This is a genomic window from Streptomyces sp. NPDC049879, from assembly GCF_044461265.1.
Classification (GTDB): Bacteria; Actinomycetota; Actinomycetes; order Streptomycetales; family Streptomycetaceae; genus Streptomyces.
In genome coordinates this window covers 1-52,514 of record NZ_JBITKT010000014.1, presented here as the reverse complement: position 1 = coordinate 52,514, position 52,514 = coordinate 1, and the positions used below count along the sequence as shown (strand labels likewise).

Here is a 52,514-nt window from a genome sequence, read left to right as displayed (position 1 = left end):
CTTGTACGTGAACGGTGAGTGGATGCGCCACGCCGTCGACGAGGAGACCGGGCGGGACCGGCTGGAGCCGTACGCCCTGGACAGTGAGCAACCCGAGGAAGGGGCCGACGATGGCCGGTAGGTGTGGATGCGGCGGGACGTGCGCGTGTGAGCTGACGGCGGACCCGCCGCTGAAGGTCACCGGCACCGGGACGCCGCTCGTCAACCCGTGGAAACTGTCCCTGGAGCTCGACGGCAAGACCGGCTGCGACGCCCTGACGGCGTGCGTCGCCAACAACCTGGGGCCCGGCCTGACGTACGACGCCGGGTCGGGGAAGATCCAGGTCAAGCTATCGACCGACGACGGCCAGGTGGCGCGGTTCGGCGGGGACGAAGGGCTACTGGTCACCAACGGCACCGGCCCGACCCCCGAGACCTGCACGCGCGGCATCGGGTCGCTTCCGCCGGCGCCGAACGTCGTCGCGGCCCAAGACCTGGCCGGCCTCGTCGGCCCGTACAGCTCCCCGTACCAGGTGGACTACTGCCTGGGCGAGGGCTTCGACATGGTCCTGTTCCACTGCGGGACCAGCTCCGACGACGTCGGGGTGGTCTCGGACTACTGGGACATGAAGATCAGCGCGGGCCGCTCCTCGCTGTACATCGCCCAGGACGCCCGCCAGATGACCGCGGCCACGATCCAGTCGACGTTCAACTACGCCGGCGACGTCGACGACCCGGTGAGCTACAACCCGGGCGACGATCTGACCATTGCCCAGCGGAAGGACCGCCGCGGTGGCTGGTACGGCAACCTGGCCCAGCGGTACTACCAGCCGTTGGCGTCGGACTTCATGCGGAAGATCAACGGGAAGGCCGTCGCGGTCCTCGACTGCTCCCTGGACCCGAACAGCAACGAGTACCCGGAAAGCGCGATGATCGTCGGGGCCCAGCGCTCCGTCCTGGAGAACTGCGCCCAGGACTGGTCCATGATCGGCGTCGCCCAGGTCGACAACGCCGTGACGATCAAGAACCGCGGCATTACGCCGATCCTGATCCCCATCCGGCCGTCCACGTGGGCGTCGACGACGCTCCCGTACCCGGTGGCGGACCTGACCGCGGCCGGGATCGAGTGGATCGCGTTGTCCGACCGCTGGGCGGACTCTGTGTTCACCGCCTACAAGGACGCCGGCCTTCAGGTGATGATGCGCGGGAACTCCCGCCAGTCCCAGTACGACCGCGTGGCCGCCCTGGGTATCCGCGGCGCGTTCCAGTACGACCCGTCGTACTACCGCGGCCCGGGCACGCGCCCGGAGCTGTGGCCGCACGGCTACCGCACCGAGTACGACCCGTGGGAACACCGCCGGTTCGGCACGGGACAGCTCACGTGGCAGACCGACCAGCAGTCGGTGTTGTCCTCGGGCGGGTTCATCCGCGGCCGGTGCGAGGCGAACGAACAGGGCCTGATCATCCCGGCGAACTTCGGCGGCGGCCGGGGCCGGCCCGGCATCCTGTGCGGGTGGCGGTGCCCGATGACGGACCCGACCGCGTACACGATCACCTGGGACATGAAGTGGAACACCCTCGCCACCGGGTCCGCGACCACGGCGAAGTGCGGGATCTTGTTCGGCGCGCTCACCGACCGGGACACCTACGACTGGCCGGACGACACGGCCCTGAACCCCGTGGGGTACCCCGAGGGTCAGAAGACGTTGTACAGGGCGTACCAGCGGCAGAACGGTGAACTGGGGATCGCCAAGTGGGCGTCCCAGACCGGGGCGATCCAGTACCTGGCCACCGCCACGTCGCCGGCGATCGCGGCCAACGTCTACAACTCGTACCAGGTGACGGTGACGCCGACCCAGATCACCTTCGAGCGGACGGCGAGCAACGGCACGAAGTACACCGTCACCGCGGCCGACAGTCAGTACCGCGGCGGGTACTTCTGGGTCGAGAAGGAGGAGACCGGCGGGACGGGGTCGAACCCGTTCGAGGCGAAGTTCCGGAACGTCCAGTACACGCCCACGTCGTAAGCACCCGGAAAGTTGTCCCCCGGGGGACAACATCGGGCCGCGGCGGAGTTGTCCCCCGGGGGACAACTCCCGGTCCGAGGGGCGCACGGGGCGCCCGGAACGAGGAAGGGCCCGTCACCGTACGCCGGTGACGGGCCCTTGACTTCTCGCTTACCTCCGCGCCCTATGCGGGGGTACCGTCCCTGTAGGGCCACTACCAGGACGGAGCGATCCAAGTATGCCTAAGACGAAGGCCGGTGACACGGTCTCGCGCATCGAAGCTAACCGGAAGCTGCGCCACCTGACCCAGCACGCGTTCGCGGCCCAGGCGAACGTTTCGTACAGCCTGTACACGAAGGTGGTGTCCGGGCATAAGCGGGCCACCCCCACGTTCGTGGCGGCCTGTGCCCGTGCGCTGGGGATGGACGTCGGGGAGCTGTACGGGCAGCCGTACAAGGACCAGCTTCTGGAAGACAAGATCAACCACCTGATCCAGCCGGTCGTTCAGACCCTGGACCTGTACGACCTGGACCCCGACGACGAAGTGGCGGTCCGGCCGTTCCAGGACCTGAAGGCCGACGTCCGGGAGCTGGGGGACCTCCACGACGCCGGCGCGTTCGGCGTCCTGGCCCAGCGGCTGCCCGGGCTCATCGAGGAGTGCCGCGCGTTCGCGGTGACCACCGGCGACCCGGCGGGGTACAACCTGCTGGCCCAGTCGTACCGGGCCGTGTACGACGTCGGCGCCCGGTTCGGGTACCTGTCCATGTCCCGGGTCGCCATGGACCGGGTCGACTGGGCGGCGCAGAAGGCCGGCGACAAGGAAGCGCCGCTGCGCGCGATGCGCCAGTACCAGCGCTCACTCATCCACATGAAGCAGGGCGACTACGCGACCGGCCTTCGGATGTACAAGGCCGGCCGCGCCATGGTCGACGCCGTCGACGACACGCCCCTGAACCTGGCGGTCCGCGGGCAGCTCGTCTTGGGCGCGGCCCTGCTGTCGGCCCGCTCGGGCATGAAGGACGACGCCCAGCACCTGATCGACGAGGCCGGCCGGATCGCCGGACGTACCGGGGAGCTGCCGAACGCGTACTGGATGGGCTGGGGCCCGACGAACGTCGGCGTCCACCGCGTCCAGGTGTGGGCCGAGGTCGACGACCCGGGCCGGGCGGTCGCCGCGGCCGGGGACCTGGCCGTCCCCGAGGAGTGGCCGCCGTCGCGGATCGCGCGGTTCTTCGTCCAGCGGTCCGGCGCGGAGCTGTGGGCCGGGTACCCCGACCGCGCCCTGGCGTCGCTTCAGGCGGCGCGCACCGCCGCGCCCCAGGCCGTCCGGTACAACCCCCAGGCGAAGGAAACCACGTCGACGCTGCTCCGCTCCGCCCGAACGATCTCCCAGGAACTGGCGACGTTCGCGCACTGGGCGGGCGTCCGCCCCTGACCCCGAGGCCGGCCCCGCGCCGGTGATCACGCTCCGGGCCCGGATTTTCACCAGCGGTGAAAGTCCGGGCCTTCCGCATTGCCCAGGATGTGTTCCAAGGGGACGCCGCGGTCGTCGATCCCCCGTGAAACTGGCTCCCCCGTGCCAGTGATCCGGCCGCGGCGTCCCCCCGAACCCCGCCAGAACCTGGACACCTGGACACGAGGACGTGGAAACCGTGGAGCATCTGACGTTGGGGCTCAGGGACGGCCGGACGCCGTCCTGGCGCGATCCGGATCGCTTCGCGGACGAGCAGTCCCAGCCCGGGTTCCGCGGCGGTCGCCTGGCCGCCCAGCGCAAAGAGCTGATGGACTCCGTCGTGGCCCGCCTGACCGCGACCGGCCGCCAGGTGAAGGTGATCCCGTACGCCGTCGCGGAGCCCGGCGAGGACCCCGGACCGGACCTGGCCCTGTGCCGGAAGTACGCGGAGGAACAGGGCTGGACCCTCGCCCAGCCGCACTTCGACGAGACCGGCCGCGCCGCGGCCCTCGAGGACCGGCCGGCCTGGCGCCAGGTCCGCGCGCTGGTGTCCGGCGGGTTCGCCCGCGGGGTCGTCGCCGTGAACCGGGCGACCCTGACCATGGCCGACGCCCCGTACGAAGAACTCCTGACCTGGCTTACCGTCCACCGGTCGTTCCTCGCCCTGGTCCCGCCCGCCCGCCTTCCCCGCACGTCATGAAGCCCTGGCGCATCGCGGCCGTGGCCCTGATCGCCCTGGTCGTCGCGTACCTCGTCCCGTACGTCCACTGAAGGGAGCCCCACCGTGTACACCGTTCCCCCCGCCGGCCTCCCCGCCGCCCCGGCCGCGGCGCCCCCGCCGCTCCCCGTCCGGTACCCCGGCGTCGCGTACGCCCGGGCCCGGGCCGCCGAGGACGCCGCGGTCCGCGCCGGGGCCCAGTGGGACGGCTGGTTCACCGTCCGCGGCCAGGTCCACCCGTCCCAGCGCGCCGCCGCCTCATAGACCCCCGCCAGGGAAACCGCGAAGGCCCGGTACTCGACGCCGTCCCCCCGCGTCGTACCGGGCCTTCGTGCTGCCGTGGGGCGGTGCGGTTTGCTGGCCGGCCACACTGCGGTTGTGCCTACAGGTCGACCGCCCCACGTAGAACCAGCGGAACAGGCCCTGGGCGGCCGTGTGCGGGCCGTTCATCACACCGGGTGGCACCGCCACCGGAACGTACGAAGGACGCCGTCCTGGGGCGCCTGGAACGTGCGATCATCCCGGGCCGCCGTCCCGCTCCGCGCGCCACAGCAGGAACGCCGCCCCCATGTGCCGCGCGTACGCCGGCGGGATCGCCTCCCGAAGACCCTCGCGGGTCGTCCAGTGCATCCCCATAGCCCAGCGGCCGTCCTCGACGCCGACGAAGTTCCCCACGATGTGCATGTTGTGGCCCGGGACCGGGGCGCGCCCCATCTTCGACGTGGGCCGCACGTGCACCGGGTGCCGCGGCGCAGCGACCGGGAAACTGGTCTCGAACAGCCGGTGGCGGTACGTGCGCAACCCGAACATGGCCCCGCACAGGACCGTGGAGTCCCGGAGCGGGGCGCCGGCCACGTTCTCGATCACGTACGGCACGCCCAGGCCGGCCAGGACTTCGCGGGTGCGCCCGACCAGGTCCGGGTGACGGCGCCCGCGGATCTTCTGGGCCCGGGTGTACATCTGGCACGGCGGGGACGCGTGGATCAGGTCGAAGCCGCGGCCGTACGTCGCGGCGTACTCCAGGGCGTCGCCCTGGTGGAACGTGAAGGGGTAGTGGGGCTGGGGCGCCCGGTCGACGCCGACCGGTTCGAGGCCGGCCAGGGCGTAACCGAGGGATGCGCCGCCCTGGCAACAGAACAGGTCCAGGACGCGAAGGCCGATCAGCGGGAGGTACCGGCGGTCGATCATGGCGTGGCCTTCCTGGCGGCCGGCCAGTTCCAGTCCAGCGCGAAGGCCCCCACGGCACGCCGTGAGGGCCTTCGATCGGGTGGGGTGAATCCCCGGTCAGCCTGCGTCTTCCTCGCCCGGGACCAGGGCGTCCAGGCCGCGGTCGCGGAAGTACGCCGCGGCGGCGTCCTGGCCGCCGTTCTTGGTGTCGAACTTGACCTGGTGGACCCGGTCTTCCGGGGCGACGTCGACGAGCGTCACACCGGCTACCGCCAGTTCGCGGACCTCCCCGGTCTCCTTGTCGGCCGGCCAGACGAGCGTCGTCGTGGTCCCGTCGTTCAGGGACTGGAGCACCTTCGACCGGAAGCTGGTCCGCACCGTCCAGGCCACCGTCGCGGACAGGGGCGCGTCGTCGTGCTGGGCGAGCCAGGCCGCCGCCGCCACCGGGTCGTCGACGTCTCCCAGCTCCAGGGCGGCGGTCACCTCCGTGGGGAAGTTCGTCCGCACCCAGGCCGCGAACGCCGCCGGGTCGTCCACGACGACTTCGCGCGGCTTCCCCTTCAGCGTCACCGTGCCGATCTTCACGCCGTCCACGGACGGGGTCCAGGTGCGCCCCGCGGTCTTCGCCTCGACGCGGACCAACGCGGCCTTGTTCCGCGTACGGACCTGGTTGTACCGGGCCTTCGCCCGGGCGATCCAGGCGCCCAGCGCGGCTTCCTCCTTCAGCGACGCGTCCAGGTCGAAGTCGTCCTGGGGCGCGGGGCCGCCGGCGTCGTCCGCGCCGAGCTCGGCGGCGCCTTCGTCCAGGGCGGCCAGGAACGTGTCCCCGATCGGGCCCAGCGCGTCCAGGAACGCGTCGCCCAGGTCCAGGTCAGTCACGGGTGTTCTTCCTCTCGATCGCGGCGCGGAGCGCGCGCACCTGGGCCAGGGTCGTGTCGTTCAGGGGGACGCCGCACGCCTTGACCACCGCGGCGTCGAACGCGTCGGGGTCCACGCCGAGGTTCAGCGCGAGGTCCCGCAGCTGCGCCCGCGCGGTTTCCAGCTCCGCCGGGTCCTCGACCGGGACCGGGCGCTTCGGGACGACGTCTTCCGGGCGGCGGCCCGGGCGCGCGGCCGGGGCGGCGTCGGGCGTCGGCTGGTGGCCGGCCTCGGGGCGCGGCGGGGTCGCCACGGCCGCGGCGGGCGCGTCGGGGACGGTGGCCGGGGCCTCGGTGTCGGCCACGGACGGTTCGACGGGCGCGCGGTCGGCCGCGGCGTCGACGTCCGCGCCGGGCTGCAACGTCCGCGTGACGGCCTTCGTACGGGGCCGCCGGTCCGCGGCGCCCTTCGGCGGCTTGCGGTACAGGGACAAGCCGAACTGGTTCCCCAGGTTGATGGCCGCCCGCTTCAACGCCACCGTGGCCGCCGCCTTCCGCGCCAGTTCGTGGGCGCCGCCGAGCTGGGGCATCTTCCCCGTCTCGATCGTCGTCCCCTCGAACGGGCCCAGCGGTGCGCCGTGGGCGTCCCAGCACGTGAGCAGGATCGACACGGCCCAGGACACATGCCAGTTGCCGCGGGTCTTGTCGGCGTCGTCGGTCGGGATGAACCGTTCCTGGATCAGCCGGCGTTCCGTGATCACCTCGGACCACATGCCGAAGCCGAAGATCCGGGTCAGGGCCGCGCGGACGTCCCAGCCCTCGACGTGCGCGTTTCCGTCGTAGTCGAAGCTGATCCGGTCCGGGTTCAGCTCTGCTTCGAGCGCCTGTGTCTGCGCCGGGGACAGTCGCACAGGCTGACGGGTACTCTGGGCGGCGAAGGCCGTGATGTGCGTCGTTTCCCTGGCGGGGGGCGACGTGGTGTCGAGAGACATAAGGCGTCGCGGTTCCTTCCGGTTAGCGAACGGATCGCCCTTCTTGCTGTCCAGGCGGGGGGCGGTCCGTTCGTGCTTTCTGATGTATTCGACCCTACAGACTCAGGGGGTCGTCACGCACTCGCCAACGGGGCCGGGTTCGGGTCCGGCTCGCCGGCCTCGTTCAGCCGCGGCGGCTCGACGTTCTGGCCCCAGCGGACCAACGTCGGCTTGAACCACGTGGGCTTCCCCTCCAGGACCTCGTCCGGGTCGGGGAACTTCAGGTGGGGCCTGCTGCGCCACGTCTCCACGGTGCGGGTGTCCACGCCGAAGATCAGCCGCGCGGCGTGCGGGACGAAGTAGTACACGCGGCCGTCCAGGTCCCGGGTCGGCTCCGCGCGGATCGTGTACCCGCGGCGGCCGGCGCGGTCGGACTCCTCCTGGACGCGGCCGGCCGCGTTGGTGCGGTTCCAGTACGGGTCCAGGCGCCCGGTCTTGCACCCGTAGTTGAGGACGTCCCAGGGGTCGAAGACCTTCTGGCCCCGGCCGCGGCCGGTGGCCGAGTGCGTACCGAGGCCCTTGCCCAGGCGGCCTTCGCGCGCCCAGCGGCGCACGGTCTGGGGGTCCGTGTCGAATATGGCCGCGACGGCGTCGACGGTTAGCGGGCCGTCGATCGGGGGCGGGGGGATCGGCGCTCTGGCGGTCCTGGCCATGGCCCTGTCTCCTTCCGGTGTCGGTGCTGGTGAGCCCGAAGGTACCACGGCTTCTAATGTATTGAAAACGACAGTACGAGGGAGTGACACCCCCCGACCCTTCCCGTAGTGTCGAATGCAACGAAACGGATCGCCGCCACGATCCGAACCGGAAGGAACCGCCGATGACGATCACGCTCGTACGCCCCACCGCACTGGACCAGGCCCTGGTCGACGCCGCCCTGGGCGGCTTCCTCGACGAGCTGGAGCCCGACGACGAGTCGGTGGAGTGCCCGCACTGCTACGCCACCGCGCCCGACGAGGACGCCGCCCGCGATGACCTGGGGTGGACCTTCGACGAGGACGACCGCCTGGTGTGCGAGGACTGCGCCAGCTTCGACGGGCCGACCGGCCCGTACGACCGGGCGTACTGGGGTTGAGCCGAACGGGTGGCGGGGAGTGCTTCCCGCCACCTGATCTCGTAGTATTCGATACGTTGAAAACGACGGACCACCGCCAGGGTCCGAACCGGAAGGAACGCATCATGACCGTGATCACCACCACCACCGCCACCACTCCCACCGCCGAGACCCGCGCCCGCTGGGCCGCCGCCCTGGCCGCGGCGCCCACCCAGGCCGAGATCGACACCCGCGCCGCCGAGGCCGCCGGCCTCCTGGAGACGATCCGCGACCAGGCCGCCGAGTGGATCGGGGACGACGTCGACGGCTTCACCCTGACCGCCGTGGGGTCGCTGTTCGGCGCCTGGCGCTACGACGACACGTACGACTACGTCCACACCGGCCGCGTCCGCTACCTCGACGAGGAGCTGGACGACGTCCAGGTGGCCGCGCTCCGCGCGAACCTCCGCCGGTTCGCGGAGATCGCCGCCGACGAGCACGTGGGCCGGGGTCGCAACGGCTGGACCCTCGTCCACCTGGCGCCGTACCTCGTCCAGGACTGACCCCGCCCGGGCCGCCTCCGCCCCGCCGGGGGCGGCCCGCGCACCGCACACCCCCGCCAGAACACCGGAAGGAACCGTTCGTCATGCCGAAGCCGTCGCCCACCCAGGCCGCCGCCCTCGTCGACCTGATCGAGAAGCGCCCCGGGTGTCACCTGCTCCCCGTCCCCACCGCCCGCGCGATCGTCCGGCACGGCTGGGCCACGCGCCGGGTCGTACGCCACGACGGCGCCGGCCTCGCCGTGTTCTTCGACCTGACCGCCGAGGGGTACGCCGCGGTGGGCCGCGAACGCCCCGCCGAGCTGCACCCGTGCCGCGTCGAGAACGCGCGGTACGTCGAAGTCAGCCTGTACCCCCTCACCGGCGCGGCCGTCGCCCTGGTGTGCGCGGACTGCAAGACCCCGCACTGGTCGAAGGCGGTCGACGGGGCGTACGCGTCCGCGGCCGACGTCCCCCTGGACAAGGTCGTGGCGCTGATCGAGCGCCAGGGCGTCACGGTGACCGGGTCGTGGTTCGACCGGCCCACCGCGGGGGCGTGGCCGGCGACCGCCCGCCGGGCGAACCTCCGCCGGATCGGGTGAACGTCGTCAACGGACGGGGTCCACACAGTTCCACGTGAAACAGGCCATAGCGGACGTACCCCGTTCGGCGGGGGTGAAGGGCCCGTAAAGGGCCGGTGAAGTGCAGCGACGCCCGGACGGCGCAATACGGCCGCCCGGGCGTCGGTGTGCTCGGTGGGGAGTGACAGACCCAGGTCCGCCCTGTAGTATTCAATACATCGAAAGGGACGCCGCCAGAGTCCCGAACCGGAAGGAACCCGAGATGAACGCCAACGCCCGGAACGCCCGCCGCATCGTCCGCGACCGCTCCCGTCAGGCACGCGCCGAGCGCGCCGCCCGCCGCGCGGTCGCCGCGGACCCGATCCAGTCGGTCCGCACGCACCTGGTGGCCCGCGGCCTGGACGTCCGCCTGGCCGATCGTTTCGCCTCGGCGGTCTCCCGGAAGGCCGGCCAGGGTACGGCCGTTGGCCGGATCACGAAGAAGGTCCCGGGGAAGGGGCGCGCGGTCCGGACCTATGACGTCAAGCTGTTTTCCGCCGCCCAGATGGACACGGTTCTGGCGGCGTACCGCCCGGCGAAGGACAGGGCCGCCCAGCGCGCCTTCCTCGCCCTGGCGGCCTGATCCCGCACCGGCGCGGCCCGGCCCCCACCAGGGGCCGGTCGCGGCGTGCAATTGCACGTCCGAACATCTGACGAGGAGATCACACGATGGGTGCATGTCTGGAACCGCTGGCCGAAGCCGACCCGTGGGTGGTCGAGGTCCGGCGGGAGTCGTTCCACCTGAACGCGATCCACGTCCACGACGACGGGGCCGCGCCGACCGGCGAACCTGGTCACGTCGCCCTGGCGGCCGGCCGGGAACACGACGCCCTGGACACCGCCACCACCTGGCCGTCGCGGACGTTGAACGTCCCGCGGGGGGATGCGCCGCGGATCGTCGTCGCCCTTGACCAAGCCGCACGTCACCCCGCGTACGGCGCCTGGCGGGAGGCCGGCGGGGAGCTGACCGACCAGTTCGTGGTCGAGGCGGACGAGGAGGGGGACAGTGTGCGGATCACGGGGCCCATGTGGTGCTCGGTGAACGTGCACCCAGAAGACGACCTGGACCCAGGCGACCCGGCGTACACCCACACCGGGACTGAGATCGCGTACGCGGACCTGGGGGGCCTTCGCGCGCGACTCGTGAAGGTAGGTGCACAGGTGGAGTAGATCCAGAACAGCCCTGGTGGGGCCGGGTGTTGGAGCCCGGGCCCCGCCGGTCGCTGATTCTCGGAACCGCAAGGCAGGCCGGCATATGAAGCCGGTAGCATCCCGAACCGTTCACACCCTGTGGACAAGCGAAAGCCCCCTGTCACCGGATGGCCGTCCAGGTGATGGGGGCTCGCAAAGTGCTTTGCGTGGAATGTCGACTTTTCGACGGGTGGACACTCCGCGCTCGACATGACGTGATGCCGGAAGGTGAGTGTTCGTCAAGATCCGTTGATAGGGCTCCAGTTGCGGTCCGGGTGCGCGCTCCCAGGTGCTGGGACGAACACCCGGAGAATAGCGGATAGCTCGGACTCCGCGCGCCCGAATGGGCTAGCGCTTGAGGCCAACGTGTCTTTATCGACAATCCCGCCTTCCGCCCATCGCGGCGGAAAGTAGGACAAGTTGTTCACTGGTGGAACCCTCGTGGTCGCCGTGACTTCAACCGCGGACCCTGTCCGGACCGCGGTCCTTGACCTGGACCTGGAGCCCGGTCCCGCCGGCACCCTGGCGCGCCTCCTGGCGTCGTACGTCGGGTGGTCCGGGAAGCGGCCGGAACTGGCCCGCGCCCTGAACCTCACGGACGCCGCCCTTCGCTCCAACCTGGACGCCCTGGAGGCCGCCGGCGTCGCCGTGCGGGAACGGTTCAACGTGGGCGGACGCTGGGTGTACGCCCTGGCCGTCTCGGACGCCCCCGGCCGCCTCCCGGACCGTAGGGAGCTGCGCGAGACCTTCCGGAACCTCGACGACGGCCGGGACACCTGGACGGACGCACACCACCCCGTCGCCCCCGCCCGTTCGGCCGCAAGATCACGGAAAGCCGTTATGGCCCCGACCTGCGACGATGCCTCAAACGTCAAGGTCACACCAAGTGCCGGAAAACGCGCCGTAAACCGGTTCCCCCTGGCCGCCGGCCCGCGAAGCGGGGGGCCGGCGGCGGAGGAACCGGTTAACCGGTTGTCGGTGCCTGAGAGTGCGGAGGTCCGCGCGCACAAGGCGCGCGCCCCGCGCTCGGTGATCTCGTCCATGGCGGAGCTGGAAGCCCTGGCCCGGATGCGCGGGTGTCGGCCGGCGGACGGCGGGAACTTCAGGACGTCGAAGGAGGTCCGCGACGTCGCGCGGACCCTGGACCAGAACGTGGTCGACGACGGCCTGGCCGTCCTGGCGTCGGCCGGGTTGCCGTTCTGGGTCGCGCCGGAAGTCTGGGTCCTGCTGAACCGCGGCTGGTCGCCCGATCGTGTCGCCGCTGAGCTTGACGGCGTGGACACGGCGAAGTCGCCGCACTCCGCCGCGCGGTACCGCCTGGCGAAGGCAGCCGAGCGGCCCGACGCCGAGGACGGCCCGCTGGACGCCGTCCCGGCCCAGGGCGGGTCCGTCGACGCCCCGGCGCCCGCCCCGGCCGCGGACGGCCCCCCGCTGGGCCTGGACGACCTGGTGAAGCGCGACGCCAACCACAACATCCCGGCCTGGGGTGAGGCCGGGTGCGACGTGGACCCGGCCGACCCCGCCGACGTCGACCCGGGCGCGGCCCCGTGGGACCGGGCCGCCGCGGAGCGGACCCGGAAGTCCTTCGGGTGGCGCGCGCCGGCGGTGCCCCAGTACGACGACATGGACGCCGTCCGCGCCCGCCAGGCCGAGGTCCGGGCGGAGGCCGGCGCGGAGATGACGCCGGGGTACGGCCGCAGAATGCTGGACCTGATCAAGACCGGCCGGGGCGGCGACTGGTCGGCCCTGAACCAGGCACTGGGCCACCCCTAACGCCGAGCGGCGCACCCCCGACCGGCCGCCGGCGGGGGTGCGCCGCGAACAGCCGCACCGTCCCCTATGCCCGTTTCGTAGATGCAGTGCACAAACCCCAGCCGGACATGTAGTGTCCAATGCGTTGGATACGACGGAATGAACGGGGCGCCGCCAGAGCCCCGCAACCGGAAGGACCGCCCCATGGAGACCCAGACCTTCACCTTCCCGTCCGGCTCGACGGTGGAGCTCCCGGCCGGGATGACCCTGTGTCAGACCCCGGACGCCGTCACGTTCGACTGTGCGCGGGTCGTCCCCGTGGGCACGACCCCGGCCGGCCGCGCGGTGTTCTCCTCGTTCTCCTGTGCCGCCTACGCCCGCGCCGCGGACGTCTTCAGCAAGCGCGGAGACCTTGCCGAGCGGGAACGGGGCCTGAGCATCGCGGAGGCCAAGGGGCGCCGGACGGGGCCGCTCGTCGACGCCCTGGCCCACCACCGGCGGGTCCTCGTCCGGATGCTCACCGAGTACGCGACCGACCCGGCGCCCTGCACCTGCGGCGCCTGAGCGCCGCCGCCACCGGGCCCGGACCCCGCGGTCCGGGCCCCGCACCGCAACCGACACGACGCAGCGAGGACAAGCCGATGGACCCGACCACCGCCCTGACCGACCGCATGGCCGCCGCCCTGGCGCACGGTGCCCAGAGCTGGGACCGCTCCGTGGGCGGGGCCCCCGGCGTCGACATGCGGTCGATCCGCGGCCTGATCCGCCGCGGCCTGGTCGACGTCACCACCGGGCCGCACAGCTACTACAGCCCGCGGAAGGGCTGGTGGGTCACCCGGACCGTGATCACGGACGTGAAGATCAACGACGCCGGTCGCGCCGCCCTGGCGCGGCACCGCGGGGAGTGACCTCCCGCCCGACAGGTCGTAGTATCCAATACAGCAAAACGGGGCGCCGCCAGAGCCCCGGACAACCGGAAGGAACCCGCCGTGAACCACTTCACCCGCACCGGCGCCGCCGTCTTCGAGGACACCGGCCAGGCCGTCGTCGCCCTCACCTTCGACCACCAGAAGAAGCGCCGCGCCGGCGCCGCCCGCCAGGCGACCGAGGACCTGGCCCCGCTGTTCGGCGTCGACACCGTCCGCCACACCGTCGTTGACCCCCGGTGGACCCAGCCCGAGTACAGCGGCCTGAACGCCCACAAGGCCCTGTCCCGCGACGAACGCCGCCTGGACCTCGTCGGTACGCCCGACGCCGTCGCGCGCTTCCTGACCGCCCTTCCGGCCGCCCTGGACGCCCTGGAGCGCCAGGCCACCACCGCCGCCCGTCGCCTGGGGACGTGGCTGCGCTCCGCGGCCGGCCAGACCTGGATCGACGACCACAACCGGACCCCGGACGGCCTCCGCTGGCTCCGGGACGACTTCCGCGCCGCCGCGTTCCGCCGCCTCGTCGACGTCGCGGTGGAGCCCACCGGCATGACCCGCTTCGACGACCGCCCGTACGTCGACCAGCCGGACGCCGTGGCGGACCAGGTCGCGTACGAAGCGCTGGTGGACGTCCAGGCCCTCGTCGACGAGGAGGCCGCCCAGGCGATCGTCGACGGGTTCCGCGTCGTGCCGCTCGACGAGACCGCGGACACCGACGACACCCGCGACGTCCTGGCCGCGGCCGGCGACGTCGTCGACGCCGCGGCGGCGGTCCTCGAGGACCAGGCCGGCGACGAACCGGTGGCGCAGCTCGACGACGCCGAGCTGGACGCCGCGGCGGCGCTCCCCAACGGCCTGTCCGTCTCGGTGGCCCGCTCCGCCTGGCGGGACTGGTACGCCGCGGACTGCACCCGGTGCACCGGCCACGCCGTCAAGGTGAGCCCGGAGTGTGCGGAGCGGGCCGACGCGGTCACCGCGGCCTGGGACCACTACGAGGCGCACCACCGCGCCGCGGACGACGCCCTGACGCTCGACGAGATCGACCGCGCGGTGGCCCTGGCCGCCGAGCTGTCCGACGCCCAGTACGGCGTCCTGTGGGACGTCCACCTGTCCGAGGTCCTGGAGGACGCCCAGGGGTTCTACACGTACAGCGTCCACACGGACGCCCCGGTGAAGCGGTCCCGGGACCGGATCGTCCGCCTGATGTTCGCCGGGTACCTGTCCGCGCACCCCGAGGGGGACCACCGCCGTACGTTCCGCCTCACCCCGGCCGGGGACCGCGCGCGGCGGCTGCTGTTCCGAGCGAAGCGCCAGGGCGTGGTCGACCTAGGCGACCGCGACGGCCGCCTGGGCGTTCCGGGCGCGAAGATGCGCCGGTACCCGCTGCTGGCCGCCGGCCACCCGGTGCGGTGCGGCCTGCTGCCCGAGGCGGCCCCGGCCGCGGCCGTCCCGGACACCGTCGACGAGGTCCTGGCGGCGGCCGGGGACCAGGCGCCGGTCGACGTCGTCGACGCCGCGGTGAAGGTTCCGGTCCTGGTCGGCGCCGGCGCGGCCGTGGATTCCGTGGCGGGGTTGCCTTCCCACACCCCGGGCCGTAGTATTCAATGCGTCGGATACGACAACAACCGGAACGGAACCCCCGCCATGTCCCGTGAAAACCTCCCGAAGATGACCCCCGCCCAGGCCGCGGCGTTCGACCACCTTCGCCGTAACGGCACGATCCGCAACGGCCAGGGCTTCAACCGCCGTGCCCTCGACTCCCTGAAGCGCCTGGCCCTGGCCCAGGTCACCGAGTACGGACACGGTGTGTGGCTCGCCAAGCTCGCCGCGCCCGGCCTGGCCATCACTGACGAGGCCCGCGACGCGATCGCCGTCACCCCGGCCGACGAGCCGACCGGCCCGAAGCTGACCCCCGGCCAGAAGACCGCGCACCAGGCCATGGCCGCGAACGAGGGCTGGGCGAAGGCCGGGGACGGCGTGAGCCGCCGCGCGGTCGCCGGCCTCGTCGACGCCGGTCTGGCCACCTGGACGATCAACGTCCCCGGCGGCCACTGGGCCGCGTACCTGAAGGAGTCGACCCCGGCCGCCGCCCAGGACCAGGTCGAGGAGGCCCCGGCCGCCGACGCCGAGCCCGGCGAAGTTGTCCCCCGGGGGACAACTTCCGGGCCCCAGGCCCTGGCGTGCCCGGTCGCGGAGTGGACCGACGTCCTGACCGACGCCGGCGCCGCCGACCAGGCCCCGATCCCGGCCGACGCCGTGGACGAAGTTGTCCCCCGGGGGACAACTTCCGACGACGCCGCCCCGGCCGCGCCCACGGTCGAGGACGCGCGCGCCGTGGTCGTCGGCTACTACCCGCACGCCCACGCCTTCGAGCCGGTCACCGACGAGGCCGGCGCCGTCACCGGCTGGACGTTCCAGGTCGACCGGCGGCCGAACGGCCGGTACTCCTGGGTCACGACCGACAAGACGTACGGCCGGGCGACCGAGCCGTACCGCTCCGAGGCCGCCGCCCTGGTGCCCGTCGCCGTCCTCGACGACCGGCGCGCCGCCGAGCGCCGTACGCTCATGGCCGCCCAGCGCGCCGCCCGCGAGACGTACGGCGACGCTCACGGCTGGCAGCCGTTCACCGACGAGACCACCGGCGCGACGATCGGGTGGACGTTCCGCCACCGCCACAGCGGCGCCGCCCGCGTCGGCTGGGTCCTGACGGACGGGGCCGTGGACCCCCAGGCCGACTACATGTACCGGTGGGCCGCCGAGACCGCCGCCCACGCCATCCACAACCCCCAGGCCATGGCCGCGCTCCCGTACCGCGGCCCCGGGTACTGGACCGGCGCCGTGGCCCTGTGCGGCTACGCCGACCACCGCGCGCCGCTGCGCCCGGACGGGAAGGTGGCCGGCCACGACCAGATCCGGGAGGCCATCAGCCCGTGCCCGGGCGCGTTCCTCACCCCGCGCGCGAACCCCTCGGAGCCGACCCGGCGCGACACCGCCCGGATCATCCACCAGGACCCGACGCCGGACGGCCTGGCCACCAGCGCGAAGCAGGGCGACCAGATCGTGGTCGGCGGTGTCCACCGCACCGTCGCCAGCATCGGCCCGGACCTGGGCATGGCCCACGTGGTCCTGAACTTCGTGGACGCCCACCCGTCCGGGCGCCGGTTCACTCTCGACGACCGCCTGACGTACACCAGCCGCGTCAGGGACCATGACGTCCGGTGCACCGGATGCGGCGTCTCCGTCGTGACCAGCATCGACGAGGCCACCCAGGGCAAGCCCGCACACCGCGTGTGCGGCCTGTGCGACCACCAGACGGTCGTCGCGGCCCTGGCCGCCGACTAACCCCCGCCAGACCCCCGGGGGGCCGCTCACGCTGCGGGCGGCCCCCCGCCCCGCCAACCGGAAGGACGCCCGCCCCGTGCGGTACACGAAACCGAACTTCAACTACTACAAGACCAACAGGGACAAGGCCCAGGCGTACGCCGCCCAGGCGTCGTGGGCGAACATCGGCCGCGCCGAGCGCCAGGCGTACATCGAGCTGGCTCACCTGTACCTGGAACTGTCGATCCAGGACGACAACGGCAACACCGCCCCGACCGAAGACGCCGCGAAGGCGAAGGAGGCGGAGCGCGAGACTGAACGCTCCGCGCGGCTCGCCGGCCACCGCGGCGCCCAGGCCGGCACCGCCGAGCCGACCGGCACCGGCGTGAAGAACTGGTTCGGCCCGACGAAGACCGACTGACCCCCGCCACCCTGTACGACAACCGGAAGGAACCACCCGTGAACGACCCCCAGTACCTGATCCCGGCCGACGAAGCCGACCCATCCGCCGAGCCCCACGCGCTCACGGCCGCGGTCGCTCTGGCCGAGCTGCGCGACGCCTTGGCCGGCTGGATCGCGGACGGCCTGGAGAAGGCGGACGGCCGGGTCCACGACCCCGACCGCGCCAACGTCGACCAGATCACCAACAGCCTGTACCTGGCCGCGACCCTGTACCAGAAGGTCAAGGAGCACCAGGACACCGTCGACGAGGCCCTGGCCGCCCGCATGGTGCGCGCCGGCCGTCACCTCCAGTACGCCGCCGAGCAGGCCGACACCGGGCGCCGGATCGCCACCCGCGGTGACGACCCGTACCCGTACAACCCGGCCGCCGCCCCCGGCTTCATCCGCACGCACTACGGGTCCGCGGTCGCCTACGTCCGCCAGGCGTCGGACTTCCTCCACGACGGCCCCCGCGTCGTGACCGCGGTCGCCACCCGCACCCGGTGCGCCGGCGGCGAGATGGGTTGGCCGTGCTCCCACGGCCGCCAGGAAGCCCACCTGGTCCCCGAGGCCGGGAGCTGTGAGGCGCGCCGCGTCGGGGACGCCCCGTGCGAAGGCGCCCTGGACGCCGTGATCATCCGTGACCGCATCCTGGGCGCCCGGAAGCAGGACGACGACGACCGCGGGTGCCGCGCCTGCGTCCTCCACGGGTCCATGCTGCTGCGCGCCCTGGACCGCCACGCCCGCTGGGTCTACCCCGGCCCCGGCAACTACACGGACTACCCCGACCGCAACCACGGCGGCGCGGCCGTCGACGTCTACAACCGCGCGCGGGGTGCCGAGTGAAGATCAGGTTCGAGGACGAGGAAGTCCCCCTGGGCGCGGTGTTACGGGGCGCCGTCCAGGCCGTGCGCGACTTCCGCCGCATCGGCCGGCAGACCCGCGCCCTGACCGCCGAGGGATCGCCCGCGCTCCGCGCCGAGCTCGGCGCGCACTTCGCCGGCTGGATCACCGTCCAGGTCCGGGCCGCCACCGGCGGCGCCACGGACCTGTCCGGCGCCCGCGACCTGGACGGCCTGGTCCAGCGCGTCCACGTCGCCCGGGCGCTCCTCGATGAGCCGCACCCGGACCGCGCGACGCTCGACACGATCGCCCACTACCTGGGCCAGGCCGTGAAGTGCTCGCGCTCCTCGGACAAGGTGATCCGCGGCTGGGTCGTCCGCGACCTGGCCCGGGCCGTCCAGGCGGCCCGGATCGGCGCCGCCCGGCAGGAAGAAACGGTGATCACATGACCACCCAACCCACGACGACGACGCACTGGACCGACTTCGTCCTGGCGTACGAGGGCAACGACGGCCGCGACACCCTTCGCCCCGCCCGCGCCGTACGCCGCCCGGACGGGCTCTGGGTGTTCGTCACCGAGGCCGGCGACGGGACCACCGTCACGAACGCCCAGGCGGCCGTCTGGCGGTCGCTGCGCCGCCGGTTCCAGGACGAGCCGTTCCGGCTGATCGAGCACTGGCCGCCCGGGACCGGGATCGACGGCGCGGAGCACTGGGACGAGATGATCCCCGCCGAGCCCGCCGGCGGGAACGTCTTCTGGTACCAGCGGTGGCCGTCCCCGGACGTCCAGTTGTTCTTCGGGGACACCGCGCCCTGGTCCCCGGCCCACAAGCCGGTCGCCCAGCCCTCCCCGCGGACGTACACGGCCCTGACGTCGCACATGGGGGCGCTTCGTCGCCGTTCCCGCCACGGGGCGCCCGGCCGCGCGACAGGATCAGGGTCATGACCGATCAGCACACCCCCGAAGTCCCCCCGACGCCCGAGCAGCGCCGCCAGGCCCTGGCGGACCTGGCGGCCGGCATCGGCCGGGACCTGGCCCAGCTCCCCGTCGAGTGGTTCGACCCGGCCGCCGGCGCGAAGGTCCCCGGCCAGGTCCGCCAGGCCGTGGCGATCCTCGTCGAAGCCGTCCCGGCCTTGTCGACCGCGACCGGCGGCCTGTCCCTGCTGGGCAAGCACCCGGACCGGGAGAACGACACCGCCCAGCGCATCGTCCGGACCGGCCTCCTGTCCCTCGACGGCGCGCGCCACCTGAACCACTTCCGGGACTGCCCGGGCGTACCCGAGAAGGGCCCCACCGACCATGACCACTGACGTCACGCCGGACCAGCTCCGGGACGCACTCCGCAACAACGAGGCGGAGCGCTGGGAGCGGGCCGCGGTGGAACTCCTGGTCTGGGATGAGACCTGGATCAACCGCCTGGCGGTCGACCCCACCGCGGCCGGGCGCCTGTACGTGATCGACCCGGCCGGCACCGCGGAGCGGTCGGCGCGCATCGTCTGGAAGGCGTTGTGGACCCAGGCCGCCGAGGACGGGCGGGCGGCGTCGTCGTCGCTGCGCGTGCTGAAGGTGGCCGCGTCGCTCGCCGGGAACACCCCGGTCCAGCTCCAGGAACTGGCCGCGGACACCCTGGGCGTCAACACGAAGGCCGCCGTCCTGAAGGCGATCGTCGACGCGTTCGGAGACCTGTCGGCGCCGAAGCCGTTCGACCCTGACGAGTGGCTGGGGGGTGATTCAGGCAGCGAAGCCGTGTAGTTCCGGGCCGCCCGTGTGACAGGCTTTCGTCACCCCGGGCGGTAATGAGCACGGGGCCCCCAGCCGAGGGAAGTTCGGCTGGGGGCCCCGTCCGTCTACCTGGGATCGCTGCAACACCGTACGAGAGGAACCCCGTTGGAAACGACCCTTACCCGGGATACGGAGGTATCCCGGGCCTTCTGGGCTTTGCTGGCCGCCAACGCCATGGCGTCCACCGAAACCGCTGAACCCATCATCAGCCACGGCCAGGGCGGCGTCGCCGCCGCCGGCGCCCCGCCCGCCCAGGCCGGCGTCCCCCAGTCCGAAGCCCTGTCGGCGTACGCCCAGGGCAACCGGGCGTCCCGCACGATCTACGCCGTGGGCGGCCTGAAGGGTGGTGTGGGGAAGACCACGTTCGCCATGTTCCTGGCGATGTACTTCGCACTGAAGCTCAAGCGGGTGTTGGTGATCGACGCCGACCCCATCAGCTCGTCCGCGTTCGACTGGTACGAGACCGCCAAGGAGAACGGGACGCCGCTCCCGTTCGACCTGGAGCCCGTCCCGTCCGACAAGCTGGACAAGATCCTGAAGGCCCGCTGGCTCGATTACGACGTGATCGTGGTCGACTGCGGCGGCGAGTCCGCCGGGATCTGGACGTCCACGGTCAAGATGTGCGACCACTTCGTGGTCGTCGTCGCTCCGAAGAAGGCCGAAGTCAAGAAGGTCCAGGGCACGTACGAAGCCGCCGTGGACGCGGTCCGCGACGTCGATCGGCTCGGGGAGGTGACACCCCATATCGTCCTCACCCGCGTGAAGGCGTCCCGGGACCAGGGGGAGAACCCCCACAACGAGATCATGCGGAACAAGATCCTGGACAAGAACTTGCCGCTGCTCGGGCACGAGGTCCCGGACCTGGTCGAGTACGAAGACGCGTGCGACGAGTTGCCCACGCGCCTGGGGCACTACCAGGCCGTGTTCGACGAGATGCACGAGGCGGCGTGATGGGGAAGTCCACCACCACCAGCGGGACCGCGTCCGGCTCCGGGTCCGGCACGCGCAGCCGCGGGCAGAGCCGCGGCGGCCGGCGCACCCTGGACAACTACACCGGGGACAGTAAGGCGCCGGTGTCCAGGCCGCTGGTCGACGCCGACGAGTACCTGGCCGCGACCGAGGAAGGCGACGGCGCGCCGCCGGCCGACGACACGGGCACCCCGCCCGTGGAGCCGCCCGCGGCCGACGTCCCGGAGCAGCCGCACGGCGGCCCCGACGAGCAGCCGGACGACGCCCAGGGCGGCGCCGGCGGCGGCCACCAGGACGACGTCCAGGACCAGGACACCGAGGCGCCCGCCGGGCGTACGGTCGTCCTCCTGACGGCGCCCGGGGCCGACGTCATGGGCCTGCCGGACACGGTGACCGAGGTCCTGGCCGCCGAGCTGCCCGACGCCTCCGCGCCCCCGGCCGAGATCATCGACGGGTGCGAACGGCGGATCGAAGCCGTCCTGGCCGTGAACGACGCGATCGACCAGCGGAAAGCGGACTTCCTTCTGGAGTTCGCCGGCCCGGCGGTGCGCCTGGCGAAGGCGACGGAGTCCTGGCGCCACAAGGTCGACCCGGCGACCGGGAAGGCGTTCCGGTCGTTCGCGGCCTGGCGCCGCTACGTACGGGTGTCCCACGCCCACGCGTACCGCATGGTCGACGAACAGCCCGTGGCCGAGGCCCTGGCCCCGATCTACACGGGACCGCTCACCGGGAAGCAGGTCGACGTCCTGGCGCCGATCCTCCGCAACCACGGCGACGCCGCGGTACGGGATACCTGGGAGACGGCGAGCAAGACCGGCACCCCGAGCGCGCCGAAGCTCGCCCGGGCCCGGGATCTGCTCGGGTACGCGATCAACCCGGAGCCGCCCGAGGACGACGACGACGGCCCCGGCGGGGAACTGGCGCTGCGCATCAACCCGGCGAAGGTGAACTTCGGGAAGGTGCGGGAGGTGTCCCGGTCGGCGCCGAACGTCTGGCGCGCGATCGCCCGGACGATCCTCGACGAAGTCGGGGACGACGAGGAGGAGGATGCCAGGGACTGAAAGTTGTCCCCCGGGGGACAACTCCCTTGGGGGACATGGACCGGGTCGGCTCCGGGGCGCCGTTTCGAGCGACACGCCCCGGGGCCGGCCCTTTCCCATGCCCAGTTTCCGGCCGGATTCCAGGCGAAAATCGACCCCTTTTCGACCCCAAACAGGCCCCGTTATGGTGCGCGCGAGTGGCGTACGGGTGACCCTGACGGTATGGACGCGTCGACGATCACCGCCGTGGCCTCCCTCGCGTTCGCGCTGGGAGTGCTGTTCTCCATGGGGCTGGGCCTGGGACTGGCCGCGGCCGTGAAGCTGGTTCGCCGTATCGAGCGGCTGGAACGCCGCATCCGCCAGACCGCCCCCGCACAGGCCGGGGGTCACCACTACGACCCCCCGTCGAACCCCCCGGCCCCGAGGCGGAGCGGGACCGGGGGGCCGTCGACGATGGTCCGCCCGCGTACGGCGGCCCAGTCGGAGGTGACGGCTCGTGATGCGGTGCGCGCGTAGCTGGTACGCCCGGCACCGAGAGGCCGCCGAGGTCCTGGCGTTCGGTCTGCTCGCCGCCGTGGTGTTCTCCGCCCTGGGCGCCGGCCTGTACTTCCTGGCCGCCGCCGCCAACGGCTGGAAGGGATAAACGTCTGATGAACGAGATCCCGGGGCCCCGGCTGCCCCACCCGTCCACGCTGGGCGCGCCCCAGCTCCTTGCGGTCGTCGAAGACCGCCCGTCGAAGCGGGAGGTAGCCGCGTGCCTGGGCCTGCTCACCGCGTCGGCCATGGTCGTGATGACCTGGACCGCGTTCCTGGTCCTGGTGGTCGTCCGCGGAGTCGTGGCGGTGACCGGATGATCCGCCGTCTGATCGGTCGCTTCGGCGTCGCGTTCATCATGGCCGGCCTCGTGATCCTGGGCGCCTGGGCGGACGGCCCGCCACCCCAGGGCCAGGACGTCGTCGACAACCGGCCGCCGTACGTCCCGCCCGCCGCCGAGGTCCGTATCCCGGTGCCGGCGGAACCGGCCTGGGTCCACACGTGCATCACGGGCGACGAACCGTCATGCCCGAAGTAGACGAGGACGGCGACGGCCGGGACCTCGAGGACCGCCACACCTTCGACGTGTGGGTGGTCGCCGGCCTCCTCGTCGCCCTGGCCGTCATCGTCGCGGGCACCGGTGTACCGACCGGCATCCTGTTGGGTGGCTTCCTGGCCGTCGTCGCCCTGGCGCTGGTCGCGGTCCATACGCTGACCCTGTGACCGAACCCCGCACCCCGACCCGCCTCCAGATCGTCCGCCTGGACAAGGACGGCGCCCCGGCCGGCGACCCCGTCGACGTCGACGGGGTCGTGTCCGTCCAGTTCGCCGCCGACCCGCCGCCGCACTCCGGGCCGTCGCTGCGCCCCCTGCTGACCGACGAGCAACGCGCGGCCGTCGACCGCACGGTGGCCGCGGTCGTGCCCGTCGTGGCGCAGCTGCGCGCACAGATGGAAGCCTTCGTCAGGACGGCCGCGCCCGCGCTCGCTGCGGCGGCGCGCCAGTTCCGCGCGTACGTAGACGTGCTGGAGAGCGATCCTGCGGACACCCCCCGTCAGAATCGACAGGGCCCCCGTCAGAAACGACGGGGGGTCGACGCGCAACGGTCGCCGTACGGGCCGAACAGCGGCCGGCGGCGCCTCGGATGAGGGCCAGAATCTGAAACCGCGCGCCTCAAACGCGGTGGAAAATGTAGAACTTGCCCAGCTCGTGGCGTAGTGGGTAATGCCCTACTCGTCGACCAGGACGAAGTCGCCGCGGGAGGCGCCGACCGCGGCCTGGACGGCGCCGAGGAGCAGCGCCAGGGCCGCGGTCACCGCGTCGAGCGGCACCGCGGCCGGGTTCCAGCGCGCGCCGGCCTCGGCGCCGCCGTGCGTCACGCCGTCCACACCGGGCCCCCGGGATCGGTCGGGAGGTCCGCGCCGGCGGCCGGGAACCGCGGGTCCGCCGCCGGGGCGCCCAGCGTTCGGTCGATCCCGGCGCGCGTCGCCGCCACCTTCGAGTGCAACGGGGAGTAGATGACCCGGGTTGCACAGTGAAGCGCGGCGTTCGCTTCGGCCTGGCGCGCCAGGTGGAGTTCCACCGACGCCAGGGTGTCCCGGGCCTTCTCCAGCTCCCGCCGCATGTCCACCAGTTCGTCCGTCATGGCGTGACCGTATCGGCGTCCCCCTGTCCGGCCGCCGCCCGCCGCGCGGCCGTCACCGCGGCCATGGGGTTGTCCTGGACCGGGTCCTGGGCGCGGTCGTACACCCGGTCGGGGACGCCGGACGTCTCGGACCACCGGCCGTGACGGCGGGCCGCCTCCGCCGAGGCGCCGGCGCGCTTCGCCGCGGAGTACCCCGAGGCGCGCCACCCGTGGGACGTGAAGGTCCGGCCCCACCCGTCGACGTAGCACCCGGCGGCCTTCGTCAGGTCCTTGGACAGGGTGTTCAGGCCGTCGCCGGACAACGCCGGGTAGATGTGGCCCCAGCGGTCGATCCGGCGGAGCGCCCGGCCGTCGTTGACGCCGCGGCCGGCGAGGGCGGAGCGCCAGAACGCGAACGCCTGGACCGGACACAGCTCGTCGCCGGTCGCCGGCATGAAGACGTCGGCGCCCTTCCCGGCCTGGTCGGTCTTCGACTTCGGGAACCGCCACCGAAGGACTTGGTCCGCGACGCCGAAGTGGTTCAGGTTCGCGGTCACGAACTCGGACCGGCGGTCCCAGGCGTTGAAGCTCACCAGGGCCATGAACCGGTTGCGCGCGGCGACCAGGGCGCGGATCGGGTCGTCCTGGCGGGGGTTGCACTGGGGGAGGCGGACGACGTCCAGCAACTGGTCCGGGGTGATGATCGAGGACCGGCGGACCTCCCGTCCGAGGGAAGCGCCGTGCGCCCGGATCAGCTCCCGCGCCTGGCGGGTGCCTGGCGGGGACTGCTCGACGGCTTCGTGGTACGAGACGATCGCGGCCACGGCCTGGTTCAGCGACGCAACGGCGTACGGCTCGCCGGTGCGCACCGACACCACCGTGGTCAGGAAGTCGACCCAGGTCGTCATCGTCTGCGTGGACATGGGGAGCACCGTCCGGCCGTGGCTCTGGCACCAGCGGGCGGCCTTCCCCCACCACATGTCATATTTCCGCCGCGTCTCCTCGGGCACGGAGTCCGCCAGCTTCCGGCGGACCTCGGCGGGTAGCTCCAGGTCCGCGTCGGTCCACTGGGGGACCGCGACCTTTCGCACGACGATCTGATTACTAGCGTCCTGACTTATCCCGTTGCTGCGGGTGTACACCGGTTCGTCTCCCGTGGGAATTGGATTTACCACGACTGAGCGCCACCTTACCCGTATTGGTAACGCTGATCATGGATTCCGTACTACGCTGCGCGCATGACCAACCACACATCACCCGAACCCCAGCGCTCCGCGGACCGCTGGGCGACGCCGGCGCCCCTCTCGCCGGACAACCCCATCACCGACCCGGCGCCCGCCGGCGACGCCGAGCCGCCCGCGGCCTGGACCGTGGGGAAGCTCCGCGCGGCCCTGGCCCAGTACGACGACGACACCCCGCTTCGGTTCGCCGTCCCCGAACCCGGGGACGACCAGGTGGTGGACACGTCCTTCGTCGCGGTGGCCGCGGGCTTCGGTGCGGCCCGGTACGCCGACGAGCGCGGCACCGTCCAGGACACCTTCGTGACGGTGGACCTGGAGACGACGGGCCGTGACCCGCTCGAAGAACTCATGAACTACGCCCAGCCGCGCCCCGCGGCCGGGCGTTGAACGGGCCGCCGCCACGGCCCCCGACCGGAAGGACCAGCACGTGACCACCACGGACACGCAGATGTGGGGCTTCGTCACCAAGCTGACGGACGCCCAGACCCCCATGCAGGGGCTCACCGCGTACGGCGCGAAGCGGTGCGCGGCCGACGTGCCCGCGCGCGACGTCGCCGCGGAGATCGCCGCCGAGGAGCGCACCCAGCGCAGCTACCCGACCGGGGGGATCACCGTCCGCCTGGGTCGCCGGAACCCGGGGGACGACCCGGTCACCCGGCCCGAGGACGAGACCTTCACCTTCACCGACGACGAGCCGCGCCCCGCGGCACAGCAGTGAACGGCTCCCGCCAGAGCCGCTAACCGGAAGGATCAGCACATGACGACCGACAACACGGCCCCGCCGCCCGCGGACGCGACCTGGGCGTACCGGATCAGGAAGCCGCACAGCCACCCCCAGGACGCCGCCCTGTCGTACGGCACCCGCGGTACGTCGAGGGCGACCACGGCCGACGAACTGGCCTACGACCTGGTGAACGAGGTCCGCGCGTCGCACAGCTACTACACGGGCCCCCTGACCGTGGCCCTGTGGACACTGGACGACCCGGCCGACGAGACGCGGCGCCCGCGCGAGACCGGCCCGGTCCCGGCCGGCGCCCGCGTGATCGAGGCCCCGGCCTCGATGCCGGCCATCATCCCGACGTCGTCCTGGGCGTACCGGATCGAGAAGACCGGCCCGGCGTACGGCTCCGACCCCGGCCGCGCGGTCATGTCCCTGGGCACCCGCCAGGCCCCGTTCGACGCGGACACGAAGAAGATCGCGGACGAACTGGCCGAGGAGAACCGGGCGGCGCACAGCTACTACACCGGCCGCCTCCAGGTCGCGGTGTGGCTCCACAACGAGGAGGCCGACCGCTACCCCCGGCGCGACGCCTACCCGCCGTACGACGCCTACCACTACCGGTACGACGGCGACGGGACCGAGGACGCCCCGTTGCCCGACCAGCCGGACGACGTCGACGAGGAGACCCGCGCGCGCTGGAACGCCAAGACCCTGGGTCCGGCCGGCCGCGTCGACCCCGCCGTGGACCCGAACTTCCGGCCGCTCCACTTCGTCGGCGGCCCCTGGCACGGCCAGACGAAGTTCCAGGCCCGGGTGTTCTGGCCGCCCCAGGCCATGTTCCTGGGGGAGAACGCCAACGGCGACACCGTCACCGTCCACGCTCCCGAGCGCGACGGCGACGACCGCCCGCGGTACCGCCCCGGCGGCTCCTGCGACCGCGCCCTGATGATCTGGCACGACCCCAAGGGCTTCCAGCCCGTGGACCTGTTGCTGTCCCCGATCGGGCACGACCCGGTGGAACTGGCCGCGTTCGACGTCGTCGTGGGCCACGCCCGCGGCGCGCACGACGCCACCCCGCCGTTCGGCAGCGTGGACTACGCCTTCCAGGCCGCCGTCGCGGAGGCCGGCCGCGGCTTCGTCGCCGTGGCGCTGCGCCGCCTGATCGAGTTCCTTCCCGACGCGACGCCCGACCAGCGGCGCTTCCTCGACGAGGCCGCCGCGACGCTCGCCCTGGACGTCGTCACCGTCGAGGCCGGCACCAACGACGACAAGGTGGAGCAGTGACCACGAACCCCCGCGGCGTCCCCGTCGTCGAGCTGCTGGACGACATGGCCAACGATCCGTCCATGCGCCCGCTCCGCTTCGTCGGCGGCCCCTGGGACGGCCAGACCCGGTACACGGCGAAGGCGTCCTGGAACGTCGACCCGCTGTACGTCAGCCGCGCCACCGACGACGACGGCGAACACTGGGAGGTCGAACCCCCGCCGCCGTCGTACAAGGACCCCGCCGAGGACACCCGGCCGCGGTACAACCCGACCCAGTACCCCGAGCGCGGCGCGCCCCTCCTGATGGTGTGGCACGACCCCGAGGGGTTCGACCCCATGAACCTGGTCCCGGTCGGCCGCGACGACGCGGCGGAGGACCTGATCGTGGAACACGCGGTGTCGATCTACCACGAGATGGTTCCGCCCTTCGGCGGGACGATCCGCGGCCAGGTCGCCATCGCGGCCCAGGCCGCCGCCGCGGACGTCGCCGCGGTGGTCCTCCACCGCCTGGTCGCCGTCCTCCCCGGGATCACCGCCGACCAGCGCGCCTTCCTCGACGACACCGCGGCGCGCCTCGGCTTCGAGGTCGTACAGGCCGACACCGCAGAGGGGGACCGGTGACCGACACCGCCGACACCACGAAGTCGCCGTACACCCCGTCGCCCGGTGCGGTCGCCCTGGCCGTCCTGGCGGACCTGGACCGGTGCATCCACGGCCGGCACAAGCCCGACCCGTGCGGGAGCTGCCCCAACGGCCAGTCCGCGGGGAACGGCTTCGCGCCGCCCGGGCGCCGGATCGGGACCACCGTCCACGCCGAGGGGATCTATGTCCCCGAGGCCGAAGACCGGTACGACCGGGTCGCCTGGCACACGCCGCCGGCCGACCCGACCGCGTCCGACGACCCGGCCCTGACCGCGGTTTACCGGGAGCGGGCGCGCCTGGTCGCGTTCCTCGCGTCCACGCTCCCGTCCGTCATCACCCCGGCCCCGGACTACGAAGGGTGGTTCATCGTCTACGTGAACGGCCCGGCCGGACAGATGTCGTGGCACCTGGCGCCCGGCGACGTCGACCTGTTCCCCGACACCGTGGCGCGTGTGGCGTCCTGGGAGTGGGACGGCCACGACACCGACGAGAAGTACCGCCGCCTGGACGCCGTGACCCGGGCGAGCACGGAGGGAGTGACGCTGTGACGACCACGACGAAGAAGCCGCCCGCGGCGGCCCGGGACGAACTGGTGGCCGCGCTCGAAGCGGCCCTGGACGCGGCCCGCGGCGTGTCCCTGGACGCCTTCGACAACGCCCCGTTGCGCGACCGGCTGGACGCGGCGACTCTGGCGGCGGACGGCGCCCGGTGCGTCCTGTCCGGCGTCCTGGTCTCGCGCCTGGACCCGGCGTGCGGCGCCCTGGGACACCTGACGAAGGCCGGGTCCGGTCTCGTCCGCCAGGCCGCGGTCGCCCTGGAACCCCTCGCCGGGGACCTGGCCGCGCGCCCGCACCCGGTGACCGCGTCATGACGACGTCGACCGACGCCACCGGCGCCCCGCTGTACAAGCCCCCGCCGCCGGCCTGCTGCGTCCTGGGCCAGGTGTACTTCGACGCCTACGGCCGCACGCTGCGCAGCGCCCAGGCCGGACGGCTGGGCGACCCCGGCCTGGCGGTGACGTCGGCCCTGATCGAGGTGGTGGACCACCTGGTGACGATGCACGACGCCACCGGCCCGACCCTCGACTGGTGCGCCGGGTGCAGGAAGTTCGCCGGCCCGCCCGGGCCGGACCTGACCCGGGCGCGGCCCGGCGTCGACCCGCCGACCATGTCCGTGTCCGACTGGGCGAAGGAGCGCCGCGCCCACGAGGTCGCCCACACCGTGGTCATGGGCGGCCCGCTCCAGATCGCCACCTGACGCACCACCAGTACGACGGCCCCCGGGGAAGCGCTCCCCGGGGGCCGTCGTCGTACGCGCGGTCAGGCGGCGGCGACCAGGGCCGCGACCAGCAGGGCCCCGAAGTGCGCGGCCTGGTCGACGGTGGCCGCGCCGCCCACCTTCACGTACTCCCGCTGGCCGGTGTGCTCCATCCACCAGACGATCGGCCACCGGCGGTCAATGAAGCCGTGGGAGCACCCGACCCAGGCCACCACCGCGGCGATCGTCGCGGGACTCAGCTCCAGGTCCAGGACGAGGACGCCGACGACCAGCGCGACCGCGGACACCGCGGCGTGGGTTCCGGCGTGGAGGACGTTGTACGCCCACCCGGCCACGGTCCGGTCGGCCTTGTGATCTGCGATTTTGTCCGTCTGCAAGGGGTAGTCCGAAAGCATGTGCGCGACGTAGAGCAGCACGAAAACGGACGCGAACATGGCTGACCTCCAGGTCAAAGGGGTGTTGGTGAAGACGCCGGCCGCGCGCCGGTCCTCACTGTTCCGTGGCCGTACGGCCGCTTCCGCTCCCGCGGAGCACACGGGGCGTGACGTGGCTCTCACTGTTCCGCGGACGGCCGCCGGCCTCTGCCCAGCTCTGGGCACACCGGCCGTGACGTCGCCCTCACCAGGACGGACGGAGTCGGCCGATATCCGCCCCCGGGGCGCCGGTGTGCTGGGACGCTGGCCGGCATGAGCAACGACGCGATGCGAGACGGGTACTTCCACGGCCGGGTCGGGGAGGCGCCCCCGATGCCCGCCCGGGCGTCCGCCCTGACGTTCTCCCTGGGCGGCCCGAAGCCGCTCGCCGGCCTGGCGGTCCAGGACCCGCCGCTGGAAGTCCTGGCAACGAACGGCGCACGCATGGGGCCGCTCGAACTGGTCGAGCTGGCGGGGTTCGTGCGCCTGGACGCCGACCCGGCCGTGGCGCTCGAAGCCGGGGTCGGCTGGTCGGTGACGTGCGACGCCCGTACGGGCCAGACCGACGTCCGCACGGAGAAGGGGAAGACGATGTTCACCGTCGTGATCCCGCTCCTGTCCAGCGACGAAGGCGCCCAGTGGATGGCCCGGGCCGCGGCCCAGGGAGCCCTACCGGTGATCACCGGCCCCGGCGTCACGGTGGACATGGTCACCGGGGACGTAGCGATGGACGACGAACAGGCGCGGTGGCTGTTCGCGGACTTCGTCGCCGCGAAGTGACGAGGGCCCCCGGGGGAACGCGTCCCCGGGGGCCCTCGTCCGTTCTGCAGCCGGGTCTACACCGGCACGCACCCCACGGACAGGTGCCAGTACGGGCCGCCCTGGGGGCCCAGGTGACGGCGCAACACTTCCAGGTCCGCGGGGACGCCGTACGTCATCATCACGGACACCGTGCCCCCGGACGTACGGGCCAGGGCCGCCCAGCGGTCCATCTCGGGCATGTGCGGGAGCAGCATCGACGACACCCCGTCGTCCGCGAGGAACGTCACCGACACCCGGCCGTTCTCCTCGCGCGTCCACCGCGCCTGGGAGTCGGCCGCCCGGGACACCTCGTCCCGCGTCACGAAGTGGTGCCGCTCCACGAACTCGTTCACCTCGGCGCGGTCCGCGGCGGCGTCGACGCACAGGACGATGGCCATCACCACCGACCCTTCCGTGGTCGGGAACCCGGTCGGAATGGCGGTGGTGGGGCCGGGGATGCCGTCGTACACGGTCCCGAGAACGTTCGTCTGGCTCATCCCACGACCCTATGGGCGCCGGGCCGCTACGGTCACCCGTATGACCGAAACCACGACGCCCCCCGCCACCGCCCCGGACGACCACCTGGCCGCCCTCCCCGCGCCGTGCTGCCGCGAAGGCGCCGAGATGCTGGCGGCCTGGGTGGCTGCCCACCAGAACGAGGACGCGGCCGGCCACGTCCAGGGCGAGATGACGTGGCCGGGCCACATGGTCGGCGTCCACCGGATCGTCGCCCGTCGCGTGCCCGGGTGCGTGGACTGCATGGAATGGGTCGCCGTCCTGGAGCTGGGCGACGACGAGGACCCGGACCTGGACCACCCGCGCGGGTTCATGGCCGCCGAGCACTTCGTACGCCACTGGGTGTTCGACCCGCTGGTGGCGTACCACCGGGCCCAGGAAGCCGCGGCTACCCTCCGGAAGGGTGAAGAAGCCCCCCGCCACTGACCCTTGCCCCCGCTGCGCCGAGCTCGGCGCCCAGTACGACGACGCGGTGGTGGCCGGCGACCCGGCCGCCGGCGTCGCCGCCCTGGTGACCGCCCTCGTCCACATGACGGCCGTCCACGCCCAGCGCGTGGGCGGCCGTACGTCGTGCGGCACCTGCCGCCAGTTCCTCGTCCTGCTCCGCGGCGACCAGGGCGGGCCGCCCACCGGGTGGCGCCGCGACGCCGGCGCGCACTTCGTGGCCCACGTCCTGGACGACACCGCGGCGGCCGTCGCGCTCCCGGCCCAGGCCGGGATGTCCGAGGGCCGCCGTACGGTGCCCGTGTGAGCGACCGAAGCGACCCGGCGCCGGATACGGCGGTCCTCGAGGACCGCCGGCGGCGGTTCCTGGTGATCCACCGCGACGCCGACGACGTCCTGGGGTGGCGGGAGGCCGGCGGCGCCGTCGCCCTGGACGACGGCCGCGCCGCGGCGTGCGTCCACGCCCTGGTCGAGGACCTGGGCGGCGTCCGCCGGGCCTCGGTGGTGTGGGCGCGCGACGAGCCGCCGGCGCGGTGCTGCGCCGAGACCGGTCACCCGGTGCCGTAGGCCGTCCGTACGATGGGCCCATGCCGACGCACTTCCGCGACCCCGTCCTGACCTGCGACAACTGCGGGGCGACTGCCGACCGCCCGGTGGGCGCGAACTACCGCACCGGGTGGGAACGGCTCCGCGCCGAGGGATGGACGGCCCGGGCGAACGGCGCGGAACGGCCGCTTCGGTTCCTGCCCCACACGACGATCCACGCCTGTGGGGACTGCCCGTCCGTCGCCGTCGACCAGGTGGTGGCCGCCGGTTAGCACGTCGCCGCGGCGGCCACGCCCGGCGCCCCGGTGGGGACGGGCGCGGTCCGCCCGAAGGTGTGGAAGGCCGGGCGTTCGGCCGCGCCGGGACGGTGTCGCCCTGGGCGGTGGTGGAGCATTGTCGTACCGGCGTGAGCTGCGCTGAGTCGGTTGTCTGCCGTGCCCCCACGACCCCGAGCCGTGGGGGTTTCGGCGTACCTAGGGACGGCATGAACTTTACGGAACAGACCGGTACCGCCACCAAGTGCCAAGGGGTGGGGCCGGGCCCCGCGCCGCGCTCCGCACTTTCGGTACGTACCTAAGCCCACCCCGGCATGTGACTGGGGACACCGGTCTGTTCCGTAAAGTTCGTATCCTCCGGGCATGACACCCGAGAAGAACGACGACGAACCCGATCCGCGCGCGATCCTGGCGGCCTGGCTCTCCGGAACGTACCGCCGCTTCAACGGACAGCTCGTCCAGGGCAAGACCTGGGACGACGACACCCGGTACCGCTATGAACTGGCCCTGGCCGCCTGGCCCACCGCCACCCGCCCGGACCAGTCCTGGTTCGCGTACATCGGGGACCTGGTCTGGCACTTCGAGCCGCTTCACCTGTCCGACTGGGCGTCGCGCATCGTCAACCAGGACGGGTCCGAGATGAGCGAGGCGGCCCGCGGCCGGGCGGTGTCCGCGGTGCGGTCGTTCTACAAGCACTGCGAAGACGACCTGGGCGCCTCGCGCTGGAACCTCCCCGCCCGGCGGAAGCTGGTCGGCTCGGTGAAGGGGACCAGCCGGCCGCCCCTGACCCCGTGGCAGATGGACGCGCTCCGCACCGCGGCGGACCGCTACCGCGGACCGATGCCCGAGCGCGCACGCCTGGCCACGTACATGACCCTGGCCGGCCTCCGCCCCGGCCAGTCGATCGCCGTCTGGGTGAACCACATCGCGCGCGACAACCAGGACGGGCCGACGTGGCGGCTCCCGGCGAAGAACAACGCGGCGTCCGCCGTGGCCGCCGCCGCGAAGATCCCGAGGCCGGTCGTGTGGGCGCTCGACGAGTACCTACCGGTGCGCACCCACCGCGGCCCCGACTCCTACGAGGACCGCGGGCCGCTCCTCGTGTCCCGGCTCGGGCGCGGCCTGGACCGGATGACGTTCCCGAAGCTGATCCGGGCGGTGGCCGCCTCACACCCGGATCTGGAAGAGATCGCGCCCGGGCTGCTCCCCGACACCGTCGCGCACTCGCCGTCCCCGTTCGCCCTCGACGAGGACGGCCCCACCGGCGGGTGAACCCGGGCCGGTGCGCCGGACACCGCGGCGGCCGTCCCGTACGGTCGCCGGTGCCCGCCCAGGCCGTCCGGCGGGCCGGCCGTATCGCCCTGACCCCGCGTACGGCGTGGTCCAGGGCCGCTACCTTCAGCACATGCCCGACGAACTGGACGACGACGATCTGGCGGAGCAGCTCCCCGACGTCACCGAGGCCCGGAGCGCGGAGGCGACCGCGATCCGGGTCACCCCGCGCGACGAGGCCGGCCGCCCGGACCACGCCTGGGGCCTGACGTACCGGTTCGACGACCAGCCGGTGGGGCTCCACCTGGTCACCGTCCACGCCGCCGCCGAGGTCCGCGCCTTCGACCCCTCGAAGCGGTACCCCTTCGCCGTCGTCGACCGCGTCGACGCCGCCCTGACCGCCTCGGAGGACCACCCGCGGTTCCGGGACGTCCAGGCCCTGGCCCAGGGCCTGTGGCAGCACCGGCGCACGACCGCGGCCGTGGAGGCGTGGGGGCCCACGGACGAGCCCGGGACCTGGTGGTACGCGCTGATCCCGGCCTGGCGCGACTCGTACCGGTGGGACGGGGACAACCCGTTGCCCGTGCAGCTCCCCGAGGGCCACCGGGTGTACGGCGCCGGCCACGTCGAGCGGGCGCGGAACTGGGTCTGGCCCGAGGCCGGCGGCCTGGTCCCGGTGCCGGTCGACGACGTCCAGCCGGTCGGGGCGGACGCCTGGTTCGTCACCAGCATGACCACGGTCCCGCCGCCCGCCCAGGGTTTCCCGGAGCGCCAGGGGACGACGTCGTAACCGCCACCACCCGGTACGGCCTCGACGGAGGGCGATCCGGGCGGGCGCGCCATAGCGTTGATCGCGTGGACGACGACCTGGTGACGCTGCAACGGGCCATAAGGGGAATCGGCCCGGGCGTCTTCCTGCCGTGTTGGGCTGAGCCGGACATGTGGTTCAGCGACCTGGGCGCGGACCAGGTCGTGGCCGCGCGCGAGTGCATCCACGCGTGCCCGGTCCAGCCGGAATGCCTGGCGGCGGCGATCGCCGGGGGTGAGACCGCCGGGATCTGGGGCGGGGTGAAGTTCCCGCGGCGCGTACCCTCCCAGGCCGCCGATCGTTGAGCAGGGCCCCCGGAGACCCGGCCGCCGGCCCCCTCATCCGCGCCGGCGCCGCGGTCCCACCCTCGGGGCGCGGCGCCGCACCCGCCGCGCCCCGCTAGGCCGAGGGGCTTCCCGTGGGCCAGACCATCAACGATTCGACCGCCACCGGCCAGTCCTCGGGCTGGATGGGCGGCAGTCCGCGGAGTTCCCGGGTGGACTCGTCCTGTCCGCAGAGACCGCAGATCGAGACGCTACGGGCCAGCGTGACCCGGCTGCGGGCGCCGGCGTCCCCGTCGAACAGGCTGCGGGGGCCCAGACAACGCGGGCACCTGGACGCTTCAGCTTCGGACATCGGCACTCCCTGAAGCACCCCGGTACGTCGCCGTCAGGTTGCGCGACTCGGAGACGTGGACCGCGGCCAGGCCGTGAATCTCGTTGCACCACAGGCCGTACGCCCAGATGGCGAACTGTTCGGCGGTCGGCCGCTCGCCCAACACGTCGTTGAGGAACCGGCCGCGAAGGGACCGGTCCTTCCAGACCTGCAACATCTCTTCGTACTGGTCGATGCGAGCGGCGTCCTGGCCGGTGAACTCGAAGACGACCACGTACTGGTGCCCGTGGATACCGCGTTCATGGTGACCCTTGGGCAACATCACGTTGTCGTGCGTCGCCTCGAACTCCAACGTCACCGTGGCGACGGTGCCGGCCGTGCCCGCGGCGAGCAGCGGCGGGCGGTCCTCGTCGTAGCCGCGGACCGCGGTTTCCAGGGTGCCGATCCCGTCGACCACGTACCAGTCGGTGGCGATCAGGTCCTGGTCGCCCTTGTTCCAGGTGCGGACCGTGCCGTCCTTCTCGCACATCTGGAAGTACGGCTGGAAGCGCACCACCGTGCCTTCGGGGACGCCGAACGACTCGGCGGTGTTGCCGTTGACGGCGATCCCGTCCGGGTAGCCGGTGCGGAGCGCGACCCACTTCCCGTCAGCGATCCAGCCGCGGCGCGCGCACCGCTTCCCGGCCTTGAGTTCCACCAGGGCGGCGGAGAAGTCCATGTCCATGGTCATGACGGTGTCAGACCCGGATTTCGTCTGTCGACGCCGTCAGGAGGACGTCCGCGGCGACCCGCAGCGCCGCCGCCTGTTCCTTGTTCTCCTCCCGGTCGGCCAGGCGGCGCAGCTTGAACACGGCGTCCACCGTGTCCCAGCCGTTCACCACCCGGGCCAGGTGGGCGTGAAGGTTGCGGGTCGTCGCCTCGTCCAGGGTGACGGGCTCGGCTTCGCCCAGCTTCACGGACGCGGACCGGTGCATCTCCGGCTTCATGCGGGGTTCCCCCTCGGGTCGCGGTGCGGTGTTGACGAGCGGGACGCTACCGGGCGAACACGTACGTCCGGTCGGCTTCCCGGGACGGCGGATCAGCGGTGATGGTGCCGGCCTCCACCAGGTCGTCGAGGGCGATCCGCAGCAGCGGCACCCCGGCCGGCATGACGTTGGTGGTCGCGGCCAGGGTGGCGACGTCGTACCGGACGGCTTCACCGGCGGGGACGCGGTCCAGGACGTACCCCAGGGCGCGGACCATGGTCCGGCGCTGGGACGCGGTGAACGTCAGGCTGGGCGGCGCGAGCACGGTCACCGGGCCCAGCTCGTTGTCGACGAGGCCGGCGGCCCGGGTCAGGTCACGGTCTGTCACGTCGTCATATTCCTTGGTCATGGCGCGATGTTGACCGGCCAGGCACGTATCGGTGAACACCGCGCCGGGTGGTGTCGGGTGCGCCAGGATGACGAACGCCCCCGCGGGGTCCGCAATCGGGGCGGACCCAACGGGGGCGTTGCGTGGGGCCTGTTCTTCGGCGCACTTCACCAGGTTGTGCCACGACGGCGCTGTGGCTTTCCGACTACCGCCCAGCTACACGGCCGCGGTGTTCTCGCCGTCGCGGTCGCTGCTGTGGCGGTCCAGGGGGGCCCTGGACTGTGCCCTGGTCCCTGGAGCGGTATCGAGTAGCCGGCCCCGGCCTCTCACCGAAAACCGTAGTGGGGTTCCGGGCATTTTCGCCCGCCGTTGTGACGAAATGGAATATGCCGTCTCCGCCCGGTCCGTGACCCTCTGTCACGTCGCGGGGAACTGGTCGGCCTCGAAGGTCTCGATCCGGGCCGCCAGGGCGTGGCACTGGTCTTCGGTGAGTAGGAACGCGACCCGGCCGGCGTCGCGGTCCAGGACGGGGTCGGCCTCGGCGCCCAGCGCCTGGAGCCAGGCCGCGACGGGCCACGGCACGGTGAGGGTGGCGAGCTGTCGAAGCGGTCCGTCCCACGTCACCTGGAAGTCGTGGATGTCGCCGTGGAACTTCAGTGCGGCGCCGAGGCGGACCCCGGCGTCCGTGGGCGCCGGGTCGCGCCGCGGGAGCGGACGGCCCTCGAGGATCGCGGCGACGTCGTCGGCCAGGTGCGCGAACAGGCCGCGGTCGCCGTCGAGGGGGACACCGTCCGTGGTGTTGTCGTCGCTCATGTCCGGGGAGAGTACGGCCATTCGTGACGGCCGTACAACGCGCGCGTTGTACCGTCCGACGTCATGGACGACGTGACGCTGAAGGGGTTCCGCCTGGGGCGCGGCGTGCGCCAGGTCGATATCGCGCAGCACTGGGGCGTGAGCCAGCAACGGGTCGGCGCGGTCGAGGCCGGGCCGATCCCGCGCCTGTTGGTCGGGACGCTGGCCGACTACGTGGCCGCCGCGGGCGGCCGGCTGGTCGTCGGCGCAGAAGTCGCCGGCGGGGTGATGGTGCCGCTGTACTGGCGGCCGGAAGGGGAGATCCGAGGGTGAGCGGGAACGGGAAGATGCGGGCCGACCAGGTACTGGGCGGGCTCCGCGGTACGGAAGCGGTCCAGCGGTCGGTGTCGTCCATGGGCCAGATCCGGTGGTCCCTGGGCGTCGTCCTGGACCACGGCATGGAACGGGCGGTGGTCCAGATCGTCCCGGACCCCGACCAGTTCGAGGCGCTTCGGTCGCGCCTGGCGAAGGCCGGCGTCAAGCGGGTGCGGAAGGACCAGTGGGCGCGGGCCGACTTCGACCCGGTCAACGTCCTGATGTTCGTCCGCGACGGCCACGTGAACGAGATCAGCGCGGAGTACCGGGAGAACGTCCAGGGCGGGTTCCGGAACCGGCGGTCCAGGATCGCGGCGAACCCGCCCCAGCCGGTGTCCCCGCGGTGGATGGACGCCGCCCTGGCGCGGCGCCCCGTGATCGCGCTGATCCCGTTCGAGGCGTTCGGGATCGAGGACGACGCCTGGGAAGGGACCGTGGTCACCGACGAGCTTCTGGACGGTGCCGCGGAGCGCGCGGCCGGCGCCCGGATGCTGTGGGCCGGCCTCGGGACCGCGGACCTGGGACTGGACGCATGACCCTGGTCGACGAGGTGGCCGCGGCGTTCACGTGCCCGGAGTGCGGGGCGACGTCGTACCACCCGGAGGACCTGAAGCGCGGGTACTGCGCCCGGTGCCGCTGGTTCACCGGCGACACGGAACTGTGGCTGGGCTGGGCGCCGGCGCGGCGCGCGCGGGAGCTCGGGCCGCGGTTGGCGACCGAGCCGAAGCAGTGCCACGACGTGCGGTGTTCGGCCCTGGAAATCCTGGTGGCGCCCGCGGTCGGCGTCGACCCGGCGGACGCGACGGCGTTCTGGTGGTGTCCGGGGTGCCGGTGGTCCGGCCTGGCGGTCGCGCCTCGGCGGTACAGCGCGATCTACGACCCGGGGGACGGGGTGCGCGCGGAACGCTGGGTCAGGCCGGGGCGGTGCCCGGCGTGATCCACCAGTTCCACCGCCGGAAGGGCGCCCCGGTCGTCGGGGCGCCCGGACCGGGAAGCGTCGGTCCCTTCGGTCCCTGGGGAGCCGACGAGGAGGACGGCGCCCCGGTGCCGGCCGCGGAGCCGGTCCAGGCCGCGGTCGACGTCACCGTGGCGTGGCAGTTCGAGCGGCCACGGGTGCGGCGTCCCCTGGGGCCGGTCGGCCGGGCGTAGTCCCGGGGGAGTTGGCGCGGATCGAGTGCCGACCCTCCCCCGCATCGTGTAGCATCCAATGCGTTAGATACTACGTTGAAGGGGTCGGGGACATGGCTACGTACGAATACCGGGTGAGCCTGACGGCGCGCCGGAAGTCCGCGGCCATGTCGATGACCCCGAACGGCGACGTCACCGGGAACGTGATCATGCGCGGTTGGCACCCCCAGACGTACGCCACGCACGCCGAGGCCCTGGCCGTCGTCACGTCCGGCATGAAGACGGCGTACCTGGGCGAGGAGCGCGCCCGCATCCTGTCCTTCACCATCACGGCCCACCTGGTCGGCGGCCACGACGTCTTCGACGTCCGCACCCTGGCGACCTACACGATCCCGGCGAAGGCCGGCGCCCCGCTCGACGTCCTCACGTACGTGTACCTGTCCGAGCTGGACGCCGACGACGTCGACGAGGCGGTGGCCGCCGCCGACCGGCCGCGGATCGCGGTCGGGGACCGCGTCACCTTCGACGGCGCGACCGGCACCGTGACGGGCCGTACGACGGTGCAGTACGGCGACGAGCGGGGCGACCAGTACGTGACCGTGGACTGGGACCTGGCGGACCCCCGCGGCACCGGGCGCGCGTACCTCTCCCACGACCTGGAACTGGCCGACGAGGCCGACGACGACACCGAACCGACCCTGGAGGATGAGCCCATGCCGTACGCCGACCCCGAGGCCGCGAAGAACTGGACGGCGCCGAAGCCGGTCCAGCTCCCCGATATCCGCCGGAAGTTGATCGCCTGGCACCAGTCCCGAGCGGCCACGCAGCATCAGGGGATGTTGATCCGCAACGGCCGCGGGACGCTCGCCCCGTACATGCCGGACCGCCCGTTCATGGCCGCCGAAGTCATGGGCGCCCAGGAGGCCGACCGCCTGTCGCAAGCGCGCCTGTTCTTCGTCAACGGGCCCATGACCGCGGTGGCGAACCGCAAGGCGGCCCGGCCCCGGCCGGCACCCCTCACGAAGGCCCGCGTCCCGTCGCCGTACGGCCTGGTCGTGTTCCAGGACCCGGTCGGCTCGTACGTCAGCCACGGGAACGGGTCCGGCCCGATGCGGAAGCTCGACCGCACCGCCCCGGCGACCCACATCCCGTACGTGGCGGTGTCCTGGGGGATCTGGCGGGCCGACTTCGCGCCGACGAACGCCGAGCCGACCCCGGCGCCCCCGGGCGTCGAGCACGACGGCCCGGCGTGGGTGCCGTACGGCGGCCCGTCCTGGGTCCAGTACAGCGGCGACACCCAGGGCCTGATCCTGCCCCCGAGCGGCGACGAGCCGGACCGGTTCTGGGTCACCGGGTACACGCCGTGGAACCACGCCCCCGAGGGGCGCCCGGCACTGCACTGGGACACGGAAGGCGTCGTCCAGCTCGGGCACGAATTCGACCACCCCGCCGAGCGCGGCACCGGCGAGGTCTTCATGCGCGCGATGATCGCGGCCTGGGACCTGATCACCCAGGAGGAAGTCACCGGTCAGCCGGTCGTCGACGTCGACCTGGTGGAGCGCGCGCCGAAGAAGTCCCGCCAGGACCACCGGCGCGGCATCGTCGACGACGGCGACGTGTCCGTGGTGTCCGTGACCGCGCGCCGGAAGCGGAAGGTCCCGCGGCGCCGGAACCCCGCCGCCGCGGGCACCGGGACGCCCTACACCCACCGCCGCTGGATTCCCGAGCACGACCGTAACCACTGCATGGACCCGCACAAGCACCGCGAGACGATCGAGGCCGGCGAGCGGTGCCACCACGAGCCGATCACGATCCTGGACCACTGGGCGGGGGACGAGTCGCTTCCCGTCTCGGACGCCGTGACGCTCGTCGACGGCCCGCGCGGCGGGTAGCTGCTCGCCGTCGAACCCCGCTAGCGTCGACCCCGCGTACGCAGCACCACCGAAGGCCCAGGACACCCCCCCGTCCTGGGCCTTCACGCGTGCCCGGGCCGCGGGCCGGTGCGGGACAAACCAGGACAGAGCGCGGGATGATCAGCCGTATGCGCATCGCTCCAGGTCTCGAAGACCTTCTGGTCCCCGTCGACTCCCTGACGCCCTGGCCAGGGAACGCCAAGCTTCACGACCTGGGCGAGATCCGCCAGTCCATCGAGCGGTACGGCTACACCGACCCTGTGGTGGTCCAGAAGTCGTCCATGCGGATCATGGTCGGCAACGGCCGCCACGAAGCCGTCGTGAGCCTCGGGGAACCGATGATCCCCGCGGTGATCCACGACCTGACGGACGCCCAGGCCCTGTACTTCGTCCTGAAGCACAACCGCAGCCAGGAGAAGGGCGGCGGGTACGACGACGAGGCCCTGGCGGACCTGCTCCGGGAGGCCAAGGAGTACGCCGGCGACGACGACCTGGCGGAGCTGACCGGCTGGGCCGACCACGACCTGGCCGCCCTCGAACAGGCCCTGGCCGGGAGCGACCGGAACCTGGACGACGTGATCCGGGACATGGGAGAGCCCGGCGACGATGACCTGTGGCCCACCCTGGAATTCAAGGTCCCGCCCCCGGCCCGGGCCGCGTTCTTCCAGTACACGGCGGACGCCGCGGACGACACAGACGCGGGCCGCTTCCTCCACCTGCTGAAGGTCGCCGGCTGGTCGCCGGAAGAGGCCCTGTGATCGGCGCCCGGCCTCGGGTCCTGTGGTCGTACTGGTACGGCCGCCGCTTCCCGCCGGCGCAGCTCCAGGGCCTGACGGACGGCTGGGACGTGATCCTGGACTCCGGTGCGTTCAGCGCGCACAGCTCGGGCCAGGACGTCGACCTGGACGCGTACGCGGACTGGGTGCGCGCCTGGCGCGGGCGCGCCACCGCGGCGTTCAGCCTGGACGTGATCGGGGACCCGGTCGCCTCGGCGGCGAACTACCAGCGGTTGATCGACATGGACCTGGGCGTGACCGTGATCCCCGTGTTCCACGCGGGGAGCGCCGCCCGGCACCTGGACGCGATCCTGGAGGCCGGCGCCCCGTACGTCGGCTTCGGCGGCCTGGTCGCGCACTTCCGCAACAAGACCGCCGTACTGCGCTGGGCGGCCTGGAACCTGCGGCGGTGCGCCGACGCCGGCGTACGCGTCCACGGCCTGGGCATGACCGCGGGCCACGCCCGGGATCTGCCGTTCTACTCGGTGGACTCCTCGACCTGGACCATGGGGCCGCGCCGCGGCTTCGCCGTCGTCTGGGACGAACGGCGCCGCCGCCCGCTCCAGGTGATGTACCGCGATCCCCAGGAAGTCCAGCGCTACGCCCGAGAGTTGACCCGGTTCGGCGTCGACCCGGCCCGCATCGCGGCGCCCGGATTCATGCGCGAGGACACCCGCGCCGGTGACGCGCGGTGGCTCCTGGACACCGCGGCCCGCGCGTTCCTCGCCATGGATGATCACCTACGCGCCAGGCACCAGGTCCCGGCCCCGGCCGGCCTCGACCCCGAGCTGACCGGGACGAAGGTCTACATGGCGTGCACGACCCTGCCGGACATGGACCGCGTCGCCGCGGCCTGGGCGGCGCACACCCCCGAGAGGACCCCCGCATGACCAGAACAACCGCCCTGGTGTCCGGCGGCCTGGACTCCGCCGTGATGGCGGCCCAGCTCGTCGACGACGGCCACGTGGTCACCGCCCTGTCTGTCGACTACGGCCAACGACACCGCCGGGAGCTGGACGCCGCGCGCGCGGTCGCCGGCGCCCTGGGGATCTCCCACGTCGTCGTCGACCTGACCGGCGTCACCGCGGCCATGGACCCGTCGTCCTCGGCGCTCCTCGGCTCCGCCGCGATGCCGCACGGGCACTACAGCGACGCGTCCATGGCCATGACCGTGGTCCCCGGCCGCAACCTGCTGATGATCGCCGCGGCGGCGGCCGTCGCGGCGTCCCGCGGCGACGAGGCCGTGGCGATCGCGGCGCACGCCGGCGACCACCCGGTGTACCCGGACTGCCGGACGGACTTCCTGGGCGCCGCCGCCCAGGCCGTGTCCCTCGGCGTCCCGCCGCTCGACGTCCTGTACCCCTTCGCCAACATGACGAAGGACCGGATCGTGGCGCGCGGCTGGTCTCTGGGCGTCCCCATGAACCTGACCTGGTCCTGTTACGAGGGGGGCGCCGAGCACTGCGGGCGGTGCGGAACGTGCGTGGAGCGCGCGGAAGCGTTCGTCCTGGCCGGCGTCGCGGACCCGACGACGTACGCCGACGCGGCGTACGCCCGGGAGGTGACCGGCCGATGAGCGGGACGACGATCCTCGAGGTCCGCCACGCCTTCGACGCGGCGCACCGGTTGCCCGTGCTGCCGGGGAAGTGCCAGAGCTTGCACGGGCACACCTGGCGGATCACCGCGCGGGTCCGGGGCCCCGTCGACGGGACGACCGGCATCGTCACGGACATGGGCGGGGTCAAGGACAAGTTGCGGGCCTTCGTCGACATGGAGCTGGATCACGGCACGCTGTTGGGCGAGGACGACCCGCTGGTGGCGACGCTGGGCCAGTTCGCCATGAAGGTGTTCGTCTTCGACGGCGACCGGGGCGGGTGGCCGACCGTTGAGAACGTGGCGGCCCTGATCGGGGAACGCTTGCAAGAGCAGCTGCCCGCGGGCGTGACGCTCGTCGACGTCCGCGTGGCCGAGACCGACACGAACGCGGCCACCTGGTCGCCTGGGGGGACGGCATGACGCAGTCAACGACTACCGCGCTTCGGATGGGGCCGTGGGCCCAGCGGCTCACGCTCCCGATCCGGGAAATCTTCGGTCCGGTGCCTCAGGGCGAAGGCCCGTACGTCGGCCGGCGGTCGGTGTTCGTGCGCACCGGCGCCGGGTGCAACCTGCACTGTCCGCCGTGCGACACGAAGGAGACCTGGGACCGCGACCAGTTCGATATCGCCGCCCTGGCGCCGCCGATGCTCGCCGCGGACGTCGTACGGCGCGCGGTGGAGCTCGGCGCCGGCGACGCCATGACGGTGGTCACCGGCGGCGAACCGCTGCTGTGGCAGATGACCCAGGCGTGGGACGTGTTCCTGGACCTGATCCCCGGCTTCGTCCAGATGGAGACGAACGGCACGATCCCGCCGACCGAGGAGACCGCGGCCCGGATCGACCACTTCGTGGTGTCCCCGAAGATCGGCGCCATGGGCGCGGCTGACCCCGAGAAGCGGCGGATCGTCCCCAAGGCCCTGGCCCGGTTCAACATGCTGGCCGCCCAGGACAAGGCCACGTACAAGTTCGTGGCCGGCACCCCGGCCGACGTCGACGACGTCGTGGCCCTCGTCGGGGAACACCGCATCCCGCGCCACCGGGTGTACGTGATGCCGCTGGGTGCCGGCCACGACGAGGCCCGGGCCAATGGCCGGGCGATCGTCGACACGGTCATGGCCCGCGGGTTCAACATCACGACGCGGCTTCACCTGGAACTGGGGGTCCGATGACGATCAGCACACCGGCCCGGGCGCTCGACGACGTCCGTACGGATCTGCGCACGACCGCGGAAGCCGGGGTGGCCGCGGCGCTGCGCCTCGTCGGGGACGACCCGACCCGCGACGGCCTGGAGAAGACCGCGGCGCGCTGGGTGCGCGCCCTCGAGGACCTGTGTACGCCGCCGGGGCCGACGCCCGCCGAGGCCCTGGCGGTGAAGTTCCCGGCCGGCGCCGTCGACCAGATGGTGGCGGTCGGCCCGCTCCCGTTCACGTCCCTGTGCGAACACCACCTGATGACGATCACCGGCCGCGCCTGGATCGCCTACCTTCCGCACGACGGCCAGGTGGTCGGCCTGTCCAAGATCCCGCGGGTCCTGGACTGGGTCGCGGCCCGGCCCCAGCTCCAGGAACGGATGACCCAGGAAGTGGTCCAGTCCCTCGTCGACCACAACGGCCCCGACGCGGCCTGTGTGATCGAGGCGGCCCACGGGTGCATGTCGTCACGAGGGGTCAAGAAGTCGGGGGCGGTGATGCGCACCCAGGCCCTGGCCGGGCGGTTCCTTGAGAACGCCCCGACCCGTGCCGAGTTCCTGACGATGATCGGGCCCATGGGATGAGCGCGAAGGACCGGAAGCCGCTCGTCTTCGACGAGGACGGCCGCGATCCCTGGGAGCGCCAGAGCAGGGAGGCGGCCGGCCAGTTCGACATGTTCGAGCGGTACGCCGACATGCCGCGGCGGTCGGCGCCGGCCCTGGCGCGGGAGCTGGGGAAGTCGATCGCGTACGTGACCCAGTGCGCGTGGGCCGGCCGGTGGCGCGACCGCGCGGAGAAGCGGGACACCGCCCGGGCCGAGGAGCGCGCGGCCCGGTTGTCGAAGGCGCGCGACGACATGGTGGACCAGCACCTGGCGTTGTCGCGCCGGATGCTGGCAAAGGCGGCCCAGGCGATCCAGGCCCTACGCCCGGAGGACATGAAGCCGACCGAGATCGCGCGCATGGTCGAGGTGGCGACGAAGATCCAGCGCACCGCCCTGGACATGCCGGACACCACCGTGGCGGTCACCGGTCGCGCCGGCGGCCCGGTCGCCCTGTCGGTCGTCCCGAAGTCGGAGTCCGAGCGCCTGGCGCGCCTGGGCGAGATCAGTGCAGAACTGGCGCGGCGGGCGGGGCGCGGCGACGTCGACCCGGCGGCCTTCGACGCGTACCTGGGTGATCCGGCGGCGGTGTGAAACCGGTGTCTGAAATGTCGACGGCGGAACTGGAGGCGGAGGCCGAACGGCTCGCCGCGCTCCGGTCCCCGGCGACGCTGGGCCAGTACCTGGACCCGCGGTTCCGGATGCGCGCCCACACCCAGGTCATTGGGGACGCCCTGGCGGGGCTGGGCGGGGCGTACGACCGCCTGATGATCATTACCCCGCCCCAGATCGGCAAGAGCACCCTTGCGGCCGTCTGGTGCCCGTTCTGGTGGCTCGTCCACGACCCGGCGCTACGGATCATCGTCGGGTCGTACGGCGCTTCCCTGGCGACCCGTCACAGCCGCGGCGTGCGCGCCCTGGTGAAGGGGTTCGGGGACCGGTTCGACGTCGCCCTGTCGACGGACACCACGGCGGCCGACGAGTGGTACACCGACCAGACCGGCGGCCTGAAGGCGGTGGGCGCCGGGTCGGGCGTGACCGGCTTCCCCGCGGACCGGATGGTGGTCGACGACCCGCACGCCGGCCGCGCCGAGGCGAACAGCCCGACCCAGCGGGAAAACGTCTGGGACTGGTGGTCCGGCGGCCTGATCTCCCGTCAGGCCCCGGAAACCCCGGTGTGCCTGGTCCAGACGGCGTGGCACCCCGACGACCTTCGCGGGCGGCTGCTGAAGCGCGAAGGCCGGCTGGAGGACGGCGGGGCCTGGAAGGTCGTCCACCTGCCCGCGATCGCGGACCTGGAGCTGACCGGCGGGACGGACCCGCTGGGCCGCGCGGACGGCGACCCGATCACCCACCCGAAGATCCCGGACGGCGACCGGGAACGGCTCCTGAAGCACTGGAACGGGAAGAAGGACAGGTCCAGCGCCCAGGACTGGTCCGCCCTGTACCAGGGGAACCCGCAGCCGAAGGCCGGCGCCCTGCTGTCGGAAGCGATGATCCACCAGCGCACCCACCGCGCCGGCCTCCCCGGGGTGATGAAGGCCGCGGTCACCGTCGACCCGTCCGGCGGCGGCCGGGACACCTGCGGAATCATCGGCGGGTACCTGGGCACGGACCAGCGCTGTTACGTCACGCACGACTGGACCGCAGTCATGCCCTCGACGGACTGGCCGCGCGCGGCGTGCCGCCTGGCCGCCGAGACCGACGCCGACCGCATCACCCTGGAACGGAACTTCGGCGGCGACATGCCGAAGACCCTCGTACGCACGGCGTGGGACGGGCTCCGCCGGGAGTGGGACGAGGCGAACCCGGACGCCGCCCGGGACGCGAACCCGTACCGGCGGCTTCCGCCCCGGGTCACGACGGTGAACGCGAAGAAGAACAAGCTGCTGCGCGCCGAGCCGATCGCCCAGCAGGTGATCGAAGACCGGTACCGGTTCGCCGGCATGTTCACGGACCTGACGACCCAGTGGACGACGTGGCAGCCGACCGACCCGGATTCGCCCGGCAACCTGGACGCCGCGGTGTACCTCGGCTTCGAGCTGCTACCGGTCCCCGGCGCGAACGAGGTCGTCAGCCGCACCGACGACCGGCCGACTCGGATCGACGACGTACGGCCGTCCGGCTGGGCCGCGCGCCGGATCGACTGACCGCGGCGCCTGGCGGTCGTCGACGGCGAGGAGCCACCGGCCGGCGCGGTCTTCACGGGCAGTCACGGGCCCATGGTCGAGGGCGCGGAGCGCGGGGCCGTCCGGCTTCGTCCGGATGGGTTTCCCGTACGGGTGGGTCACAACGAGTGACCCGAAGGGTACGATCGGCCCCGAACTTGATCAGAAACGCGAAAACGGCCCCTCCATAGGTTGGTCGCCTGGGGGCCGCTTCGCCTGCTATTCGCTTCGGACCACCATACCTGGCGGTGAGCTTCACCGCCTAGGGCCAGGTCCGGGGCGGGGAAGGAAGTTCCGCCATGGCGGAGGAAACCCCCGAAGAAGGTCTGGTCCACGAAGGACCCCGCGGCTTCTCGATGACCCCGGCCTGGGTCGTGAAGCGGGCGTTCAAGGACGTCTGGCTGTACGACTGGCTGAGGGCTCGGTACGGCGGCCTGGACGGTATCTGGCCCGGGATCGAGACGATCGCGGAAGAGTTCGACGTCAGCCGCTCCACGGTGGAACGGACGATCCGGCGCCTGGTGGCCGCGAAGTGCATGGAGATCCGTCCGCGGTTCCGGCCGGACGGGTCGCAGACGACCAACCAGTACGTGACGAAGTTCGACGAGCCGACCGACTGACCGCCGGTCCTACGCGCGCGCGAGGCCCCCGACCACACCGTGGCGGGGGCCTTCGTCATGTCCGGGAACCGGTCCTGGGGGAGAGGCCGGCCCACCCCCCGTCATCCGTGATGGGGGCCATTTTGCTGGGCTCCGGGGCCGGATCGTCGGCAAAACCCCCCGTCATTCTTGACGGGGGAGGGTCTGTCATTCCTGACGGGGGCCCCACCCGTCAAATCTGATGGGGCCCCACCGTCAGATTTGACGGGCAATGTAGACAGAGTTCAACCAGATAGAGGTGACGAGCCACAGAGAACCTGACTCATACAGATTCCGAGTGCTCCGCACACTCATCAACTGCCGGGGGCTAACGCCGCCCCCGGCCACCCCGCGCCAGCGCCTTGGATGCGCTGGACCATCCCCCAGTCATGGTTCTGCGCTTCGCGCACCACTACGGGCCCTAGGGGGCCCTCCGTTGAACCATGCCTACTTGTAACCGTGGTTGCTGTACATCGTGGCTGAGGGACTACGGACCCCTATCAGAGCAACCACAGACCGCGCGCGCCTGCGATCGCGTGCGCGCGCGAGGACGGCGGCCGGGTCGAAGCTCACGAGCGATACCACAGATCGGGCATAGCGGGTGACCTGGGCCATATGCTCATGGGGTGGACACTTCCTGGATCATCTTCGGCCTGGCCCTGGGCGCCGTGCTCCGAATCTCCCGCCTGATCGTCGACGACGACCTGACCGCCCCACTTCGTGACCGTCTCCACCGGAGGGTCCACCGTGGCGACGGCCGTACGCGGCCTGTGGCGGCGTTTGTGACGCGACTGGTCGCCTGTACGTGGTGCACGTCGGTCTGGGTCGCGTTCGGCGTCCTGGCGCCCGTGTACGGCTTCTACGGCTACGGCTGGTCGACGTACCCCCTGGCCGCCCTGACGATGTCCTGGGCGACCGGCATCCTGGCGTCCTGGCTGGACTCCCCGCCGCCCGCCCGCCACCTGATCCACCACGTGGCCGGGCCGGTCACCGCCAACGTGCGGTCCGAGCTGGCCGAGGTTCCCGGACAGACCAGCAGCAAGTAGCGGGGGCCGGCCATGGTGTCCATGCCACGTTTCACCCGGCACAGCCGGCGGCAACCAGAGCTGAACGACGACGGCCGGGTGGTCGACTCCGGTCGGACCCGCGTCCTGGCGTCCGCCGCGCTCATCACCCAGGACCAGGTCTATCAGGTCACCAACCGCCGCCCGGAGTGGCAGGAGGAGGCTTGGAACCGGTACGACGAGGTCCCCGAACTCCGCTTCGGCATGGACTGGTTGTCCGATGCGTGCTCACGGGTGCGGCTGTACGTCGGTGAAATCGACAAGGACGGGTCCACCGTCCCCGACCCGGTGAGCGAGGACGACCCGGGCGCGGAACAGCTCCTGGCCCCGCTAGAGGAGCTGTTCAACAACGGCACCGGCCAAGCCGAGATGCTGAACCGCTGGACCACCCACCTGGGCATCCCCGGCGAATCCTTCCTGGCCGGGTTCACCGACCCGGACACGAAGGACCGCCGCTGGATCGTCGCGTCCGGGGACGAACTCCGGATGGGGATCGACGGGTCCCCGGAAGTCCACTTGCCCGAGCGCCTGGCCTGGCACCGGATCGGCATCGGGGACACCGGCCGCGACGCCGGGACCCTGATCCGCCTGTGGCGCCCGCACGCCCGCCGCGCCGTTGACCCGGACTCCGAGCTGATCGCCCTTCGCGGCGTGCTCCGCACGATCCTGAACCTGGCCGCCCACATCAATGCGTCGTCCGACTCCCGCCTGGCGGGCGCCGGCATCCTGGGCCTGTCCGACGAACTGGTGGCCGCCGACCCGGCGCCGTCCGAGGGTTCCCCGAACCCGATCCACGGCCACCCGCTGGTCAAGGCCCTGTTGGAATCCATGGTGGCGCCGCTGAAGGACCGCGGCCTGGCCTCTGCCATCGCGCCGTTGGTCGTCACCGGGTCCACCGAGGCGATCAACAACGGGATGAAGCACATCCGGTTTGACACCCCGTTTGACGAACGCGTGTCGTCGCTCCTGGAACTGTCGATCCGGCGCATGGCCACCGGCCTGTCGATCCCCGCGGAGATCGTCCTAGGGCTCTCGACCGGGAACCATTGGAATAGCTTCCTGATCAAGGACGAGGCGATCCAGGTCGCCGTCGCCCCGCGCATCGAGCTTCTGTGTGAGGCCCTGACCCACCAGTGGTACCGCCCGCTGCTCCGCGCCCTGGGCGTGGCCGACCCCGACCGCTGGGGCATCGGCTACGACGTGTCGGCCCTGTCCCAGCGGCCCGACCGCTCGAAGGAGGCCGAGCAGGCGCACACCGCCGGCGTCCTCTCCGACGCGGCGTACATCCGGGAACTGGGCTTCGACGAGGAGGACATGCCCGACGAGGCCGAGCGGGCGCGGCGCCTGACGGAAAAGGTCGTCCTGACGAACGCACAGCTTGCGCCGGTGCTCCTTCCGCGCCTGGGGGTCGACGTCCCCGCCGGATTCACCGCACCAGCGGCCACAGAGGCCCCCAGGGAGCGCGCACAGCTCGAACGGGTCCCGAGCGGCGCCGAGGACGGCACGGACGCGTCTACGGGCCGCCCAGAGCTTCCCGGCCCGCCGCCGGCCGCCGAGGGCGAGACGCCGACCCCGCCGCGCCTCGTCGCCGCGGCGGTGCCCGACGACGGCCAGGACGACGTCGACGGCCAGGACCCGGCCGCGGACGCGGCGGTCCTCGAGGACGCCGGCGGCGCCGAGCGGGCCGGCGACGATGACGACCAGGACCACGTCGACGACCCCGAGCCGGGCGCCGCTGTCGAAGGGGAGCTGGTCCCTGCCCAGCGCGAGTACGACGAGGAACAGGCCCTGGCCGCCGCCGCGGCCCAGGCCGAGGAGTGGCGGACGTCGTGCCTGGAGGTCGGCGCGATCCGCGCCCTGGAGCGCGCCGGTATGTGGCTGCTCAACAGCTACGGCCGCGCCCAGCGCGGGCAGCTCCGCGACGTCCCCCTGGCCCAGATCCACACCCACCTGACCGCACAGGACAACTGGCACGACGTCATGCTGGCCGGGGCGTACAGGGAGCTGTCGACCGCGCTCCCGGAAAACCCGTGCATGGTCGCCACCGTGGACCGCTACGTCCGCGCGCTCCTCGCCGCCGGCATCCCGCACCACCGGGACTACCTGGCCGTGGCGCTCCAACAGCTCGAAGAGGCCGGCGGGTGCGATGCCGCCTAGCTCCCCGACGCCGATCGAGGGCGAAGACGAACTGGCCGCCGCCGTACGGGACGCGATGCGCGCGTACCTCGACGAGGTCCTGGCCGTGGTCGTCGACGACAAGCCGCCGGCGGACACCCTGACCGCCGCGGTGGACCTGCGCCGGTGGCCGGATGACTCGGTGTGGACCCGCGCGGTGGACCGGTTCGTCCGCCCCGTCGTCGACCGGCTGTACCGCCGGGCGTACGAGAGGAACGCCGGCCAGGCCCCGTCCGACGCCCGGGCCCAGGGCTGGGTCGGCGCCCTCGTCCAGCGGATGGCCCCCCAGACCTGGCCGCGCCGGGTGTGGGCCGCGGTGCAACAGGCCGTGATCGCCTCGCACGCCGCCCAGGAACCCCCGGACCTTCTGGACGCCCGGGTCCGCGACGTCCTTCGCGTCGACGCCCCCGGCGCCGAGTACCGCGAACGTACGGCGCAGCTGCGCCGGGTGGCCGCCGACGACCAGGCCCCGGACGACGCCCGGGCCGCGGCGCGCGCCGAGCTGGACGGCCGCGACGGGCCCCCGCCGGACGGCGCGGGGCGGCCGTGGGAGTCCGACGCCGGCCGGATCGCCGCGTCCGAGGCGGTGGCCGCGGCCGGGGGCGCCGCCGTCGAGGCCGCCCAGGACGGCGACGACGAAGGCGTGATGAAGCGCTGGGTATCCCGCCACGACGACCGCGTACGCGCGGCGCACCTGGCGGCGGACGGCCAGACCGTGCCCGTGGGCGAACCCTTCGTGGTTGATCTTGAATCGCTCATGTACCCCGGCGACCCGTCCGGATCGCCGGAAAACTCGATCAACTGTCGATGCGAGGTACGCATCGTTCCGGCCGCCACTGTGGCCGCCGGCGCACCCGAGGAGACACAGGCCATGACCACCACCACCGAGGCAATCACGGCGGCGGTGACCGCCCGCACTGATCTTCCCTTCGCGCCGCGGGACACCGCCTGGGACGGCCAGGCCGCCCGGGAGGCAGTCCGCACCTGGGCCACCAGCGACGGGAAGCTGGACCCGGCGAAGTACGCGGACGCGTTCCTGTACCGGCCGGCCGGGGCGCCGCCGTCCGCGTTCCAGCTCCCGTTCGCCACGATCGTGGACGGGAAGCTGACCGCGGTGTGGAAGGGCGTCGCCGCCGCGGCGGCGGCCGTCCAGGGCGGCCGGGGCGGCGTCGAGCTGCCCGCGGACGCCGTGGAGCAGGTCAAGGCGCGGCTGACGACGCTGTACGCGAAGGCCGCGAAGGACTTCGACGACGACACGATCACGCCGCCGTGGAAGGACAAGCCCGCCATGCGCGCGTCGCTCGTCGCGGCGGCGGCCCTCGAGGCGCCGGCCCCCACGTTCGACGGCGCGATTGACGTCTGGGGCGACGCCGAGGCCGGGCGCCCGCCGGCGGACTGGTTCGTGAAGCCGGACTGGCTGGACGGCCCGGGCACGCTCCCGGTGCCGGACGACGTCGCCACCGCCGAGCCGATCGACGGCGCGAAGCCGCGGATCACCGTCTACCCGGACGGCCGAATCCTCGGGTACACCGCGTCGTGGACGTCGTGTCACATCGGCTTCGCGGACGAGTGCGTACCGCCCCCGCCGGACACCCCGACCGGCCCGGGCCAGCTCGGGTACGAGAACTTCCACCGGCCGCCGGTGCGCATCGCGGACGGTGCGCTTCGCCTGGGGAAGGTCACGATGGTGACCGAGCCGAAGCGGCCCGGGCACGCCTTCACGAACCTGAACGCCGCGTCCGCCGTCGCGCACTACGACAACGTGGGCACCCTGGCCGCCCTGGTCCGCGCCGGCGAGGACGAACACGGGATCTGGATCGCGGGCGCGGTCATGCCGGACCTGACGGCCGCCGACCGGGCGAAGCTCGCCCTGTCCGAGCTGTCCGGGGACTGGCGCACCGTCAACGGCGTGCCGCTCCAGATGATCGCCAGTCTGGCCGTGAACCACGGCGGGTTCATCGCGTCCGCGGCCGGGGACCAGGCGCCCGCCGCGCGCACCGAGGCCGGCGGGTGCGGCTGCAACGCCGGGGCGGCGGACCAGGCCGTGGTCGAGGAGGCCCAGGCGGTCGTCGACGCCGCGGCCG

General features: G+C 72.6%; 72 protein-coding genes (1 of these 72 running past the window's edge). 59 read left to right on the top strand and 13 right to left on the bottom strand.

The window, feature by feature from the left end:
- From ACIBPC_RS31380 to ACIBPC_RS31360, 5 genes are all read left to right on the top strand, one after another.
- On the top strand, positions 1-121 hold the 3' portion of the coding sequence (locus tag ACIBPC_RS31380; RefSeq protein ID WP_398849395.1) for a hypothetical protein. It extends 119 nt beyond the left edge of the window; 121 of the gene's 240 nt are visible here — the last part of the coding sequence; its start codon lies beyond the left edge, outside the window; the stop codon is at positions 119-121.
- Positions 111-2,006 (top strand): hypothetical protein, encoded by a 1,896-nt coding sequence (locus ACIBPC_RS31375; protein ID WP_398849393.1) that lies wholly within the window; start codon positions 111-113, stop codon positions 2,004-2,006. Before ACIBPC_RS31380 ends, ACIBPC_RS31375 begins: the two co-directional genes overlap by 11 nt.
- 217 nt (positions 2,007-2,223) lie before the next feature.
- Positions 2,224-3,420 (top strand): helix-turn-helix domain-containing protein, encoded by a 1,197-nt coding sequence (locus tag ACIBPC_RS31370; protein WP_398849392.1) that lies wholly within the window; start codon positions 2,224-2,226, stop codon positions 3,418-3,420.
- A 217-nt stretch (positions 3,421-3,637) separates the two neighbouring features.
- Positions 3,638-4,138 (top strand): hypothetical protein, encoded by a 501-nt coding sequence (locus tag ACIBPC_RS31365; protein ID WP_398849390.1) that lies wholly within the window; start codon positions 3,638-3,640, stop codon positions 4,136-4,138.
- A gap of 84 nt (positions 4,139-4,222) precedes the next feature.
- Positions 4,223-4,420, top strand: coding sequence for a hypothetical protein (locus ACIBPC_RS31360; protein ID WP_398849389.1), 198 nt, complete (start codon positions 4,223-4,225; stop codon positions 4,418-4,420).
- 252 nt (positions 4,421-4,672) lie between these two features.
- On the opposite strand, the gene ACIBPC_RS31355 is transcribed toward ACIBPC_RS31360, so the two are convergent.
- The 4 genes from ACIBPC_RS31355 to ACIBPC_RS31340 form a co-directional block, all read right to left on the bottom strand.
- A complete protein-coding gene (locus tag ACIBPC_RS31355; protein ID WP_398849387.1) occupies positions 4,673-5,344 on the bottom strand; it encodes an SAM-dependent methyltransferase in 672 nt (223 codons plus the stop codon).
- Between the two features lie 96 nt (positions 5,345-5,440).
- Positions 5,441-6,202 carry a hypothetical protein gene (locus ACIBPC_RS31350; protein WP_398849385.1) on the bottom strand — a complete coding sequence of 254 codons (762 nt, stop codon included), beginning with the start codon at positions 6,200-6,202 and terminating at the stop codon, positions 5,441-5,443.
- A complete protein-coding gene (locus ACIBPC_RS31345) occupies positions 6,195-7,091 on the bottom strand; it encodes a Rad52/Rad22 family DNA repair protein (protein WP_398849383.1) in 897 nt (298 codons plus the stop codon). The genes ACIBPC_RS31350 and ACIBPC_RS31345 overlap by 8 nt, the downstream gene beginning before the upstream one ends.
- A gap of 194 nt (positions 7,092-7,285) precedes the next feature.
- Positions 7,286-7,864: a helix-turn-helix domain-containing protein gene (locus tag ACIBPC_RS31340; protein ID WP_398849382.1), complete on the bottom strand. Its 579-nt coding sequence runs from the start codon at positions 7,862-7,864 to the stop codon at positions 7,286-7,288.
- Between the two features lie 164 nt (positions 7,865-8,028).
- Here ACIBPC_RS31340 and ACIBPC_RS31335 point away from each other — a divergent pair, with 164 nt between their 5' ends.
- From ACIBPC_RS31335 to ACIBPC_RS31225, 23 genes are all read left to right on the top strand, one after another.
- Complete coding sequence (locus tag ACIBPC_RS31335) at positions 8,029-8,283, top strand: hypothetical protein (RefSeq protein WP_398849380.1); 255 nt, start codon at positions 8,029-8,031, stop codon at positions 8,281-8,283.
- Positions 8,284-8,387: 104 nt separating this feature from the next.
- Positions 8,388-8,804, top strand: coding sequence for a hypothetical protein (locus tag ACIBPC_RS31330; protein WP_398849378.1), 417 nt, complete (start codon positions 8,388-8,390; stop codon positions 8,802-8,804).
- A gap of 83 nt (positions 8,805-8,887) precedes the next feature.
- On the top strand, positions 8,888-9,382 hold the full coding sequence (locus ACIBPC_RS31325) for a hypothetical protein (protein WP_398849376.1): 495 nt from the start codon (positions 8,888-8,890) through the stop codon (positions 9,380-9,382).
- 241 nt (positions 9,383-9,623) lie between these two features.
- A complete protein-coding gene (locus ACIBPC_RS31320) occupies positions 9,624-9,983 on the top strand; it encodes a hypothetical protein (RefSeq protein WP_398849375.1) in 360 nt (119 codons plus the stop codon).
- A gap of 86 nt (positions 9,984-10,069) precedes the next feature.
- On the top strand, positions 10,070-10,570 hold the full coding sequence (locus ACIBPC_RS31315) for a hypothetical protein (protein ID WP_398849373.1): 501 nt from the start codon (positions 10,070-10,072) through the stop codon (positions 10,568-10,570).
- 999 nt (positions 10,571-11,569) lie between these two features.
- Entirely contained in the window at positions 11,570-12,364 is a 795-nt protein-coding gene (locus ACIBPC_RS31310; protein ID WP_398849371.1) for a hypothetical protein, read from the top strand.
- A gap of 183 nt (positions 12,365-12,547) precedes the next feature.
- Positions 12,548-12,907 (top strand): hypothetical protein, encoded by a 360-nt coding sequence (locus ACIBPC_RS31305; RefSeq protein ID WP_398849369.1) that lies wholly within the window; start codon positions 12,548-12,550, stop codon positions 12,905-12,907.
- Between the two features lie 77 nt (positions 12,908-12,984).
- Positions 12,985-13,251, top strand: coding sequence for a hypothetical protein (locus tag ACIBPC_RS31300; protein WP_398849367.1), 267 nt, complete (start codon positions 12,985-12,987; stop codon positions 13,249-13,251).
- Positions 13,252-13,332: 81 nt separating this feature from the next.
- The gene (locus ACIBPC_RS31295; RefSeq protein ID WP_398849365.1) at positions 13,333-16,611 is read left to right on the top strand and encodes a hypothetical protein; all 3,279 of its coding nucleotides are present in this window, start codon (positions 13,333-13,335) and stop codon (positions 16,609-16,611) included.
- A gap of 76 nt (positions 16,612-16,687) precedes the next feature.
- Positions 16,688-17,011, top strand: a complete 324-nt coding sequence (locus ACIBPC_RS31290) for a hypothetical protein (protein ID WP_398849363.1) — start codon at positions 16,688-16,690, stop codon at positions 17,009-17,011.
- Positions 17,012-17,049: 38 nt separating this feature from the next.
- Entirely contained in the window at positions 17,050-17,877 is an 828-nt protein-coding gene (locus ACIBPC_RS31285; protein WP_398849361.1) for a hypothetical protein, read from the top strand.
- Complete coding sequence (locus ACIBPC_RS31280; protein WP_398849359.1) at positions 17,874-18,323, top strand: hypothetical protein; 450 nt, start codon at positions 17,874-17,876, stop codon at positions 18,321-18,323. The genes ACIBPC_RS31285 and ACIBPC_RS31280 overlap by 4 nt, the downstream gene beginning before the upstream one ends.
- Positions 18,320-18,820: a hypothetical protein gene (locus ACIBPC_RS31275; RefSeq protein WP_398849357.1), complete on the top strand. Its 501-nt coding sequence runs from the start codon at positions 18,320-18,322 to the stop codon at positions 18,818-18,820. The genes ACIBPC_RS31280 and ACIBPC_RS31275 overlap by 4 nt, the downstream gene beginning before the upstream one ends.
- A complete protein-coding gene (locus tag ACIBPC_RS31270) occupies positions 18,817-19,185 on the top strand; it encodes a hypothetical protein (protein WP_398849355.1) in 369 nt (122 codons plus the stop codon). The genes ACIBPC_RS31275 and ACIBPC_RS31270 overlap by 4 nt, the downstream gene beginning before the upstream one ends.
- On the top strand, positions 19,175-19,627 hold the full coding sequence (locus ACIBPC_RS31265; RefSeq protein ID WP_398849353.1) for a hypothetical protein: 453 nt from the start codon (positions 19,175-19,177) through the stop codon (positions 19,625-19,627). The genes ACIBPC_RS31270 and ACIBPC_RS31265 overlap by 11 nt, the downstream gene beginning before the upstream one ends.
- A 204-nt stretch (positions 19,628-19,831) precedes the next feature.
- The gene (locus ACIBPC_RS31260; protein WP_398849351.1) at positions 19,832-20,608 is read left to right on the top strand and encodes an AAA family ATPase; all 777 of its coding nucleotides are present in this window, start codon (positions 19,832-19,834) and stop codon (positions 20,606-20,608) included.
- On the top strand, positions 20,608-21,687 hold the full coding sequence (locus ACIBPC_RS31255) for a hypothetical protein (protein WP_398849349.1): 1,080 nt from the start codon (positions 20,608-20,610) through the stop codon (positions 21,685-21,687). Before ACIBPC_RS31260 ends, ACIBPC_RS31255 begins: the two co-directional genes overlap by 1 nt.
- A 201-nt stretch (positions 21,688-21,888) precedes the next feature.
- Positions 21,889-22,182, top strand: a complete 294-nt coding sequence (locus ACIBPC_RS31250; RefSeq protein ID WP_398849348.1) for a hypothetical protein — start codon at positions 21,889-21,891, stop codon at positions 22,180-22,182.
- Positions 22,166-22,309: a hypothetical protein gene (locus tag ACIBPC_RS31245; RefSeq protein ID WP_398849347.1), complete on the top strand. Its 144-nt coding sequence runs from the start codon at positions 22,166-22,168 to the stop codon at positions 22,307-22,309. Before ACIBPC_RS31250 ends, ACIBPC_RS31245 begins: the two co-directional genes overlap by 17 nt.
- Positions 22,310-22,316: 7 nt before the next feature.
- Positions 22,317-22,520, top strand: a complete 204-nt coding sequence (locus ACIBPC_RS31240) for a hypothetical protein (RefSeq protein WP_398849345.1) — start codon at positions 22,317-22,319, stop codon at positions 22,518-22,520.
- Entirely contained in the window at positions 22,517-22,738 is a 222-nt protein-coding gene (locus ACIBPC_RS31235) for a hypothetical protein (RefSeq protein WP_398849343.1), read from the top strand. The genes ACIBPC_RS31240 and ACIBPC_RS31235 overlap by 4 nt, the downstream gene beginning before the upstream one ends.
- Complete coding sequence (locus tag ACIBPC_RS31230) at positions 22,726-22,923, top strand: hypothetical protein (protein WP_398849341.1); 198 nt, start codon at positions 22,726-22,728, stop codon at positions 22,921-22,923. The genes ACIBPC_RS31235 and ACIBPC_RS31230 overlap by 13 nt, the downstream gene beginning before the upstream one ends.
- Positions 22,920-23,348 carry a hypothetical protein gene (locus ACIBPC_RS31225; protein ID WP_398849340.1) on the top strand — a complete coding sequence of 143 codons (429 nt, stop codon included), beginning with the start codon at positions 22,920-22,922 and terminating at the stop codon, positions 23,346-23,348. The genes ACIBPC_RS31230 and ACIBPC_RS31225 overlap by 4 nt, the downstream gene beginning before the upstream one ends.
- Before the next feature lie 81 nt (positions 23,349-23,429).
- On the opposite strand, the gene ACIBPC_RS31220 is transcribed toward ACIBPC_RS31225, so the two are convergent.
- Genes ACIBPC_RS31220 through ACIBPC_RS31210 form a run of 3 tightly spaced genes read right to left on the bottom strand, consistent with a single transcriptional unit; the run spans position 23,430 to position 24,966 of the window.
- Complete coding sequence (locus ACIBPC_RS31220) at positions 23,430-23,588, bottom strand: hypothetical protein (RefSeq protein WP_398849338.1); 159 nt, start codon at positions 23,586-23,588, stop codon at positions 23,430-23,432.
- On the bottom strand, positions 23,576-23,845 hold the full coding sequence (locus ACIBPC_RS31215; protein WP_398849336.1) for a hypothetical protein: 270 nt from the start codon (positions 23,843-23,845) through the stop codon (positions 23,576-23,578). The genes ACIBPC_RS31220 and ACIBPC_RS31215 overlap by 13 nt, the downstream gene beginning before the upstream one ends.
- Complete coding sequence (locus ACIBPC_RS31210) at positions 23,842-24,966, bottom strand: hypothetical protein (protein WP_398849334.1); 1,125 nt, start codon at positions 24,964-24,966, stop codon at positions 23,842-23,844. Before ACIBPC_RS31210 ends, ACIBPC_RS31215 begins: the two co-directional genes overlap by 4 nt.
- Before the next feature lie 96 nt (positions 24,967-25,062).
- Between ACIBPC_RS31210 and ACIBPC_RS31205 the strand changes: the two genes are divergently transcribed.
- The 7 genes from ACIBPC_RS31205 to ACIBPC_RS31175 are packed head-to-tail and all read left to right on the top strand — an operon-like array spanning position 25,063 to position 28,950.
- The gene (locus tag ACIBPC_RS31205; protein WP_398849332.1) at positions 25,063-25,452 is read left to right on the top strand and encodes a DUF6225 family protein; all 390 of its coding nucleotides are present in this window, start codon (positions 25,063-25,065) and stop codon (positions 25,450-25,452) included.
- 40 nt (positions 25,453-25,492) lie between these two features.
- Positions 25,493-25,783 carry a hypothetical protein gene (locus ACIBPC_RS31200; RefSeq protein ID WP_398849330.1) on the top strand — a complete coding sequence of 97 codons (291 nt, stop codon included), beginning with the start codon at positions 25,493-25,495 and terminating at the stop codon, positions 25,781-25,783.
- Between the two features lie 39 nt (positions 25,784-25,822).
- The gene (locus tag ACIBPC_RS31195; RefSeq protein WP_398849328.1) at positions 25,823-27,070 is read left to right on the top strand and encodes a hypothetical protein; all 1,248 of its coding nucleotides are present in this window, start codon (positions 25,823-25,825) and stop codon (positions 27,068-27,070) included.
- Positions 27,067-27,672, top strand: a complete 606-nt coding sequence (locus tag ACIBPC_RS31190; RefSeq protein WP_398849327.1) for a hypothetical protein — start codon at positions 27,067-27,069, stop codon at positions 27,670-27,672. The genes ACIBPC_RS31195 and ACIBPC_RS31190 overlap by 4 nt, the downstream gene beginning before the upstream one ends.
- Positions 27,669-28,241, top strand: a complete 573-nt coding sequence (locus ACIBPC_RS31185) for a hypothetical protein (RefSeq protein ID WP_398849325.1) — start codon at positions 27,669-27,671, stop codon at positions 28,239-28,241. Before ACIBPC_RS31190 ends, ACIBPC_RS31185 begins: the two co-directional genes overlap by 4 nt.
- Positions 28,238-28,564, top strand: a complete 327-nt coding sequence (locus ACIBPC_RS31180; protein ID WP_398849323.1) for a hypothetical protein — start codon at positions 28,238-28,240, stop codon at positions 28,562-28,564. Before ACIBPC_RS31185 ends, ACIBPC_RS31180 begins: the two co-directional genes overlap by 4 nt.
- The gene (locus tag ACIBPC_RS31175; RefSeq protein ID WP_398849322.1) at positions 28,561-28,950 is read left to right on the top strand and encodes a hypothetical protein; all 390 of its coding nucleotides are present in this window, start codon (positions 28,561-28,563) and stop codon (positions 28,948-28,950) included. Before ACIBPC_RS31180 ends, ACIBPC_RS31175 begins: the two co-directional genes overlap by 4 nt.
- Before the next feature lie 62 nt (positions 28,951-29,012).
- Here ACIBPC_RS31175 and ACIBPC_RS31170 read toward each other — a convergent pair whose 3' ends face one another.
- Complete coding sequence (locus ACIBPC_RS31170; RefSeq protein WP_398849320.1) at positions 29,013-29,405, bottom strand: DUF3307 domain-containing protein; 393 nt, start codon at positions 29,403-29,405, stop codon at positions 29,013-29,015.
- 252 nt (positions 29,406-29,657) lie between these two features.
- Here ACIBPC_RS31170 and ACIBPC_RS31165 point away from each other — a divergent pair, with 252 nt between their 5' ends.
- A complete protein-coding gene (locus ACIBPC_RS31165; RefSeq protein WP_398849318.1) occupies positions 29,658-30,164 on the top strand; it encodes a hypothetical protein in 507 nt (168 codons plus the stop codon).
- A 56-nt stretch (positions 30,165-30,220) separates the two neighbouring features.
- Here the strand turns inward: ACIBPC_RS31165 and ACIBPC_RS31160 are convergent, their stop codons facing one another.
- Positions 30,221-30,682 (bottom strand): hypothetical protein, encoded by a 462-nt coding sequence (locus ACIBPC_RS31160; RefSeq protein ID WP_398849316.1) that lies wholly within the window; start codon positions 30,680-30,682, stop codon positions 30,221-30,223.
- Positions 30,683-30,722: 40 nt separating this feature from the next.
- On the opposite strand from ACIBPC_RS31160, the gene ACIBPC_RS31155 reads away from it, so the two are divergent.
- From ACIBPC_RS31155 to ACIBPC_RS31125, 7 genes are all read left to right on the top strand, one after another.
- A complete protein-coding gene (locus tag ACIBPC_RS31155) occupies positions 30,723-31,127 on the top strand; it encodes a hypothetical protein (RefSeq protein ID WP_398849314.1) in 405 nt (134 codons plus the stop codon).
- Positions 31,105-31,452, top strand: a complete 348-nt coding sequence (locus ACIBPC_RS31150; protein WP_398849313.1) for a hypothetical protein — start codon at positions 31,105-31,107, stop codon at positions 31,450-31,452. The genes ACIBPC_RS31155 and ACIBPC_RS31150 overlap by 23 nt, the downstream gene beginning before the upstream one ends.
- Positions 31,449-31,712, top strand: a complete 264-nt coding sequence (locus tag ACIBPC_RS31145; RefSeq protein WP_398849311.1) for a hypothetical protein — start codon at positions 31,449-31,451, stop codon at positions 31,710-31,712. The genes ACIBPC_RS31150 and ACIBPC_RS31145 overlap by 4 nt, the downstream gene beginning before the upstream one ends.
- Positions 31,713-31,732: 20 nt before the next feature.
- The gene (locus ACIBPC_RS31140) at positions 31,733-31,963 is read left to right on the top strand and encodes a hypothetical protein (protein ID WP_398849309.1); all 231 of its coding nucleotides are present in this window, start codon (positions 31,733-31,735) and stop codon (positions 31,961-31,963) included.
- 366 nt (positions 31,964-32,329) lie between these two features.
- Positions 32,330-33,238: a hypothetical protein gene (locus ACIBPC_RS31135; RefSeq protein WP_398849307.1), complete on the top strand. Its 909-nt coding sequence runs from the start codon at positions 32,330-32,332 to the stop codon at positions 33,236-33,238.
- 133 nt (positions 33,239-33,371) lie between these two features.
- Entirely contained in the window at positions 33,372-34,028 is a 657-nt protein-coding gene (locus ACIBPC_RS31130; protein ID WP_398849305.1) for a hypothetical protein, read from the top strand.
- A gap of 65 nt (positions 34,029-34,093) precedes the next feature.
- Positions 34,094-34,351: a WhiB family transcriptional regulator gene (locus tag ACIBPC_RS31125; RefSeq protein ID WP_398849303.1), complete on the top strand. Its 258-nt coding sequence runs from the start codon at positions 34,094-34,096 to the stop codon at positions 34,349-34,351.
- Between the two features lie 317 nt (positions 34,352-34,668).
- Here ACIBPC_RS31125 and ACIBPC_RS31120 read toward each other — a convergent pair whose 3' ends face one another.
- From ACIBPC_RS31120 to ACIBPC_RS31105, 4 genes are all read right to left on the bottom strand, one after another.
- Complete coding sequence (locus ACIBPC_RS31120; RefSeq protein WP_398849301.1) at positions 34,669-35,379, bottom strand: MW1434 family type I TA system toxin; 711 nt, start codon at positions 35,377-35,379, stop codon at positions 34,669-34,671.
- 19 nt (positions 35,380-35,398) lie between these two features.
- On the bottom strand, positions 35,399-35,647 hold the full coding sequence (locus ACIBPC_RS31115) for a hypothetical protein (protein WP_398849299.1): 249 nt from the start codon (positions 35,645-35,647) through the stop codon (positions 35,399-35,401).
- Between the two features lie 46 nt (positions 35,648-35,693).
- On the bottom strand, positions 35,694-36,035 hold the full coding sequence (locus ACIBPC_RS31110) for a hypothetical protein (RefSeq protein ID WP_398849297.1): 342 nt from the start codon (positions 36,033-36,035) through the stop codon (positions 35,694-35,696).
- A 396-nt stretch (positions 36,036-36,431) separates the two neighbouring features.
- Positions 36,432-36,827, bottom strand: a complete 396-nt coding sequence (locus tag ACIBPC_RS31105) for a hypothetical protein (RefSeq protein WP_398849295.1) — start codon at positions 36,825-36,827, stop codon at positions 36,432-36,434.
- Positions 36,828-36,890: 63 nt separating this feature from the next.
- On the opposite strand from ACIBPC_RS31105, the gene ACIBPC_RS31100 reads away from it, so the two are divergent.
- The 16 genes from ACIBPC_RS31100 to ACIBPC_RS31025 form a co-directional block, all read left to right on the top strand.
- The gene (locus ACIBPC_RS31100) at positions 36,891-37,139 is read left to right on the top strand and encodes a hypothetical protein (protein ID WP_398849293.1); all 249 of its coding nucleotides are present in this window, start codon (positions 36,891-36,893) and stop codon (positions 37,137-37,139) included.
- Positions 37,136-37,717, top strand: coding sequence for a hypothetical protein (locus ACIBPC_RS31095; protein WP_398849292.1), 582 nt, complete (start codon positions 37,136-37,138; stop codon positions 37,715-37,717). The genes ACIBPC_RS31100 and ACIBPC_RS31095 overlap by 4 nt, the downstream gene beginning before the upstream one ends.
- Positions 37,714-38,118, top strand: coding sequence for a hypothetical protein (locus tag ACIBPC_RS31090; RefSeq protein ID WP_398849291.1), 405 nt, complete (start codon positions 37,714-37,716; stop codon positions 38,116-38,118). The genes ACIBPC_RS31095 and ACIBPC_RS31090 overlap by 4 nt, the downstream gene beginning before the upstream one ends.
- A gap of 304 nt (positions 38,119-38,422) precedes the next feature.
- Positions 38,423-40,201, top strand: coding sequence for a hypothetical protein (locus tag ACIBPC_RS31085; RefSeq protein WP_398849290.1), 1,779 nt, complete (start codon positions 38,423-38,425; stop codon positions 40,199-40,201).
- Positions 40,202-40,350: 149 nt separating this feature from the next.
- On the top strand, positions 40,351-40,980 hold the full coding sequence (locus ACIBPC_RS31080; RefSeq protein ID WP_398849288.1) for a ParB N-terminal domain-containing protein: 630 nt from the start codon (positions 40,351-40,353) through the stop codon (positions 40,978-40,980).
- Positions 40,977-41,888 (top strand): hypothetical protein, encoded by a 912-nt coding sequence (locus ACIBPC_RS31075; RefSeq protein WP_398849286.1) that lies wholly within the window; start codon positions 40,977-40,979, stop codon positions 41,886-41,888. Before ACIBPC_RS31080 ends, ACIBPC_RS31075 begins: the two co-directional genes overlap by 4 nt.
- Entirely contained in the window at positions 41,885-42,574 is a 690-nt protein-coding gene (gene queC, locus ACIBPC_RS31070) for a 7-cyano-7-deazaguanine synthase QueC (RefSeq protein ID WP_398849284.1), read from the top strand. The genes ACIBPC_RS31075 and queC overlap by 4 nt, the downstream gene beginning before the upstream one ends.
- The gene (locus ACIBPC_RS31065) at positions 42,571-43,014 is read left to right on the top strand and encodes a 6-pyruvoyl trahydropterin synthase family protein (RefSeq protein ID WP_398849282.1); all 444 of its coding nucleotides are present in this window, start codon (positions 42,571-42,573) and stop codon (positions 43,012-43,014) included. Before queC ends, ACIBPC_RS31065 begins: the two co-directional genes overlap by 4 nt.
- Positions 43,011-43,763: a 7-carboxy-7-deazaguanine synthase QueE gene (locus ACIBPC_RS31060; RefSeq protein WP_398849281.1), complete on the top strand. Its 753-nt coding sequence runs from the start codon at positions 43,011-43,013 to the stop codon at positions 43,761-43,763. Before ACIBPC_RS31065 ends, ACIBPC_RS31060 begins: the two co-directional genes overlap by 4 nt.
- Positions 43,760-44,368, top strand: coding sequence for a GTP cyclohydrolase I (gene folE, locus ACIBPC_RS31055; protein ID WP_398849279.1), 609 nt, complete (start codon positions 43,760-43,762; stop codon positions 44,366-44,368). The genes ACIBPC_RS31060 and folE overlap by 4 nt, the downstream gene beginning before the upstream one ends.
- Positions 44,365-44,979 (top strand): hypothetical protein, encoded by a 615-nt coding sequence (locus ACIBPC_RS31050; RefSeq protein ID WP_398849277.1) that lies wholly within the window; start codon positions 44,365-44,367, stop codon positions 44,977-44,979. The genes folE and ACIBPC_RS31050 overlap by 4 nt, the downstream gene beginning before the upstream one ends.
- Before the next feature lie 14 nt (positions 44,980-44,993).
- Entirely contained in the window at positions 44,994-46,535 is a 1,542-nt protein-coding gene (locus ACIBPC_RS31045; RefSeq protein ID WP_398849275.1) for a terminase large subunit domain-containing protein, read from the top strand.
- A gap of 317 nt (positions 46,536-46,852) precedes the next feature.
- Positions 46,853-47,173, top strand: a complete 321-nt coding sequence (locus ACIBPC_RS31040) for a hypothetical protein (protein WP_398849273.1) — start codon at positions 46,853-46,855, stop codon at positions 47,171-47,173.
- 644 nt (positions 47,174-47,817) lie between these two features.
- Positions 47,818-48,237 carry a DUF1360 domain-containing protein gene (locus ACIBPC_RS31035; RefSeq protein WP_398849271.1) on the top strand — a complete coding sequence of 140 codons (420 nt, stop codon included), beginning with the start codon at positions 47,818-47,820 and terminating at the stop codon, positions 48,235-48,237.
- Between the two features lie 21 nt (positions 48,238-48,258).
- Complete coding sequence (locus ACIBPC_RS31030; RefSeq protein WP_398849269.1) at positions 48,259-50,412, top strand: hypothetical protein; 2,154 nt, start codon at positions 48,259-48,261, stop codon at positions 50,410-50,412.
- Positions 50,402-52,514: phage minor head protein (locus ACIBPC_RS31025; protein WP_398849268.1), on the top strand; the 2,113-nt coding region annotated here is incomplete at its 3' end. The genes ACIBPC_RS31030 and ACIBPC_RS31025, both read left to right, overlap by 11 nt.

What these genes read in the sequence shown, in the direction of transcription:
- ACIBPC_RS31375 (WP_398849393.1), top strand. Translation starts at nt 111, where the DNA reads ATGGCCGGTAGGTGTGGATGCGGCGGGACGTGCGCGTGTGAGCTGACG.
- ACIBPC_RS31370 (WP_398849392.1), top strand. Translation starts at nt 2,224, where the DNA reads ATGCCTAAGACGAAGGCCGGTGACACGGTCTCGCGCATCGAAGCTAAC.
- ACIBPC_RS31355 (WP_398849387.1), bottom strand. Translation starts at nt 5,344, where the DNA reads ATGATCGACCGCCGGTACCTCCCGCTGATCGGCCTTCGCGTCCTGGAC.
- ACIBPC_RS31340 (WP_398849382.1), bottom strand. Translation starts at nt 7,864, where the DNA reads ATGGCCAGGACCGCCAGAGCGCCGATCCCCCCGCCCCCGATCGACGGC.
- ACIBPC_RS31335 (WP_398849380.1), top strand. Translation starts at nt 8,029, where the DNA reads ATGACGATCACGCTCGTACGCCCCACCGCACTGGACCAGGCCCTGGTC.
- ACIBPC_RS31330 (WP_398849378.1), top strand. Translation starts at nt 8,388, where the DNA reads ATGACCGTGATCACCACCACCACCGCCACCACTCCCACCGCCGAGACC.
- ACIBPC_RS31325 (WP_398849376.1), top strand. Translation starts at nt 8,888, where the DNA reads ATGCCGAAGCCGTCGCCCACCCAGGCCGCCGCCCTCGTCGACCTGATC.
- ACIBPC_RS31320 (WP_398849375.1), top strand. Translation starts at nt 9,624, where the DNA reads ATGAACGCCAACGCCCGGAACGCCCGCCGCATCGTCCGCGACCGCTCC.
- ACIBPC_RS31315 (WP_398849373.1), top strand. Translation starts at nt 10,070, where the DNA reads ATGGGTGCATGTCTGGAACCGCTGGCCGAAGCCGACCCGTGGGTGGTC.
- ACIBPC_RS31305 (WP_398849369.1), top strand. Translation starts at nt 12,548, where the DNA reads ATGGAGACCCAGACCTTCACCTTCCCGTCCGGCTCGACGGTGGAGCTC.
- ACIBPC_RS31300 (WP_398849367.1), top strand. Translation starts at nt 12,985, where the DNA reads ATGGACCCGACCACCGCCCTGACCGACCGCATGGCCGCCGCCCTGGCG.
- ACIBPC_RS31275 (WP_398849357.1), top strand. Translation starts at nt 18,320, where the DNA reads ATGACCACCCAACCCACGACGACGACGCACTGGACCGACTTCGTCCTG.
- ACIBPC_RS31270 (WP_398849355.1), top strand. Translation starts at nt 18,817, where the DNA reads ATGACCGATCAGCACACCCCCGAAGTCCCCCCGACGCCCGAGCAGCGC.
- ACIBPC_RS31265 (WP_398849353.1), top strand. Translation starts at nt 19,175, where the DNA reads ATGACCACTGACGTCACGCCGGACCAGCTCCGGGACGCACTCCGCAAC.
- ACIBPC_RS31260 (WP_398849351.1), top strand. Translation starts at nt 19,832, where the DNA reads ATGGCGTCCACCGAAACCGCTGAACCCATCATCAGCCACGGCCAGGGC.
- ACIBPC_RS31255 (WP_398849349.1), top strand. Translation starts at nt 20,608, where the DNA reads ATGGGGAAGTCCACCACCACCAGCGGGACCGCGTCCGGCTCCGGGTCC.
- ACIBPC_RS31250 (WP_398849348.1), top strand. Translation starts at nt 21,889, where the DNA reads ATGGACGCGTCGACGATCACCGCCGTGGCCTCCCTCGCGTTCGCGCTG.
- ACIBPC_RS31245 (WP_398849347.1), top strand. Translation starts at nt 22,166, where the DNA reads ATGCGGTGCGCGCGTAGCTGGTACGCCCGGCACCGAGAGGCCGCCGAG.
- ACIBPC_RS31240 (WP_398849345.1), top strand. Translation starts at nt 22,317, where the DNA reads ATGAACGAGATCCCGGGGCCCCGGCTGCCCCACCCGTCCACGCTGGGC.
- ACIBPC_RS31235 (WP_398849343.1), top strand. Translation starts at nt 22,517, where the DNA reads ATGATCCGCCGTCTGATCGGTCGCTTCGGCGTCGCGTTCATCATGGCC.
- ACIBPC_RS31230 (WP_398849341.1), top strand. Translation starts at nt 22,726, where the DNA reads ATGCCCGAAGTAGACGAGGACGGCGACGGCCGGGACCTCGAGGACCGC.
- ACIBPC_RS31215 (WP_398849336.1), bottom strand. Translation starts at nt 23,845, where the DNA reads ATGACGGACGAACTGGTGGACATGCGGCGGGAGCTGGAGAAGGCCCGG.
- ACIBPC_RS31205 (WP_398849332.1), top strand. Translation starts at nt 25,063, where the DNA reads ATGACCAACCACACATCACCCGAACCCCAGCGCTCCGCGGACCGCTGG.
- ACIBPC_RS31195 (WP_398849328.1), top strand. Translation starts at nt 25,823, where the DNA reads ATGACGACCGACAACACGGCCCCGCCGCCCGCGGACGCGACCTGGGCG.
- ACIBPC_RS31175 (WP_398849322.1), top strand. Translation starts at nt 28,561, where the DNA reads ATGACGACGTCGACCGACGCCACCGGCGCCCCGCTGTACAAGCCCCCG.
- ACIBPC_RS31170 (WP_398849320.1), bottom strand. Translation starts at nt 29,405, where the DNA reads ATGTTCGCGTCCGTTTTCGTGCTGCTCTACGTCGCGCACATGCTTTCG.
- ACIBPC_RS31165 (WP_398849318.1), top strand. Translation starts at nt 29,658, where the DNA reads ATGAGCAACGACGCGATGCGAGACGGGTACTTCCACGGCCGGGTCGGG.
- ACIBPC_RS31160 (WP_398849316.1), bottom strand. Translation starts at nt 30,682, where the DNA reads ATGAGCCAGACGAACGTTCTCGGGACCGTGTACGACGGCATCCCCGGC.
- ACIBPC_RS31155 (WP_398849314.1), top strand. Translation starts at nt 30,723, where the DNA reads ATGACCGAAACCACGACGCCCCCCGCCACCGCCCCGGACGACCACCTG.
- ACIBPC_RS31140 (WP_398849309.1), top strand. Translation starts at nt 31,733, where the DNA reads ATGCCGACGCACTTCCGCGACCCCGTCCTGACCTGCGACAACTGCGGG.
- ACIBPC_RS31135 (WP_398849307.1), top strand. Translation starts at nt 32,330, where the DNA reads ATGACACCCGAGAAGAACGACGACGAACCCGATCCGCGCGCGATCCTG.
- ACIBPC_RS31130 (WP_398849305.1), top strand. Translation starts at nt 33,372, where the DNA reads ATGCCCGACGAACTGGACGACGACGATCTGGCGGAGCAGCTCCCCGAC.
- ACIBPC_RS31120 (WP_398849301.1), bottom strand. Translation starts at nt 35,379, where the DNA reads ATGGACTTCTCCGCCGCCCTGGTGGAACTCAAGGCCGGGAAGCGGTGC.
- ACIBPC_RS31115 (WP_398849299.1), bottom strand. Translation starts at nt 35,647, where the DNA reads ATGAAGCCGGAGATGCACCGGTCCGCGTCCGTGAAGCTGGGCGAAGCC.
- ACIBPC_RS31110 (WP_398849297.1), bottom strand. Translation starts at nt 36,035, where the DNA reads ATGACCAAGGAATATGACGACGTGACAGACCGTGACCTGACCCGGGCC.
- ACIBPC_RS31105 (WP_398849295.1), bottom strand. Translation starts at nt 36,827, where the DNA reads ATGAGCGACGACAACACCACGGACGGTGTCCCCCTCGACGGCGACCGC.
- ACIBPC_RS31100 (WP_398849293.1), top strand. Translation starts at nt 36,891, where the DNA reads ATGGACGACGTGACGCTGAAGGGGTTCCGCCTGGGGCGCGGCGTGCGC.
- ACIBPC_RS31090 (WP_398849291.1), top strand. Translation starts at nt 37,714, where the DNA reads ATGACCCTGGTCGACGAGGTGGCCGCGGCGTTCACGTGCCCGGAGTGC.
- ACIBPC_RS31085 (WP_398849290.1), top strand. Translation starts at nt 38,423, where the DNA reads ATGGCTACGTACGAATACCGGGTGAGCCTGACGGCGCGCCGGAAGTCC.
- ACIBPC_RS31080 (WP_398849288.1), top strand. Translation starts at nt 40,351, where the DNA reads ATGCGCATCGCTCCAGGTCTCGAAGACCTTCTGGTCCCCGTCGACTCC.
- queC (WP_398849284.1), top strand. Translation starts at nt 41,885, where the DNA reads ATGACCAGAACAACCGCCCTGGTGTCCGGCGGCCTGGACTCCGCCGTG.
- ACIBPC_RS31065 (WP_398849282.1), top strand. Translation starts at nt 42,571, where the DNA reads ATGAGCGGGACGACGATCCTCGAGGTCCGCCACGCCTTCGACGCGGCG.
- ACIBPC_RS31060 (WP_398849281.1), top strand. Translation starts at nt 43,011, where the DNA reads ATGACGCAGTCAACGACTACCGCGCTTCGGATGGGGCCGTGGGCCCAG.
- folE (WP_398849279.1), top strand. Translation starts at nt 43,760, where the DNA reads ATGACGATCAGCACACCGGCCCGGGCGCTCGACGACGTCCGTACGGAT.
- ACIBPC_RS31050 (WP_398849277.1), top strand. Translation starts at nt 44,365, where the DNA reads ATGAGCGCGAAGGACCGGAAGCCGCTCGTCTTCGACGAGGACGGCCGC.
- ACIBPC_RS31045 (WP_398849275.1), top strand. Translation starts at nt 44,994, where the DNA reads ATGTCGACGGCGGAACTGGAGGCGGAGGCCGAACGGCTCGCCGCGCTC.
- ACIBPC_RS31040 (WP_398849273.1), top strand. Translation starts at nt 46,853, where the DNA reads ATGGCGGAGGAAACCCCCGAAGAAGGTCTGGTCCACGAAGGACCCCGC.
- ACIBPC_RS31030 (WP_398849269.1), top strand. Translation starts at nt 48,259, where the DNA reads ATGCCACGTTTCACCCGGCACAGCCGGCGGCAACCAGAGCTGAACGAC.